The organism is Qipengyuania sp. ASV99 (assembly GCF_047872805.1).
Classification (GTDB): domain Bacteria; phylum Pseudomonadota; class Alphaproteobacteria; order Sphingomonadales; family Sphingomonadaceae; genus Erythrobacter.
In genome coordinates this window covers 336920-392284 of sequence record NZ_JBLQUK010000001.1, presented here as the reverse complement: position 1 = coordinate 392284, position 55365 = coordinate 336920, and the positions used below count along the sequence as shown (strand labels likewise).

Here is a 55365-nt window from a genome sequence, read left to right as displayed (position 1 = left end):
CAGCATTGTGGGGTCAAATTGATGGGCCATCGCGTGATATTCCTAGACAGTCTTGTTCTTCATGCGCTTCGGTTGGACTGGAAATATGTCAATCCTGCGGTGGCTCTTCGCCATTGCTCTCGCCCGTATCATTGCTGCGCAGCTCGATCCCATTGCCCGGCAATTCGTCGAGTAGAAGATCGCGGGCATCGTTCGCTTCGTGCACCTGCGCGTTGGTTCCGCCCTTATCCGGATGAACCATTGAAATCAGCCGCTTGTGCGCAGCCAGAATCTGCTGGCGGCTTGCTCCGTGTTCAACCCGCAGCAGCCTGCGCGCGTTGAACAGCGCCTGACTGCGCGTCGGCCGTACCTTTAACATTTGCCACGGCCATTGCCCCAGCGCCCAACGGAAGAAGACGATCCCGAGCAACAATATGACAGCAATTTTCAGCATCGCAGCATGTCCTTAGGCTAACTCAAGCTTAGGCTCTGGCTTAGCAAAATCAGGCAGATTCAAGGCCTTCAGCAGCGCGCGCAATTCTTGTCGGGCGACCAGGTGGCTGGTGCCCAGATCGCCCAGATGCCCCTTGTCCAACAAAGTCAGGCCCGAAGGGAACAACTCGCGGTAAATCACCCTTTCGGAAAGTCCGTGGACTACCCGAAACCCCACACGTTTGGACATTTCATTGAGCGCCTTTTCGATCCGCCCCATGTTGCGCGCTTCGGTATAGCCGGTGCGGTTGCGCACCACGATCCAGTCCATCTCGGGCCGCTTTTCGGCGATGGTTGCGCGGCTGCGCTTTACTCGCGCTTCCCAGATCAACTCGGCGAAAAAGGACAGCTTCTTGACCTTGAAACTCTCTGCATCGACTTGCCCGATCAGGTCGAAATCGACAAAACTGTCATTCATCGGTGTCACCAGCGTATCAGCATTCTCGACCGCATGCCGAGCCAATGGGTCGTCACGCCCCGGATTGTCGATGATGAGGAAATCGCAGTCTTTTTCCATCCGCTCCATCGTCAGCGATAGCGCCTGCTCACTGCGCCCCTTGAACACTTCGCAAGCCGGGGTCGGCAGTTCAGCCGCGCGTCGCTGCATGGTCTGAAACCGGTTTTCCATATAGCGATGCGAGGTGCGCTGGCGTGGATCGAGATCAAGCATCGTCACCCGCGCGCCGAGATAGGAAAGCGCAACTGCAATGTGGACCGCTGTCGTCGACTTGCCAGTCCCGCCCTTCTCATTGGCAAAAACAATTCGGTGCGCGGTGCTGCAGGTCATTGACGCTGGTCTTCCTTCATCAGGCGGAGGCGGTGCAAAGTCGCCCATTCTTCATGAAATGCTTTTGAGCGCAGCGCTGCAAGCGGCTAACGCGCAAGGGATTTGCTTTTTTGACCGTATCCGAGGGGAATTCTTCGTGCAAACCACTGATACACTCGATGTGTTGAGAATGCAGATAAAAAACCTGCGCGCATCTGGCTCCAGAATTGGACTGGTGCCGACCATGGGTGCGCTCCACGAAGGGCATTTGACGTTGGTTCGGCGCGCGCGCGACGCTTGCGACCATGTCGTCGCTTCGATCTTCGTCAATCCCACCCAATTCGGTCCGAACGAGGATCTCGATGCCTATCCACGCCAGCTTGCCGAAGATGCGGCGATGCTGGAGGCAGAGGGCTGCGCGCTGCTGTGGGCACCAAAAGTCAGGGAGATGTATCCCGACGGCTTCGCCACCAGCATTTCTGTCCGCGGGGTGAGCGAAGACTTATGCGGCAAAACAAGGCCCGGCCATTTCGACGGAGTGGCGACGGTGGTGAGCAAGCTGTTCAACCAGGTGCGGCCCGATATGGCATTCTTTGGCGAGAAGGATTTTCAACAGCTTGCAGTGATTCGGGCAATGGCGCGCGACCTCGATTTCACGCAGCCGCATGCCGATGCGATCATTGGCGTTCCGACTGTGCGAGAGGCCGATGGCCTAGCCATGTCGAGCCGCAATCGCTATCTTTCGCCCGAACACCGCCGCGCTGCTGCCAAATTGCCGCAAGCCATGAAGGTTGCGATTGCAAAGATCGAAGATGGCCATGATGTGGCCGAAGAACTTGCGGCATTTGAGGCCGAATTGCTGAATGCGGGGTTCGGCAGCGTTGATTATGCCGAACTGGTTGATGCCGTCTCGCTGCAGCCGATCAACGCGCTGGCTGGCGCACCGACCCGCTTGCTGGTAGCGGCGCGCATTGGCGGCACCCGGCTAATCGACAATATGGCAGTGCTACCGCGATCAGCGGAAAAAGGATAATATTCAATGCTCAAGCATTTTTGGGGTTCGCTCCTGTTTTCCGCCGCGTGTCTGACACTGGGCGGATACTATGGTTGGCTGATCCACGGCACCATAGACGGGGTTATCGGGATCCTGTGGATCTGCGCCGTGCTGGCGGTGCTGGAAATATCGCTGTCGTTCGACAATGCGGCGGTCAATGCTTCGATACTTAAGGATATGGATCCGGTCTGGCAGCAGCGGTTCCTGACCTGGGGGATCGCGATTGCGGTTTTCGGAATGCGGATAGTCTTTCCCTTGGTGATCGTGATGGTGGCGGCCGGCATAGGCCCGGTCGACGCGATTGAACTGGCGCTCAGCAAACCCGCAGAATACCAGCGGATCGTCAGCGCTGCGCATATCGGCCTGATGGGTTTTGGCGGCGCGTTCCTTGGTATGGTGGGGCTCAAGTTCTTCTTCGATTCGGACAAGCGACTCAATTGGATCGACGCGATTGAGCGCCCGCTCGCCGGGGTCGCCAATATTGAAGCGGTATCGATCGGGCTGGTGCTTGCAGGCACATGGGCGACTTCTGCCATGTTGTCAGATGCCGACGCGCTCACCTTCATCACCGCCGCGATTGGCGGCATGCTGACCTATCTGGCGGTCGAGATTGTCAATCACCTTCTGGAGCCGCCCGCACCCTCGACCGGGGATGTGGCGAGAGCCGGATTCGGCGCGTTTCTCTATCTCGAAGTGCTCGACGCAAGTTTCTCGTTTGACGGCGTTATCGGGGCGTTTGCACTGACCAACAATCTTATCATCATCGCAATCGGGTTGGGGATCGGAGCAATGTTCGTGCGTTCGATGACGATCTTTCTGGTGCGCAAGGGGACAATGTCGGAATATCGTTATCTCGAACACGGCGCGTTCTACGCGATCCTGGCGCTGGCGGTGATCATGTATATCAACACCTTCGCGCATATCCCCGAAGTCATCACTGGTCTGATCGGAGCGGCTCTGATTGGGCTCGCATTCTGGTCATCGGTGCGCTGGAACAGGACAAACTCCGGCACAGCAGCCGCTTGACGAGGCCCGCGCTTTGATGGCAATGGCGAGGCTTGAGCGGGCGGGTATAGCATAGTGGTAATGCTCTAGCCTTCCAAGCTAGCTAGAGGGGTTCGATTCCCCTTACCCGCTCCAAACCTACTCCCCTCCCAACCAAATCTTTGTGTTGTTCGCAGGCTTGGCGCATTAGCTGGCGGAGCATGCGAACACTGACCCATCTTGAGCGGCTCGAAGCCGAAAGCATCCACATTTTCCGCGAAGTCGTGGCCGAGGCAGAAAATCCGGTCATGCTGTATTCGGTGGGCAAGGACAGCTCGGTCATGCTGCATCTGGCGCGAAAGGCGTTTTATCCCGCGCCGCCGCCCTTCCCGATGCTGCATGTAGCAAGCGGTTGGGACTTTGCCGACCTGCTGGCGCATCGTGACCGGACCGTGCGAGAATATGCCCTCGAACTGATCGTCGCGCAGAATGACGATGCCGAGGCGCAGGGCATCAATCCCTTTGACACTGGCAGCGCGCTTTACAGCCAAGCGCAGCTGACCGATCCGCTGAAGCGCGCCCTGACGCAGCACGGCTTCGACGCGGCGTTTGGCGGAGGGCGCCGGGACGAGGAAAAGGCACGGGCCAAGGAGCGCGTGTTCTCTTTCCGCACCGCCGCTCACCGCTGGGACCCGAAGAACCAGCGGCCTGAGCTGTGGAACCTCTACAATGCAAAGAAGAACAAGGATGAGAGCGTACGCGTCTTCCCGATCTCAAATTGGACCGAGCTCGATATCTGGCAATATATCGCGCTGGAGAAGATCGACATCGTACCGCTTTATTTTTCCGCCCCGCGCCCGACAGTTGAACGCGACGGAATGATCCTAGTCGTTGATGACGAGCGCTTTCGTCTTGAACAAGGCGAGCAGCCAGTGACGCGCTCCGTCCGGTTCCGCACGCTCGGCTGTTACCCGCTGACCGGGGCAACCGTAAGCGATGCGACTGACATGAACGACATCATCCAGGAAATGCTGCTCGCTACGGGATCGGAACGGCAAGGCCGCGCTATCGACAAGGGGCAATCGGCGAGCATGGAAGACAAGAAGCAGGAGGGGTATTTCTGATGAGCGCCCAGAATTCCAGCTTCCAGACCGACGCGCTGATTGCCGAGGACATCGACGCCTATCTCGAACAGCATCAACACAAGAGCCTGTTGCGCTTCATCACCTGCGGAAGCGTCGATGACGGCAAATCAACGTTGATCGGGCGGCTCCTTTATGATTCGAAGATGATTTTTGAAGACCAGCTCGCGGCGCTCGAAAGCGACAGCGCAAAACATGGGACGCAAGGGTCAGAGATCGATTTCGCGCTGTTGGTCGATGGGCTGGCTGCCGAACGCGAGCAAGGCATCACCATCGATGTTGCGTACCGTTTCTTCTCCACCGAGAAACGCAAGTTCATCGTCGCCGATACGCCGGGTCATGAACAATACACTCGCAACATGGTCACCGGAGCGTCGACCGCAGATTGCGCGGTGATCCTGATCGATGCGAGGAAGGGTGTTCTGCAACAAACCCGGCGGCATTCCTATCTGGTACACCTGCTCGGCATCCGCCATCTGGTGCTGGCGGTGAACAAGATGGATCTGGTTGATTACGATCAGGCGACCTTCGAAAAAATCGTCGCGGAATATGCCGCTTTCGCGGGCGAGGTCGGGATCGAACACTTCACCGCCATCCCAATCTCAGGGTTCAAGGGCGACAATATCACCGCATCCCCATCGGCCAACACTCCGTGGTATGGTGGACCTTCGCTGATCCATCACCTCGAAACAGTCGAGCTTGCGAGCGCCGCTGCGCAGGAGCGATCTTTCCGTATGCCGGTGCAATGGGTCAATCGCCCCAATCTCGATTTTCGCGGGTTCGCCGGGCAGATTGCGAGCGGGACCCTTCGGCCCGGCGATCCGGTGCGGATTGTTCCGGCGGGCAAGACCAGCACGATAAAGGCCATCTCGACCTTTGACGGGGAGCTCAATGAGGCTGTTGCCGGCCAGTCGGTCACCATTACGCTGAACGATGAGGTCGATTGCTCGCGCGGCGATGTGATCTCGGCGGCGGGCGACCCGCCCGAGGCTTCCGATCAATTCTGCTCGACCATTGTGTGGATGGACGAAACCGCGCTCAAGCCGGGCCGCGGATATTGGCTCAAGATCGGGACGCAGACCGTCACAGCGACGATCCACCCTCCCAAATACGAAATCGACGTGAACAGCCTCGAGCGTCTGGCGACCAAGTCGCTGAGCCTCAACGCAATAGGCGTGGCTGAGTTTGCGACTGATCGCCCGATCACTTTCGAACCCTATGCCAAGAGCCGCCAGCTCGGCGGCTTCATCCTGATCGACAAGTTCACCAATGCAACCGTTGGCGCCGGGATGATTGAATTCAGCCTGCGAAGGGCGCAAAATGTACACTGGCAGCCGACCACCATCACGCGCGAGGATCACGCTGCGCTGAAGAACCAAAAGCCGCGGGTGTTGTGGTTCACCGGCCTGTCGGGTTCAGGTAAATCGACCATCGCCAACGAGGTCGAAAAGCAGCTTGCTTTGATGAACCGGCATACTTTCTTGCTCGACGGAGACAATGTCCGCCATGGTCTCAACCGAGACCTAGGCTTTACCGAAACCGACCGGATCGAAAATATCCGTCGGATCGGCGAAGTCTCCAAACTGATGGCGGATGCTGGATTAATTGTGCTGACCGCCTTCATCAGCCCGTTTCGCGCCGAACGCAGAATGGTGCGCGAAATGCTGCCTGAGGGCGAATTCATCGAGATTTTTGTCGATACCCCGCTAGAAGTGGCTGAACAGCGTGATGTGAAGGGGCTGTATAAAAAGGCGCGTTCGGGTGCCCTTAAGAACTTCACCGGGATCGATAGCCCCTATGAACCGCCCGAAGATCCCGAAATCCGGGTCAACACCGTGGATATGACGCCGCAGGAGGCTGCGGAATATATCATCGCTCAGATATTGCCGCTCAAGTGAGCACGCAATTCCCGTCCGACGCCGCACTGGCCGCACATCTTGCCGAAACGGCGGGGCGAATTCTGCTCGACGTGCGCGGGTCCGGGGTGTTCGAAGGAAAGACGCTGGGCGCGGCGGGCGATGCAACAGCGAACGAATTTCTATGCCATGCGCTGCGGGTGGCACGGCCCGATGACGGCCTGCTGTCAGAAGAGGAGAAAGACAGCACTGCGCGCCTTGATAAGAGCCGGGTGTGGATCGTCGACCCGGTTGATGGCACTCGTGAATATGGTGAGACCCGCAGCGACTGGGCTGTGCATGTCGGCCTGGTGGTAGACGGCATAGCAACAACGGGCGCGGTCGCACTGCCGGGACTCGGTGCGGGGATCGTGCTGCGCAGTGATGAGCCGCGCTCCCTTTCAACTATCCCGACCGTGCCCCGCTTTCTGATCAGCCGCACTCGGCCCCCGCGTGAAGCGCTCGGCGTGGCCGAAGCGATGGGCGGCGTGCTGATCGAAATGGGCAGCGCTGGGGCGAAAGCGATGGCCGTGGTGCGCGGAGAGGCGGAGATTTATCTTCATTCAGGCGGGCAGTATGAATGGGACAATTGCGCCCCGGTCGCCGTGGCAGAGGCGCATGGCCTGCATTGTTCGCGGATCGACGGATCGCCGCTGCGCTACAATCAAGCCGATCCCTATCTCCCCGATCTCCTGATCTGCCGGTCTGAACTGGCAGGCGATGTGCTGAAATTAGTCCGCACCCTCAGTTGATAACTGAACCAGCGCGGGCACTTCGATTTCGACGCGGCGATTGGCGGAGCGACCGGCTTCGTCGGGTGAGCCATCCGGCAGCGCGTTTGGTTCGGCGGGATTCTGCTCGCCAAATGCGACAATCTTGATGCGCGCCTCTGCGATGCCATTGGCGACCAGCCAGTCGCGCACCGTCTCTGCGCGGTTGCGTGAAGCGCGTTCATTCACCGCATCGCTGCCATCCGAGTCGGTGTGTCCGGCCAGCGAGATCGGCCCACCCAGCCCAATTTGCTCACTCGTAAGTAGCGCCTCCAGCGCAGCTTGAGCCGCTGCATCCAATTCCGCTCCGCCTTCGGGAAAACCAATTGTGACCCGCAGCGGTTCGATCGGTGGGGGCGGAAGGTCGGGCTGCTGGATATCGGGACGCAAGATTGAGACCACTTCGCCGGCCGATTCGGCAGGTGCCGGGGAGGCGGTGGGTTCACCCAACCCATCAGGTCGTTCTTCGGGGTTCGCCTCGCACGCGCTTAGGGCGACAAGGCCTGCAAGCGCGGTGATCAAACGTCCAATTTGCATTCTATCCTCTTGGTCTTGGGTGGTTGTCACGTGACATTCGTCCGCGCCTGTGAAGCACCCGGCTTTGGCGTCTTGCTTTCAGGCTGTTTCACTTGCGGCGGTGAATAGGTGATGATCGTGTCACCGGGGCGCGGGTCGGGGCGAGCGGCATGGGTGAAAAACCGCAAGGCCCCGGTTTCGCGCACCAACATCAACATTGTGGCCTCTTCGGGAAGTTTGGCCAGCGCCGCGGTAAAATCGAATTCCTGCGACAATTTTGTCTTCTTGAAGACCCAGCCCTGACGTTGGCGTTCGTTCACATCGGTGACGCTGAAACCGGCTTCAAACAGGGCCCGGCCCCGGATGCTTTCGGGCAGAGCGTGGCGGCTGTTGCCTTCGCTGTTCTCGCCAAGCTGATAGACCATGTCACGGCCAATCTCATGCGCAAACTCATTGCACACTAGCGCGTTATACGCCTCGTTCCCGGTAGCTGCGACCAACACCTGAAACGGCGAAAGGTCCAGATTATGTTCGGTCGCCTCGTTCAAAATCTCGCCGTGATAGAACGGCAGGCCCTCGCGCCGTGCTCCAGCCAGACTTTGCCAGCTTGGATCGACGATCATCACCGGGGTCTTCAGCGCCTCCATCTCCTTGGCCAGAGCGATCGTCCACGGTGTTGATCCGACGATCAGCAGGCCTGGCCGGGAGGTGCCTTTCACCCCCAGCCACCGGGCGACAATATCGACGGTAAAGCCATGCGCGATGACGGTCACCACAACCACTGCAAAGCTAAGCCCGATCAGCAATTGCCCCCCTTCGATGCCCAATTCGCCAAGCCGCAGCGCGAACAGGCCCGAAATCGCCACCAGCACGATCCCGCGAGGCGCGATCCAGGCGACAAACAGCCGTTCATTCCACGGCACATCTGATCCAAGCAGGCTGATTAGCACCGTCGCCGGCCGCACCAGAAACAGCAATGCCAGCAGAAACAGGAGCGGGCGTATGCTGGTCTGAAGATAGGACATCTCCTCCCATTTAAGCGAGGAGGAGAGCAGGATAAAAATGCCCGACACCAGCAGGATCGCCACATTTTCCTTGAACGGATGGATCGAACGGATGCTCGATACGTCGAGATTGGCGAGCGTCACTCCCATCACGGTAACCGCAACCAATCCGGCTTCGTGCTCAATCTGGTTGGTCAGCACAAACACTCCGATCACACTGGTGAACAGCACTGGGACCTTGAGATATTCGGGGATCGCACCGCGCGGGAAAAGATAGGCAATCAACCGCGCTGCAGCGTATCCGACCAACCCAGAAAGGATGGCGGCAATGATCAGCGGGGGCACCACCTCGATTACCGAAGCATCGGGAAAATCATTGAGCCGGCGGAAATATTCGTAAGCAATCACCGCGCATAGTGCCCCGGTGGGATCGTTGACGATGCCTTCCCATTTGAGGATCGAATTGGGTCGGGTTTGAATATTCGCCTGTCTGAGCAAGGGTATAACAACCGTCGGGCCGGTGACAATCAGAATTCCGCCAAACAGAACTGCAACCGGCCAGACCAGCCCGGCGATATAGAAGCCCGCCAAGGCTCCCAGGGCCCAGCCAATCAGCACGCCGATGGTTGCCAGCCGCCAGACCGCGCTGCCCGAATGGCGAAGTTCGCGCAGATCAAGGCTCAATCCGCCTTCGAACAGGATCAATGCGACGCCGACACTGATCATCGGATCGAGCATTTCGCCAAATGCGGCCTCGGGATCGATGAATCCGGTGATCGGTCCAGCGATAAAGCCCGCCGCCAGCATCAACACAATCGCAGGCCAGCCGGTTCGCCACGCAATCCACTGCGCACCGATGCCAAGCGCACCGACGGCAGCGATTACGAGAGCTTGCGATTCCATTGTGATGTTCGGTGTCCTCGCTTTACTAACCCACGGGGCGCCCGCCGCGTTCCGCAATTTCGGCGCGGGGATGCCGGATGCGAGCGATCAATCGCCTTCGAAATGCATCAATGCGTCCACATTAACACCGGCGCCGCGCAATCTGTCTGCCCCGCCAAGATCAGGCAGGTCGATCACGAATAGCGCATGTGCGACCTGAGCGCCTGCCATTCTCAGCAACTCGGTTGCCGCCAGCGCGGTGCCCCCGGTTGCGATCAGATCATCGACAATAACGACGTTCTCGCCCGGATTGACCGCAGCCGGATCCATTTCAAGGCGGTCGGTGCCATATTCAAGAGCGTAGTCGATACCGATGGTCTTGATCGGCAGCTTGCCCGGCTTGCGCACCGGCACAAACCCGATGCCCAGCGTCACCGCGACAGCTGCGCCAAAGATAAAGCCGCGCGCTTCCATCCCGGCGATTTTCTGCGCGCCGCCAGCGCGGGCGAGATCGGCAAGGTGATGGACACTGGCCGCCATGCCTTGCGAATGGCCGATTAGAGTGGTGATATCGCGGAACTGAATGCCCGGTTCGGGAAAATCGGGGACGGTGCGCACCAATGCTCTGAGCGCTTCGGTTGTCATCACGTCCGCACTCATACCCGCCCCCAAAAATCGGTTAATCGCCCGCCTGTAAAAGCATGAGCGCCCCACCGCCGGCAAGCGGTGATGAGGCGCATCACGAATATTACAGCAAAAATTGTTCTATTTCTTCTTTGGTTTCATCCCGGCCCACACCTGCTTGTAGGACAGATAGGCAAGGCCGGTCGCAAAGATCAGAAATGCGATCACAAACCAACCGGTCTGCTTGCGCTGGATCAGCGAAGGCTCTGCGGTCCAGGTCAGGAACGCAGCAATATCGGCCGACATCTGCTCGGTGGTCGCTTCGGTTCCATCGGAATAGGTCACGATATCGGGCAGCAATTGCGGCGGCATGGCAATGTTGATGCTTCCGAAATGCTCGTTGAAATACAGACCCGGTGGAGTTTCAAATTCTGGCGGTTTGGCCTGATCCTCTGGGTCAGGCTCAACATAGCCCTGCATCAGCGAATAGACATAATGCGAACCATCGGGCCGCGCCTTGGTCATCAGCGACAGATCAGGCGGGACCGCATTGTTGTTGAACGCACGCGCTTCAACGACATTGGCATAGGGCGAAGGAAAATAATCGGTTGGCAGACCCGGACGCTCGATCACCGATCCGTCTTTGTCATCGATCCCCGGAACCATCCAGCTCGCGGCTTCAGCGCGGACCTCGGCTTCAGTGTAGCCGAGCTGTTCAAGATTGCGGAAAGCCACGAATTTCAGACTGTGACAGGCTGAGCAGACTTCCTTGTAGACCTGATAGCCGCGCTGCAGCTGAGCGTAGTCCCACTTGCCCAGTGGCCCTTCGAACGAAAAGCCGCCCTCTGGGGCAATGTTCTCTTCGTGAAAGGCGTAATAATCCGGTTTCTCCGGCATGGCGAAATTGATGAGGCCGGGCACCAGCGACCACAGCAGCAGCACCGCTGTGAGGCCAAGGCCGATGATGATGCCTCCAAGTCGAATGGTCATGACCTAACTCTTTCTAATTATCGGGTCAGTGTAACAGGATCGTCGACGATTATTCTGCCGGCTGCAGCGCGCCATCAGGCTCTTCGCCTGCAGGCTTTCCAGACGAAGGAGACGCTACGCGAACACCGGCACCGCCCTCATCCTTGCCCAGCACCGCCTCGGTGATCGAGAACGGCAAGGGTTTGGGAATTTCGATCTGGCTGACAATCGGCAGGATCACGAGGAAATGCAGGAAGTAATAGGCCGTGGCGATCTGGCTGATCACGACATAGGGCTCTTCTGCCGGGGCACCGCCGCAGATCATCAGAACAATCATCGTCGGGACCAGACCGAACCAGAAGAACTTCTTGAACATCGGTCGGTAATTGCCCGAGCGCACCGGGCTCTTGTCGAGCCACGGCAGGAAGAACCACACGAGGATCGAACCGAACATCCCGATCACGCCCAGCAGCTTTGCCTGAACCAGAACGATGCCGGTGAACGGGATCGTCAGGTCGCCGGTAAAAGCGCGCAAGATCGCGTAGAACGGCAGGAAATACCATTCAGGAACAATGTGGGCGGGGGTCGAGAGCGGGTTCGCCTCGATATAATTGTCCGGATGGCCCAGCGCATTGGGCAGGAAGAAAACCATGAAGGTAAACAGGATCAGGAACACCCCAAGCCCGAAACCGTCCTTTGCCGTATAATAAGGGTGGAACGGAACCGTGTCGCTTTCCTGCTTCACCTCAACCCCGGTGGGGTTGGAAGATCCCGGAATATGCAGCGCCCAGATATGCAGGATTACCACCCCGGCAATTACAAACGGTAGCAGGAAATGCAGCGAGAAGAACCGGTTGAGCGTCGAATCATTCGGGGCGAAGCCGCCCACCAGCCATGTCTGCAGCGGCTCCCCGATGAAGGGGATCGCACCAAACAGGCCGGTAATCACCTTGGCGCCCCAAAAGCTCATCTGGCCCCATGGCAGCACATAGCCCATGAATGCGGTCGCCATCATCAGCAGGAAGATGACGACGCCGAGCAGCCAGATCATCTCGCGCGGGGCCTTGTAGGATGAGAAATAGAACCCGCGGAAAATGTGCAGATAGATCACGATAAAGAAGAAGCTCGCCCCGTTGGCGTGGGCATAGCGCATCATCCAGCCGTAATTGACGTCGCGCATGATGTGCTCGACCTGGCTAAATGCGACCTCGGTGTTGGAGGCGTAATGCATCGCCAGAACAACGCCGGTGACAATCTGCAGCACCAGGCAAAAGCCTGCGAGCACGCCGAAATTCCACATGTAATTGAGGTTGCGCGGCACCGGATAGCCCGCGCCAATCGCGTTGTAGACCAACCGCGGAAGCGGCAATTTCTCGTCGATCCACTTTGTAAAAGCGGATTGCGGTTCATACTGCTTTGCCCAGGCGAAACTCATAATGCTCTCTTACTATTTCTCAGCGTGGAATAACGCGGATATTCAGATTACAACGCTTCACCCGACGCGGATGACGCTTTCAGACGCAAATTCAAATTCGGGTACGGCCAGATTGGACGGCGCAGGGCCTTTCCGAATGCGACCCGCCACGTCGTAATGCGAACCGTGGCACGGACAGAAATAGCCGCCAAATTCGCCCTTTTCCTCACCCTCGCCCGCACCCAGCGGCACGCAGCCTAGGTGTGTGCACACACCCAGATTGACGAGAATGTCGGAATTGCCTTCGCCAAGCCGTTCAGCCAGCGTTTGCGGATCGCGCATCTGAGCCGCGTCATCGGCCTGCGCCTCGGCGATTTCCTCAGGGGTCAGCCGCTTTACGAAAAGCGGCTGATCGCGGAACGTCGCCTTGACCGACTGGCCCGGCTCAATCGCGGATACATCGACATCGGTCGTGCTGGCGGCGAGCACATTGGCGGTCGGTGCCATCTGGCTGATCAGCGGGAAAAGTACCGATGCACCGCCGACACCAGCGGTGCTGAGGGCTGCAATGTGGATCCAGTCGCGGCGCCGGACACCGTCTTGGGCACTATCTGCAGTGGAGGCCATGTTGTATTACCCTGCTCGTCAGGCCGCGACAGGACATATCCCCCCGCGGCGCCTGTGATGACCCTCTATGCCAGAAACGGCACGGGGCCTGTTTGAAAATCCCAACCTACGGCCTATGCGCGCGATATGCGTGGATCGGACGTAGTGTGATGGGCCATTAACGCCAATCTCTCACAAATGAAACCGTGTTTTGAGCATCATATGTTCAGCTGTGTGCAATCGAGTTTACGGAACCGCTATCACGCTGATATGCCGGCCGTAATTCGCCTCTCCATTCAGCGATGCCAATCTGTATGAATAATAACGCGCCGGCTCGCGCAAAGTATCCCGCCGGATATCAGAAATTTTTTCCAGCCCGGCCCGGCGCAATCGGGCGATCACAAATCCGGGGAGATCGAAATGCCAGCGCTCCAGCCCGTCGCGCGCGGGTGCGGACGCGAAATGTTCCGCGTCATCGCTGGAAAAATGAGCGCGAAACGCGGAATCGACCTCATAACTGGCCTGCGCAATCGTGGGGCCGAGCGCGGCGGCTATATTGGCGCGCCGAGCGCCCAGCGCCTCCATCGCGGCGACGGTGTTGTCGATTACGTTGCCCCGATGATTGCCCAGCGCGCCGCGCCACCCGGCATGCGCGGCCCCCACGACCCCGGCGACGGGATCTGCCAGCAGGATCGGGCAGCAATCGGCCGTCACTATTCCCAGCGCGATGTCGGTGCGGTCGGTGACCACACCATCTGCAACCGGGCGGCCATCGGCAGCGTCAGGCCAAAGCTTCCCCACGGTCACGACTTCGGGCGAATGAACCTGATAGGGCGCAGCCAGCGGAGCGCCGGGCAGGATAGCTCTCGCCGCAGAGGCGCGCAACTTGCGCGTATCCTCAGCCTCTCCCGGTCCGCCATAGCCGAATTGATGCGCGCCGCCGCCTGATCCGAAAAAGCCGTGCGGAACCCCGCTCAGGACATCGGCGCGTTCGATATCGAACGGGGTGGCGAGGCCGGGTAGATCACCCATCGAGGCTGCGGCTCACCTGCTCGGACGTATCGCGCGATAGATCGGGCGCAGCGGCAATCCGTTCCAGCGCCGCTTTCATCAAGGCAGCCCGGCCCGGCTCGATCCTCCGCCAGCGGCCCAGCGGCGAAACAAACCGCGCCGCCGTCTGCGGGTTGACCGGGTCAAGCGCGAGGATAACGTCTGCAATCATGCGGTATCCCGCCCCGCTGGCATCGTGGAACCCTTGCGGATTGCCCGCAAACGCCATGTAAAGCGAGCGCACACGGTTGGGGTTCTTCATGGTGAAATCGGAATGCTTTGCCAGCTCCTCGACTTGCGCGATCACATCCGGGTGGAGCGACAGGGCCTGCAAGGTGAACCACTTGTCGATCACCAGATCATTGCCCTTAAAGCGCTCATAAAACGCCTTGAGCGCCGTCTCCCGCGCGCTGCCTTCGATGCCGCATAGCACCATCAGCGCGCCTTGCCGGTCGGTCATATTGTCGGCGCGATCAAATTGATTGGCAGCAAGTTCGGCAGCTTTCGCCGGGTCGGTGGAGGCGGCATAGACCAGCACCTGAGTTTTGACCTTGCGCGCTCCGCGCCCTTGCGGATCGTCATGCGCGACATTTTGGGCGCGATCATAAAGCGCGTAAAACTCGCTTGCGAGCGCGCCGCCAATCGCCGCCTTCAACCCCTCGCGCGCCGCGTGAATCGCGCCGGGGTCAGCCTTACGTTCACCCACCGCCATGGCTTCAAAAAGATAGGTCTCGGCGGGAAGCATCAGCAATTCACCCCGCATCGAATCGTCGAGCGCATCGTCAGTCAGGATCGCGCGGAAGGCTTCGATCAACGCGGTCTCGCCATCGGCGCGATGATCGCCGCTCGCGGCAGCGACAAGGTGGCTCACCGCGAGTTCCTGAAGCGCCTCGTAGCGCGCAAACGGATCGTCATCGACACGGGCCAGAATGGCAAGCTGACCGTCGGTAATCTTGCGCTCGATGATAACCGGAGCGGTAAAACCGCGATTGACCGACAGCGCACCCGTCCGGTCGTCTATAAGTATGACCTCGGTCGGGTTTTCTAGCACGACAAGCTGCTCGGCAGCCAGCCATTCGCCATCAAACGTGTCGTAGGGCCTGATGCGTAGCGGGATGGTAAAGCTTGACGGCTCCTCGCTACCATCAGGTTTCCGCAGGAATTGTCTGAAGATCAATTCAGCCTGATCATCACGCGGACGCCCTCGCTGCTCGATCTTGACCACCGGCGTGCCGGCGGTCGAATACCATTTGCGAAAATTCGCCAGATCGATCTCGCCACCATCTTCGATGGCCTTGACGAAATCCTCGCAAGTTGCCGCCTCGCCGTCATGGCGGTCGAAATAAAGATCGGTTCCCCGCCGGAACCGCTCAGGCCCCGCCATGCTCCGCATCATGCGGATCACCTCTGCCCCCTTGTTATAGACGGTTGCGGTGTAGAAATTGCTGATCTCGCGGTAGCTGTCGGGCCGGATAGGATGCGCGAGCGGCCCTGCATCTTCGGGAAACTGCGCCGCGCGCAGGATACGCACATCTTCGATCCGCTTGACCGCCTCACCCCGCATGTCCTGCGAAAACAACTGATCGCGCAGCACGGTAAAGCCTTCCTTCAAGGACAGCTGAAACCAATCGCGGCAGGTCACGCGGTTGCCCGACCAATTGTGGAAATATTCATGCGCGATCACGCCTTCGACCGCGTCGAAATCGGCGTCAGTTGCGGTGTCGCGGTCGGCCAGCACATATTTGGTGTTGAAGACGTTGAGGCCCTTGTTCTCCATCGCCCCCATATTGAAATCGCTGACCGCGACGATGTTGAACAGATCAAGGTCATATTCGCGCTCGAAGGTTTCCTCGTCCCATTTCATCGAGCGGTGGAGCGATTCTAGCGCGTGATCGGTGCGCGCGATGTCCTCGGCGCGAACCCAGATATTGCATTCGACCTTGCGGCCTGAAACGGTCGTAAAAGGCGCGGAATTGGCGACCAGATCGCCAGCGACCAATGCGAACAAATAGGACGGCTTTGGCCACGGATCGTGCCATTCGGCAAAATGGCGTCCGCCCTCAAGGTCGCCTTTAGATGTCTTGTTGCCATTGCACAGCAGCACCGGAAACGCCGCCTTGGGGCCTTCCATCCGCACGCGGAAAGTCGACAAAACGTCGGGCCGGTCGGGGAAAAAGGTGATGCGGCGGAACCCCTCCGCCTCGCACTGGGTGCAGAGCATACCGTTCGAAGCGTAGAGACCCATTAGCTGAGTGTTCGCGCTGGGGTCGATCTCAGTGACGATCTCGACCGTGTGCGCTGCGGCGGGAAGCGCCACGACAAGGTCGGATCCGTCCATCGCCCAGTCATTTACCGGCTCGCCGTCCACCTTCACGCTCAGCGCGGTCAGCCCGTCGCCATTGAGCCGCAGTTCCTGCGACGGATCGGCAGCGGGATTGCGCTCAACTGTCAACTTCGAAGCGATCCGGGTCTTCTCGATCCCGAGGGCGAAATGCAGCTCGGTCTGCGGGACCAGCCACGGATAGGGCCGGTAATCCTCGCGCCGGATCAGGGGCGGCTTTGCCGGGGTCGCAGGGGCTGCGTCGGGGGCGATGGCGTCATGTGCGATATCCATAACACCCGATTTAGATTGATTTCGCCCTGGGTCCAATGGTTAGGTTGGCACCATGTCGCGTTTGTTGATCTTCGGCCTCGGCTATTCAGCGCAGCGCATCGCTGCAAAGATGCGTGCACACGGGTGGCAGGTGGACGCCACCGGAAGCGCGGGGAGCCTGGATTTTTCGGATCGCAAGACGGTGGTGCATGCGATTGGCGAGGCGAAGCACATCCTCTCCTCGGTCCCGCCAGACCGGGCCACAGGCGGCGATCCGGTTCTGGGCCTCTATGGCGCGGCACTTGAAGGCAAGGCGCTGTCCTACCTCTCCTCCACCGGCGTCTATGGCGACCGGCAGGGCGCATGGGTGGACGAGGCGACCCCGACCATCGCCGAAAGCGGAAAGGGCCGCCGCAACGCCCGCGCCGAGGCTGACCTTGCGTGGCTGAACAGCGACGCAAGGGTGTTCCGCCTGCCGGGTATCTATGGGCCGGGCCGCAGCGCGCTTGATCGGGTGAAGGAGGGCAAAGCCCGGCGCATCGACTTACCCGATCAAGTGTTCAGCCGGGTGCATGTCGATGACATAGCCAACGGGGTCGTGGCTGCTCTCACGCAGGATGCGCCGCCGGGCGCTTACAACCTTGGCGATGATCTCCCCGCCAGCGGCAATGCGGTCACCGAACACGCCTGCCGCTTGCTGGGGGTCGATCCGCCGCCGCTCGAAACCCTGGAGGAAGCCAATTTGTCCGAAATGGCGCGCGGCTTCTACATGGAGAACCGCCGCGTCGCCAATGGCAAGGCCAAACGGGTTCTGGGCTGGCAGCCAAAGTATCCGACCTATGTCGAGGGGCTGGAAGCGCAGCTTTAGAGTTTCACGCGAGGACGCGAAGAGGACCTCGCCCGCCGCAGGCGTTCAAAATCATCCGGTCAACGCTCAAGAACGACCCATTGGGAAAGGCACAACATCTTTGCGTCTTTGCGTGAAACCAGAATCCTTACCGCTTCTGCTTTGATCGCAACGCCAGCGCCATCCCCAGCAGCGCCAGAGCCATCCCGCCCGCAGTCAGCATATTCCAGCGATAACCTTCGAACAGCGTCGACAGCAGCATCGCCACGCACACCGTCACGATCCCGTTATAGGCGGTGCGCCCCGCGCCAATCTGACGCACCAGATTGTAATGCAGCGGGAAAGTCACCACCGATCCGATTAGCGCGAGATAGGCGGTTCCGGCCCAGAACTGCCATTTGTCAGGCAGCGGCGGCGGGCCGGCGGTCAACAGCGCAAAGCCAAGGTCGAAGATCGTGCCGTATAGCATCGCCCAGGCGAGCAGGCTCACCATTGGCACCCGGCGCCCGGTCGGGTTGGCCTGCACCACATTGGCAATCGAGGCGGCGAGCATTCCGCCAATCGCCAGCGCGATCCCCAGCGCGACATTGCCATCGAGCGGCGCCGCGCGCCATTCATGGACCAGCAACATCGCCACGCCCGCAATCGCCACCGCGCTGCCGCCGATAAAGCCGCCCTGCACCTTTTCGCCAATGAACACTTTTGCAAACAGCGCGTTGGGCACCATCAACAGCGCGAACATGACCGCCACAATGCCCGATGTGATGTGCAGTTCGGAATGATAGACGAACAGAAAATTGCCGCTGAACTGGGCAATCCCGACGCCCAATGCCAGCAGGTGCTCCGGCCGGTTAAGCCTGAGCCGGTTGCCCATCATCAGCGCCAGAACAAACAGCGCCGGGGTCGCCAGCGCGAAACGGTAAAACACCGACCATGCAGCGGGCACGCCGTCGATCTGGCCGGTGATGACGAACCATGTCGATCCCCAGATCGTGCCGGTCAGCGCGAAGGGGACGATCACTCGCCAATTGAGCATGGTTACCGGTTCGCTGGTCACAGGCTGGCGATGGCCTTGCCCAGCGCGCTCGCATCCTCGGCGCTTGTGTTCCATGCGGTGACAAATCGTGCCGCATCCGCGCCCCAATCGTAAAAGGCAAAACCCTGCGCCCGCAACGCCTCGCGTTCTCGCAGGGTCAGCCGCACGAACAATTCGTTGGCTTCGACCGGGTGCATCAGCCGCCCGGTGCATCCGCCAGCGATTTCCAGCGCCGCTACATTGGCATGGCGCGCATTGGCGAGCCACAGATCGCCGTCCAGCATGGCAAGGATTTGTGCGGCGAGATAGCGGCCCTTGCATTGCAGGTGCCCGGCGCGCTTGCGGCGGTATTTGACCTGCGCGGCGGCTTCCGGGTCGAACAGCACCACCGCCTCGGCGCTCATCCCGCCGTTCTTGATAAAGCCAAAGGCGAGGCTGTCGACGCCGAAAGCCGCGTCCGCAGCCGAGCCGCCGAGGAACGCCGCCGCATTGGCAAAGCGCGCGCCGTCCATGTGGAGGCCCAGCCCGCGCGCCTTGGCAAAGGCACTCAGCGCGGCAAGCTCCTCCGCCGAATAGGTGCGGCCATATTCGCTCGCCTGCGTGACCGCGATGGCGTGGGGTTGAACCTGATGCACATCGTCGCGGATCGGATCAATCAGCGCTGCAATGCCGTCAGGCGTCAGCTTCGCGCCCTCACCCCCATGTGCATCGGCACACAGCATCAGCTTGGCTCCGTGCAGGTAAAACCCCGGCGCGCCGCCTTCGTCAACCTCAATATGCGCCTCTTCGTGGCACACAACCCCGCCATGCGGCTGGCACATGGTGGCGAGCGCAAGGCAGTTCGCCGCAGTCCCCGTCGCCACCCACAGCGCCGCACATTCGCGCCCGAACAAATCGGTAAAGCGCGCGTCAAGCTGCGCCGAAAGCGCATCGCCGTCATAGGGATTGTCGGCAAAGTCAGCGGCGCGCATCGCTTCCCAAACCCGGGGGTGGACGGCGGCGGCATTGTCAGAGAGGAAGGGCATTGTCTGATTCATCACGCAACGCCTCTAACCACCCCGGCGTCCATGGCAAGCAGGAGAACCGCGATGACCGAGAACGAAGCTAAAGTCACCATCACCCATCACGTGGTGGGACAAGGCGGAAAATATGTCGCGCGCCTCGACGGGGAAGAGGCCGCCGGGACGCTTGAATGGGAGCCGGGCGCATCTGGCGACGTCCGGATCGCCACGCACACCATCGTCCCTAAGGCGATTGGCGGGCGCGGGATTGCAGGCCTGCTGGTTGATCGCCTGATCGCCGATGCACGCAGGAAGGGCTTCAAAATTGTCCCCCAATGTTCGTATGTGGCGGCAAAATTTGATGAGAACCCGGGCTGGGCGGATCTCAAGGCCTAACCCGCAGTCTGGCTTTCCAGCTGAGAAAAATCGGTCTCAGCGATGGTTTCAAGCACCTTGCGCCGCACTTCGCGGGCGCGATCAACGGGCACGCCGGGGATCGAGAATTCGCCGCCCGCCTGTCCCAGATGCACCGTTGCATAGCCGCGCAGGCGAGCAATCGGGCCTTGTGAAATCTCGACCGAATGCAGCTTGAGCCGGGTTGCAATCCGGCTGCGCGGGGACAGCACGCCGCTGGTCGCCATGATTTGCACATGATCCAGCGCATGGCGTTGATATTGCCACGCCAGCGCATTGGCGATGGCTGTTATGCCCGCCAGCACGAGCAAAATGCCCGTCGCCAAATCGCGCCATTCGGGGGCAAAGAAGGTTGTTGCGATAAACGCGGCCGCTGCGCCAAGCGCGACGAACAGAGCATCGAAAAACACGCTGTCGATCAGGTAGTTCTCGCTCGCTCGCCGCCAGTCAGCGTCGGTGCCGGGCAGGTCAAAGCCGGCAGCGTTAACGATCGGCGCAATCTCTTCCAGTCTGGCAAAGGGCGCGACCACATGGCTGGCGGCGCCCTGATCCTGCGCCAGACTGACAAAGCTGAGCGAATGCCAGCCAAACCGGTAGCGCAGAAAGCCGGTGGCGATTTTCACCCCCTGCACCCGGTGCGCCGGCATCACCACATCGGTGCGGGTGAACAGCCCGCGGCGCCGACGGAAACCGCGCGCGGTTCGCTCCAGCAGAAACCCCCATTCGCGCGAAAAGACCCGGACCATGCCGGTGAGCGACCCAATCAGGATAACTCCCAACAACGCAGCAGCCGCACCAAACGCCTGAGAAACTGCACCGATCTGGCTGATCTTGCCGCTCTGATCCTCGATCACGTTGCGCCACAATTTCATGTCCCAGATTTCAATATCGAGGAAATTGTCAGCATACTGCAGCAGACCCGCAAGCACTGCGAACACCGCCAGCGAAAATTCAAACAGGCCGAATGTGAACAACCGCGCCGGGCCCATCGTAAACAACCTGTCGCCTCTGTCATCGGCCAACGCGCCCGATACGCCTTCGCCGATGGCAGCCGCATCGCTTTGGTCGGCCCCATCGCGCCGGTCGCGCACCACTTGGCGCAATTCCTCGCCGTGATCTTCGGTGAGGTAGGTTAGACTGAGGTCTTCGCCCCCGCCTGCGCCGGTTTCAAACTTGACCGCCACCAATCCGAACAGGCGTGGCAGCAATTTCTGTTCGAGGCTGACGTCCTGAATCCGTTCAAACGGCACCGAGCGTGCCGAACGGCTGAGCACACCGCTTTCCACCCGAATGTCGGCCTCACCAATCGTATAGGTCAGGCGGCTCCAGCGGAGATAGGCGACACCGGCCGAAAGCACCGCAATCGCTGCGCCCACGCCCAGCCCGATGAACAGGCCAATTCCGCTGATCCCCGTGCCGAAAGCCGCAGCCACAGCGGGCAAGATTGCATTCTGCAATCCGCCAAGTGCGCCCACCACCACACTCATCGGAGCGGTGTGGCGCGGTTCGGGATGCGACCCTGCGGCGCTGTCGCTCACATGCTTTCCCGCTTGATATGCGCGCGGATTTCCTCGCGCATCTCGATCGCCAGTTCGTGACCCAAGCCCGGCAGGCTGACCGAGGCGTTGTGGCTGCCTGCGGTGTGCAAGGTCATCGTGGCGATGCCGAGCGCGCGCTCAATCGGTCCCTGATCGACGTCGATATGCTGCACCCGGCCAAACGGCACCACCGTATCCGAATGCCACATGATGCCGCGCACCACGCGCAGTCGGTCGCGGCTGATCTGATAGCCGCGCGCGCTGTATCGTGCCGCCGGAATCCGCAGCGCAATGAACAGCGCCAGCACCGCCGCCGGCACCATTATTACGCCCATCGGCAGGGCTACCGCAGTTCGCAAAACCAACTCAATCAAGCTGGCAACCCCAATCAAGGTCAACGCCGCGATGATCGCTCCAATGCGCATCATCAATTTGTAATTTGGGTGCAACCGGGTCAGTTCGCCATCTTCGTCTGCGTTGTCGGGCAGAATGCTGGAGGATGGTGTCTCAACCGTCAGTTCGGGCGCAGTTTCTTCCGGTGCGGGACGCGGAGTGTATTGCGCATCGCGCGGGTAGGGGGCCGATGCGGTTGCCGGAATGGGTGCAGGCGGAGGGGGCGACACCGGGTTTTCCCAAGGGCTCGCGCCGCCTTTGTGCCCGAACAATTGACTGGCGCGGTTCGACTTCACGCCTTCCGCGCCGGTTTGCGCAGAATCATCTCCGGGTAGATCATCGTCGCGATTGGTGCTCATGGGCGCCAAGATGCTGCGCGCAGCGATTGCCTGCAAGGGCAAACTTCAGCAAAAGTGCAGCGGCGTGATCGGTGTGCCTAGCGCATTTGTGAGGGCGACGCCGAAGCTTTGCCCGCATAGGGTCGCGCAAAACGTGCTTCACGGGAGAGAGAAGATGACGAAACTTCATTCCAGCCTTGGACCAAACCCGCGTCTGGTGCGGATGTTCATGATCGAAAAAGGGCTGGAGGAAGGGCGCGATTTTGCCCGCATCCATTACGACATCATCACCGGCGAAAACCGCCAGAGCGCCGAATACACCGCCAAGAACCCGCTGGGCACCACCCCAACGCTGGAACTGGACGATGGCACCTGCCTGACCGAGAGCTGGCCAATCTGCGAATTCATCGAAGAAACGCACCCCGCGCCCAACCTGTTTGGCGAAACGCCAGGGGAACGCGCCGAAGTGCGCAAATGGGCGAGGCTGTTCGATCAGGAAGTGGTCGTGCCGATGACGATGGGCTTTCGCGCCGGAGCGGGCCGTCCGATGTTCGAACCCCGCATGAGCGTGGTGAGCGCGGAAGCCGGCGCGGAACTGTCGGCGATGGCGGATGATAAATGGCGAATGTTCGACCGCGTGCTGGGTGATAGCAACCATTTTGCGCTGGGCCGGTTCACCTTTGCCGATCTGATCGTGTTCTGCTTTGCCAATTTCGGCTTTACCGTGGGCTGGAAACTGCCCGATGGCACCGATAATCTTGCGCACTTTGTCGCGGCGCACAACGCCCGGCCAAGCGCGGCGATCTGGCAACAGGCGGAATAACCGCTGGCTTTCACGGGCAGCAATAGGGCGGGGATCAATCCGGATTCTCGGCCATCCGCGCCAGATAGCCGCTTTTGCCCATTTGTGCGGCGGTCCATGCAAACACCGCCATTGCTGCGATGCCTGACGCCAGACAGACCGCAAACACCGCAATGGTGAGCGCCAGCGAACCTTGCGTCGGCGTCAGCCGGTCGCTCACCCAGCCGATCACAGCGAGGCCCAGCGCCTGCCCCACGAGGTTGTTGAAGAACAGCGCAATCGCCACCGCAAAGCCGCGTTGGCCCGGCTCCACCGCCGCCTGTATCCCCGACAGGATTGGCGCCTGACTGGCCACATAGATGCCGTATGCAAACGCAAAATAGATCAGGAACGGCCAGAACCCGCTCGACGACAGGCTCAGCCCGAGCGGCAGCACGCAGCCGAGGCTGACAATGCCGGGAAGCCAGGCGCGCCAGCGTTCGTCACGCCGGGTCAGCCAGCCGGCGAGATAACCGCCAAGGATCGGCCCTGGTATTCCGCCGATCAGGAACGCCAGCCCCAGATAGATTCCGACATCGCCGCTCGAAATGCCGAAATTGCGCATCATCACCGCCGCCATCCAGAACGCCAGCGCATAGCCGATCATGATCTGCACAGCCCAGCCGATGGCCAGACCCATGAACACCCGATTGGCGGCAAGCGTCCTGGCCGTCTCCATCAACGGCTGCTGTCCGATGGCCGATCCCTTTGGCGCATATTGCCCGCGCCGCGGTTCGCGGATCGTGAAATAGACCAGCGCGCCGATCGCAATGCCTGGCAATCCCATTAACATGAACGCCCAGCGCCAGCCGAACAACTCGTTCAATTGTCCGCCAATCAGCAATCCGCCGGCAGTGCCCACGGTCGCGCCCAGCGTGAGAAAACCCATCGCCTTCGCCAGTTCGCCGCGGCGAAAGTAATCGGCGACCAGGCTTTGTGATGCGGGACCTGAACAACCCTCGCCCACGCCCACGCCGGTGCGCGCAAAGAACAGGGTCCAGAACCCCGTCGCGAGCCCGCAAAGCGCGGTCATCGCGCTCCAGAATGTGATCGCGCTGGCGACGATATTGCGCCGCACCGACCGGTCGGCGAGCCGCGCCGCCGGAAATCCGACGATTACATAGGTCGCGGCAAAGGCCAGTCCGCCCAGCAAGCCGATCTGCCCGTCGGAAAAGTCAAACTCTGCCTTGATGTCTTCGAGCAGGATCGAAAACACCAGCCGGTCGGCGATGGAAAACATGCTGACCAGCGTCAGCATAGCGAGCACATACCACCGATATGCTCCCTCCGGCACGGGCTTATCGGCCGGGCCGCCGATGATGGGAACCCCGGTTACAGGGACCTCAGATACGGGGACATTAATGATGGGGTCGCGCGTCAAGGCCGTTGTCCACGGGGATTGTCAGGCCGTTGAGGAACCGCGCATCATCGCTGGCCAGGAACAACACGCATCCCGCCACATCGCGCGGATCGCCCAGCCCATCCTGCGGCAGCGGCCCGGGCGCGATCTGCATCAAATCCTCGCCCCCGCGCCCCGAAATGTCGCGCACCATCGGCGTTTCAATCCCGCCCGGTGCCAGCGCATTGCAGCGAATGCCGTATGCCTCGTCCTGACAATGGATGGCGATGCTGCGGGTCATCGCGCTGATCGCGCCTTTGGCCGCGGTGTAGGCGGGGATCATCGGATAACCCATCAACGCAGCGGTCGATGCCATATTGATGATCGAAGAGCCGCCGCCGCCGTTCTCCTTGTGCCGGTGCTTCATCAAGGGCAGCGCGTATTTACATCCCAGAAACGTGCCAGACACATGGATGTCGAGATGCAGTTTGAAATGATCGAGCGAGCAATCCTCGATATTCTCGAAGATCACATTGCCGGCATTGTTGACCAGAATATCCAGTCCGCCGTGGCGTTCCTTGACCGCCACCATTACGTCTTTCCATTGCTGTTCATCTGTGACGTCTAGCGCCATCGCATCGCCGCCGATTGCCGCCGCGACCTGATGCGCCAATTCGACTTCGCGGTCGGTAACGATGACTTTTGCGCCCTCGCTCGCCAACCTTTCACAATCCGCCTTGCCCAGCCCCATGGCTCCGCCTGTGACGAGCGCCACCCGGCCCTCTACTCGCCCCGTTCGCGGCTGATTCATTGCGCTCTCTCCCAAAAGCTGTGTTCTTGTAAGGCCAGATTACGACCGCAAGCGGCACGCACCACTGGCTAAAGCGATGGGAAAATTGCGAGGTGCACGAAGCGTTCGCCGCGCTATCCTGAGATCAGGCCTGAAGCCGGGAGAACACCATGATCGAACAAGCCGAAATCGCCCGATTAAAGGCCCTGATGGAATGGGAAGGGTCACGCGCCGCTCCGCCAAAAGGCTTTCCGGCGCTGCCCGACATGCCCGCAGCGCGCTACACCAGCGCCGAATATTATGCGCTGGAACAGGAACATGTGTTCCGCAAAAGCTGGCTATTCGCAGGGCATATCGACGAAGTACCCGAACCCGGATGCTATATGCGCTGGCACAATGCGGGCGATCCGATTGTCATTGTCCACAGTATGGATGGCACGGTGCGGGCGTTCTACAACACTTGCCGCCACCGGGGCGCCCCGGTTGTGACCGAGGATCGCGGCAAGTCCTCGCGGCTGATGTGCGGCTATCACAACTGGACCTACAAGACCGACGGCACGCTAGTGGGCGTTCCCGAACGGCAGGATTTTTCGCCCAATTTCGACATGAGCTGCCGCAGCCTTATCCCAGTGCGGTGCGAGCTGCTGGGCAATGTCATCTTCGTCAATTTCGATGCGGACGCCATGCCGCTGACCGAGTGGCTCGGCCCGCTGATGAATGAATGGGACGAGTTTGCGTTTGACCGCGTGCGGCTGGCGGCGCGCCATTCGTTCGAACTCAACTGCAACTGGAAGGTGGCGATGGAGGCCAATATGGAGGTCTATCATGTGCCCTTCATCCACCCCACCACCGTTGCTCCGCTGGTGGATGCAAAGCGCAACCTCAACACCATCTATCCCAACGGCCATGCCCGAATGCTCGCCCCCGCCCCGCATCACACCGACCGAGAGCATGTGCGCGCCATCGACAGTCCGCCCGGCTGGCGGCCAATCGAAAGCGTGGGCGAACTGGGGCGCACCTGTACCCAAAGCTATACACTGTTTCCCAACTGGGTTTCGCCTTTGTCCAATTACTTCGTGCCGCCGCTGGTGTTCTGGCCGACTTCGCTGGGCACCACCCGGCTGGAGCTGGTAACGATGGCGCTCGATTGGGGCGATGCACCTGCACCGGACCTGTGGACCGTTCCCGACGACAGCCAGCCAAACGGGCGGCAGATGAGCCCGATCATTCTCGAAGACACGCAATTCGGCGAAGCGATCCAGCAATCGATGCAGAGCGCCGCCTTCAAAAGCGTCCCGCTGTCCTATCAGGAGGCGCGCATCTATTCGTTCCACCAATCGCTCGACCGGATGATCGGCACGGACAACGTGCCTGCACATCTGCAGGTCGAACCGGTGATCGGCGAGGATTGGGTCTGGCCCAATGACCCGCGCACCGCCGAGATGGAGACCGCAACAGCGCGCGATGGAGCAACACTGCCTGCGTAAGATGACGTTACGTTTTAAGGGATTTTCGTAAGAATGTGGCCAAATTGTCTCACTTTACGTTCGTTCCTAGCGCTTTTGCTAGATGAGTGCGGAAACCCCTCTCCATACAGTCCGCACCATACTGATAGCCGATTTGAAACCGGCACGGGGACTAGGGAACAGGTCGGGGAGCATCGCTCTTCGGCCTATAGGGAGAGAGCAGAATGACCTTATCACGCACCCGAATTGCCTCTGGCACGCATCTTCGCCGTGCCTTGATGGGCAGCGCCGCACTTGCCGCATTTGCCGCTGTTCCGGGAACCGCATTTGCTCAGGACAATGAAACAGCAACCGCGGATAGCAGCGAATTCGGCGACCGCGTGATCGTGGTCCAGGCCCGCCGTCAGGATGAAAGCCTGCAGGAAGTTCCAGTGACCGTGACCGCCATTGGCGGCGACGTGCTCGAAAAATTCAGCGTCGACAATGTCGCGGATGTCACCAGCCGCGTGCCAACCTTGAATGTGCAGGTCGGCGGTTCGGGTTCGGGTGGCCAGATTTCGCTGCGCGGGGTCGGCTCCTCCAACATCTCCGCTGCATTCGACAGCGCGGTCGCGTTCGATTTCGACGGTGTGCAGGTATCCACCATGCGGCTGGTTCAGGCTGGGTTCTTCGACACTCAGCAGATCGATGTGCTCAAAGGGCCGCAATCCCTGTTCTTCGGCAAATCGGCAACTGGCGGCGTGTTTGCAATCCGGTCTGCCGATCCGACCACCAGCTGGGAAGTGGGCGCGCGCGCATCGTATGAATTTGAAGAAAAGGGCTATTTGCTGAGCGGATATATCTCTGGCCCGCTCAGCGACACTCTGGGCGTCCGACTGGCCGCACAATTCAACGATATTGACGAATATCAAATCCTTCAGGACGGCACGCCCGCGGTCAATCAGGAACGCGGGATCACCGATTTCATCGGCCGTCTGACGCTGGATTGGGAACCGAGCGACATGTTCGACGCCAATCTCAAACTGCAATATACGCGCAACGAAAATGACGGCGCGATCGGCACCGCCGAAATTGGCTGCGGCCCCAATGGGGTTGCTGACCCGGTGTTCTTGATCAGCGGTGCGGTTGTGATCCCCGGCGGGCACGATTGCAACGTCACGGATCAACGCTATTTCATTCCTGATGCCGCACCGCAGCTTGCGCCCGGTGTTCCGACTCCATCGAAAGCGGCGGGCCGCAATGGCGTGCCCTTTGGCGAGACCGAAATCTGGTTCGGGCGACTGCTCTGGAACCTTGATCTGTCAGATTCGCTGACGCTGACCTCGACCACCGGCTTCCTCGATATGGAAGCGGTCGATTTCGACTGTTATTCCTATGTCGGGGTGTTCCCCGGCGGAATTCCGGGCGGTGCGGGTTGTTCCGATCCGATCAACGCGCTGGAACAATACAGCCAGGAACTGCGCCTCACCACCGATTTTGACGGGCCGTTCAACTTCATGCTCGGCGCGTTTTACGAAGACCGGACAATCATTTTCGACACCTCGCAGCAGGCGGTCAACATCTCGTTCCTCGGCGCTGATCCGATCACCGGATTCACCTATGATTACGACAAGACCCACACGACCAAAACCGAAGCCTTGTCGTTTTTCGGCAGCACGATCATCGATCTGACCGACCGGCTGGAGCTGTCTGGCGGGGTGCGTTACACCGATGAGAAGAAGGTCCAGACGATTTCGGTGCCGTTCGTGCACTTGTTCCTGCAAGGCCCTGCCTTCGTTGCGCCGGGCTTCTTCTCAGGACCGATCAACTTTGACGATTCCAATCTCTCTCCCGAGGTTACCCTACGGTATCAGGCCGCCGATGACATCAACCTGTTTGCCTCGTTCAAGACCGGGTTCAAGTCAGGCGGGATCGACAATTCGGCGCTACCATCGAACAGCCTCAGCGTGGCCGCGCTGTCGGGCGATTTCAGCGGGCTGATCTTCGATTCCGAAGAGGCAATCGGCGGTGAAATCGGTTTGAAGTCGCAATTCTCGGATCGCACGATCACCTTCAACGCGACCGCCTATTATTACGTCTTCACCGATCTGCAGGTGCAGAACTTCAACGCCACCACGATCCAGTTCGTCACCAGCAATGCGGGCGAATTGACCACCAAGGGCGTCGATCTGGAATTTGCCTGGCGCACCCCGGTCGAAGGGCTCAATCTATCGGCCAATCTGGCCTATCTTGACGCCAAATACACCGACACGTTCCTGCAGCCGGGCGGCGCTGGCGGGACGATCGATCTGGACGGTCGGCGTGCCAGCCAATCGCCGGAATGGTCGGGCAATATCGCCTTCGACTGGACTCTGCCGATCAGCGACAGCCTCGAATTCTTGCTGTCGGGCAATGCGGCCTATAATGACGGCTACATCACCGACGAGGCGACGCTGAACGATTTTGTGCAGGACAGCTTTGTCACGCTTGATGCCAACATCGGCATCGGCCACCCCGATGGCAATTGGCGCGTATCGTTGATCGCGGCCAATCTGACCGATGAGATTTACGTGATTACATCGGGCGGGCGGCCGTTCCTTGCTCCGGCAGGCAATGCCGCCGGTGTGCCTGCGGGCGACGATCTGGTGCTGACCCAGAACCGCGGGCGTCAGGTGTTTGTGGAGACGACCTTCCGGTTCTGATCTGCTTTTTGCGGTTGCACCGATAAGAACAATGCGCGGGCGGGCCAATTGGTCCGCCCGTTCGCGTTGGTGCGCGCCTTCCAGGTTCGCTCTAGCAAAAACGTGCATTGCACTGCGCGGCCATCACCGCGATCCTCTCGGTTAAATTGGCCGGCCAGATTGGGAGCCTTACTCTATGTCACACGACACACTCATTTCGATGACCCGCAATCTGATCGCGCATGGCGCAGCCGATACGATGGAATATGCCGATGAGGTCCTGGCCATCCCCGCCAGCACTTACACCGATCCTGAATTGTTCGAGCTGGAAAAGCGCAAGATCTTTCGCCGGCTGCCGTTGATGGTCGCGCCGTCCTGCGAATTGCCGCAGCCGGGCGATTACAAGGCGATGGACATTTGCGGCGTGCCCTTGCTGCTGACGCGGCAACGCGACGGCACGGTGGGCGCATTCCTCAACATGTGCAGCCACCGCGGCAATCCCGTGGTCACTGCTGGCACGACCGGCAATGCGACGCGCTTTACCTGCGGCTATCACGGCTGGACGTTCAAGAATGATGGCGATCTTGTCGGGGTCGCCAGCCCCCGCGATTTCGGTGCAGTCGACAAGGCGGCGCTGTGTCTCAAGCGGTTTCCTGTCTACGAAAGCGCCGGGCTGATCTGGGCGACGCTCGATCCCGAATCCAAGCTTTCGATCGCCGATTATCTGTGCGGCTATGACGATCTGCTCAAAGCGTTCGAATTCAACGGCTGGACGCTGTTTGCAAAGCGCACGCTGGCCGGGCCAAACTGGAAAACCGCCTATGACGGTTACCTCGATTTCTATCACCTGCCGGTGCTGCACAAGGACACGTTCGGAGCGGATTTTTACAACCGCGCCAATTACTTCTCCTTTGGCCCGCACCAGCGTCTGTCGACCCCGTCGAAATTCGCGATCAAGGTTTCGGGCGAGGACGATCAGCAGATGGATCTGGAAAAGCTTGCCGATGATGAAATCCCGCAGGAAGTGCTGGTGCAGGGCGTGTGGACGATTTTCCCGCATATCTCGATCGCCAGCTTTTACGGCGGCGGACAGCGCGGGGCATTGGTCTCGCAGCTGTTCCCGGGCGAAACCGTTGGGGACAGCTACACCACGCAATATTATGTGATGGAGAACCAGCCTGAAACTCCCGAACAAGTGCAGGCGGCGCATGACCAGTTCAATTTCCTCGAAATTGTCGTGCGCGATGAGGATTACGCGACCGGCAAACGCCAGCATGAGGCGCTCCAATCGGGGATGATGGACCGGGTGCTATTCGGCAAGAACGAAGGCGGCGGCCAGGTGTTTCACCAATGGGCGGCCAAGCTGACCCATGCCAGCGACTCTGAATTGCTCGACATCTTCGCAGCCGAGCAGCGCGAAGCGGCGGAATAGGCGTTTGGCTCCGGCGCGAGACCCCCTGCTATCGGGTGGGCACCTGCCGTCGTGCCGCCCCCGTCACCCCAGCGAAAGCTGGGGCCCAGAGCAACCGGGCGCTGAGCTCGCCTCTCCAGATCCCAGCTTTCGCTGGGATGACGTTTACGCATAGGGAGCAGGGCCGATCATACTTCTAGCCTGTTTCGATCGGCCCAAATAAAGCCGTGGGACCAAAATCACCCAAACGCAGGCCTGAAATTGCTTTCGCCCCAATCCTGGCGCTTGGTCCATTCGCCCAGCGTCTCCAGTTTGCCGTCGAGTTCGGGGAAGCGTTCATAGACGTGGTCCATATCGACCTCGAAGGGCCGCGTGGGGGCTTCGTTGTTGTATTCGTAAAACGCCTGAATCCCCTTGGCGAAATCTTCGCGCATTTCTGCGGGCATGGTGTCGCCGGCGGCATCGACCAGATAGCGGCCAAATTCTTCCGGCGAACACGGGTCGTATTTGATCTCTTTATCCAGCGCGGCGGAGAGACATTGCGTCACCTGCTTGCCCACCAGCCGCTCCGGCCCGCCGATGTTCAGCCACGCGCCTTCCATGTCGGGGCGTTCGATGCTGGTCAGCATGAACTTCGCCACGTCATCCAGGCTGATCCAGTTGGCCTCCAGATTGGGGTTGTGCGGATAGACATAGCGCCCTTCGTTGACGATGAAGGGGCGCGCCCAATTGGTCAGCAGATTGTCCATGAACAACACGCTGCCAAACACCGTGCCGGGGCATCCCGAGCGCCACAGCGCGTTGATCCCGGCGGTGTTTGCGCCATAGGTGAATGGGTCGCCGGGGCGGTCCGGGATCCAGCTGGAAGTGTTCCACACCAGCCGTTTCACACCCAGCTCTGCCGCCGCCTTGCCCAGATCACCGATCAGCACCGCGCGGTCGGCGCGCGCCTGCAACGGGTGCGTGTAGAAAATGTAATCCGACCCTTCGAGCGCAGGCTTGAACGTGGACGGATCGTAAATGTCCATCGGGCGCAGTTCGACGCGTTCGACTCCGTAGATCTTTGCACCGCCAAACGGGTCTTCCTGCCGCGAAATGGCGCGAACGTCATAGCCCGCTTTCAATGCCTGCCGGACCTGCGCCATGCCCTGACGCCCGGATGCGCCGATGACTGTGATGGTTGCCATTGTTCCCTCTCCTCTTGTTGACCCAAAGAGTAGGAACGCGGCTGCGATTGCGCACCACGCCAAAATGATAGCGACCTAACAAAAGCGCGGCTTGCCGCAGCGTCCGCGCCGCCGGACAAGGCGGATATGATGAACAGGTTCTGGCGCATCGAACGCCGCCCGCAAGGCACCGATTTTGCCAGCGCGCTCGCGCTGGTCGACGCGCCGCTGCCCGATCTTGGCGCGGGCGAGATTCGCGTGCGCAATGCCATGCTGTCGATGGATGCGGGCACAAGGCTTTGGCTGACCGACAGGGAGGACGGCTATCAGCCGCCGCTGCCGGTGGGCGCGCCGATGACCGGGCTGGTCGTGGGCGAGGTGGTCGCCAGCCGCGCGGATGGCTTTGCCCCCGGCGATCTGGTGCGCACTTTTGGTGTCTGGGGCGAATACAGCCAGGTCGATGCCGTGATGACCGGCGCAGTTCTGCTCGATCCCGATGTCGCCGACCGGCGCGCATGGTTCGGCCCGCTCGGCATGAACGGCTGGACCGCATTATGGGGGATCGAGGAAACCGGCGCAGCGCGCCAAGGCGAACGTGTGCTGGTTTCTGCCGCGGCGGGCGCCACCGGCGTGCTGGCGGTGCAGGTCGCAAAGCTGCTCGGCTGCGAAGTCTGGGGCATAGCGGGCGGCGCGGACAAATGCCGCTATCTCACCGAAAAGCTTGGGCTGACAGGCGCCGTGGATTACAAGGCGGGTGACGTCGGCGGGCAATTGGATGCGGCGGGCGGGTTCGATGTGTATTTCGACAATGTCGGCGGGCCATTGCTCGATCAAGTCCTCACCCGGATGAACCATTACGGGCGGATCGCGGTGTGCGGTCTGCTCAATGATTACGGCAGCGGTACGCGCACTTCTCCGCGAGAATTCGATCAGGTGCTGATGCGGCGGCTGCGGGTCGAAGGGTTCTTCAGCCCCGATTTCATGGATCAGGGCGAACGTCTGACCGGGCGGCTGAAAAGCTGGCATGACAAGGGCAGACTGGTCATGCCCTATGATGTAACAACCGGCCTTGAAAACACCCTTGCCGCCTATGCCAAGCTGTTCACTGGCGGCAATATCGGCAAGGTTATCGTGGAGCTTTGACTATGGCAGGAACGTTGGAGGATCGCGCCGCGATTCAGGACATCATCACCGCCTATGCCCATGCGATCGACCGTCGCCGCTGGCAGATCATGGACCATCTGTTTCACGATGATGCGCAGTTTCAGTTCGGCACCGTGCTGGGCGACTGGCGCGGCTTTGTCGAACAGGCGCGCGCGATCATCGACCCGTGCCTGGCGACACAGCATCAGCTTGGTCAGACGCTGTTCGGGTTTGAAGGCGGCCATATCTGCCATACCGAAACCTATATGACCGCGATGCACACGGTCCCGGCGGGCTATCCGATAGCGGAAGTGTTCCCCGACAAGGGCAAGATCTATTCGGCAGTGGTTGCGGGCCGCTATGTCGACCGCTTTGAAAAGCGCGACGGCGTTTGGCGGATCGCGCGGCGCACGGGCCTGTATGACTGGCGCGAATATCGCGAAGTCGAAGGCGTCGATCTGTCCGACACTCCCGAAGGCGCTTCGGGATATCATGACGACCGCGACCCATCGACGGCGGCGGTGACGCGGTTTCTGGGTTAGCGGCGGATCGAAAACACCCCCGACATCGTCGCAATCGGCTCATCACCCCTGACAATCTCGCCCGAAGTGTAGGCGGTGCGCCCGCCTAGCCGATCAATCCGCACCCGCGCCTCCAGCCAGTCTCCCAGCTTCGCGCCCAGCAGATAATTGACCTGCAAGGTGATCGTAGATGGCGACAGCCGGGGCCGCTCAGCATCGTAAACCGCATGGCTCAGCGCGACATCGGCGAAGGTGGAGATCACCCCGCCATGCGCCGCATCCTGATAATTGATGTGATGCGGCACAATGCGCAGCCCGACCAGACGCGGCCCGCCCAACCTGTCCTTGAGGAAATACGGTCCGCCGTGGTCGAGGAAACCCGGCGAGAAGCCGGCCGGGGAAAAGCCATCGGGAAGCTCGAAATCGGTCATGCCGCCATTCTATACCCTCGACAGCCTCGCTGGCGGCTATGAATTGTGCCAATGCCCCCGCGCGCGCCCTGCGCGTAGTTTCCGCGAATATGGCACAGGACATCATGATCGAAGCCCGCTCCTTTTGCGACATTGTGCGCGAACATGCGCGTGTCTCGCCGGACACGGCGGCGTTCACCTTTGGCGATGAAGTCATCACTTTTGAACAGCTTGACGCAGGCAGCGACCGCGTCGCCCATGCCTTGATCGCGCAAGGCGTGACCAAGGGAGAACGGGTCGCCTTCCTCGGCAAGAACCACCCGCTTTATTTTGAGGCTTTGCTGGGCGCGGCCAAGATCGGCGCGGTGATGACCCCGGTGAACTGGCGGCTCGCCGCGCCCGAGGTTGCCTATATCCTTGCCAATTGCGAAGCGCGGACCGTGTTCGTGGGCGAAGGTTTCGCCGAAGTGCTGGCGCAGGTGCGCAGTGACACGCCAAGGATCGAACAAATCATCGGGATCGACGCTCCCGACCACTCCGGCACCGATTACCGCAATTGGCGTGATGGGTTTGCCGCGGAGCCGGTGGATGCTGATGTCGGATTGGATGACGATGCCTTGCAGCTTTACACATCAGGCACCACCGGGCGGCCAAAGGGTGCGGTGATGACGCATGGTTCGATCTTGTCGAGCCGCGCTGAGGGATATGACCGGGCGTGGCAGGAACCGGTTCAGGGCGATGTCACGCTGCTCGCCATGCCGTGTTTCCATATCAGCGGCACCGGCACCGGAATCGGCACGATGGTGGCGGGCACCAACTCCATCGTCCTGCCCGAATATGATCCGACCAAGGCGTTGGACCTGATCGAGAATTTCAACATCTCGAAAATCTTTCTGGTGCCCGCCGCGATCCAGATATTGCTCAATCACCCCCGTGTGCGCGAGGTCGATTTCAGCCGCCTCAAATATGTGACCTACGGCGCCTCACCGATCCCGCTTGAACTGATGAAACAGGCGATGGAGGTGATGGGCTGCGGGTTTGTGCAGATGTACGGCATGACCGAGACCAGCGGCACAATCGTCGCGCTCGATCCCGAAGATCACGTGCCCGAAGGATCGCCCCGGATGCGCAGCGTCGGCAAGCCGCTGGCTGGCGTCGAGATCAAGATCATCGACGAGGAGGGCAATCCGGTGCCCGCCGGGACAGTGGGCGAAATCGCGACGCGCTCATCCAAGAATATGAGCCGTTACTGGAACAACGCGCAGGCCACCGCAGCCACCATTGATGCCGAGGGTTGGCTGCGCACCGGGGACGCGGGCTATCTTGACGCGGACGGCTATCTCTACATCCACGACCGGGTGAAGGACATGATCATCTCCGGCGGGGAGAATATCTATCCCGCAGAGGTCGAAAACGCGCTCTATGCGCATCCCAAGGTCGCCGATGTCGCGGTGATCGGCATTCCTTCGGAAAAATGGGGCGAAGAGGTCAAGGCCTGCGTGGTCGTAAAACCCGGCGAGGAACTGACCGAAGCCGAACTGATCGCCCATGCGCGGCAGCATATTGCGGGTTACAAATGCCCCAAATCGGTCGATTTCATCGCCGCCCTGCCGCGCAATCCGTCGGGCAAGATCCTGCGCCGTGAGCTGCGCGCGCCCTATTGGGAAGGTAAAGACCGCGCGGTGAATTAACCTGCGGCGAGGCTCGGCAGACGCACCTTCTCAGCGCGGCATTCGGCGTCGGCCAGCGCGGCCACCACGGAAAAGGCGACGAAGCGCGCCTCGCCCAGTTCAGCGATAACCGCGGCGGCCTCTGCATCGGTGATCGCGGTGTGTTCGAACGGGATGCGGCGGGCATAGGCCAGCGCCGCGCTGTCAATGCCACCCTGCATTTCGGGGCCAAGCCCGTGGACCTGCGCCACGACCCGCTCAACCTGCGCGGTCAGCTCTTCGCCCAGGGCTTCCTGAGCGGCGCTGCGAAACACCTCGAATCGCTCGCGCAGAGCGGGCGATCCCGCGAGCGCTGCGGCAACGGGGCCGTTCATTGCGCCAGTTCCGAAGGCGCTGGGGTAGGCAGTACGGTGCGGTCCATCGCTTCCGGCTCCAGCCCCAGCGTGATCAGCGCCTTGGCCAGCGCGAGGAACAGGGTCAGCCCCAGGCCCAGTTCCGCGATTTGCTCGGGCGACAAATGCCGTTTGAGCGCCGTTTCTGCATCGCCGGTCAGCAGTTCAGGGTCATGGATGAAGGCATCGGTGAATTTGAGCACCGCCTTTTCCGCATCGGATAGCCGCTCCGATGTTTCATAGCCCCAGTCGATATCGTCGACGATCTCCTCGCCCAGCCCCTGCGCAACCGCCTTGTCGAACCGGACATTGCGGCAGAACCCGCATTCGGTGACGCGTGCATTGCGCATCCGGGCGACCTCCTTGATCCGCGCGGACAGCACATCGCTGCCCCAGAACGCGCCGTAAAGCCCGGTGAAGGCAGCGGCGATTGCGGGCTGATGCGCCAGCACGCTGCCGAAATGCGCGGGCTCTCCCAGCACAGCCGAGGATACGCGGGCGATGGTCGACATGATCGCTCTCCTTTGCGCTGCAGGATACCCCTGCCTTGCGCCATTGTGCCCCTCCACATTTTCACAGGGGCAGTCGCGCCGCGCTTCGTGGCATTGTTCGCAGCGCAAGGGAGACAGCAATGGCAGGCGAAGCACAGCGCGTGATCGAACAATTCTGGCAGGTTCAGGACAGCGGCGACTACACCAGACTGGCGCCGATGTTCGCCGAGGATGCGGTGGTCGAGGACCCGGTCTGGGGCACCTATCAAGGGCGTGAGGCGATCCTCGGCTTCATGACCACGATGGTGAAAGAGATGAGCGAGCGCAAAATCCACTTCACCGTCGATGAAATCTACGGCGATGATCGCGCCTGCTGGGCGCGCTGGACGATGCACACCCCCGAAGGTTCGAGCGGCGGCTGCGGCATTTACAAGGTCGCTGGCGGCCAGCTGACCTATTACCGCGACTATATGGACCCGCCGGCGGAGGGTTAAAGCGCGCGGTAGGCCGGATGCCCGCTCGCGTCGATCCGGTAGGTCGGCAGCGGAAAGGCGGGATCGGGTTCGAACATCGGTTGATCGGTCAGCGGCGATTTCCAGTCGAGCACATAGGCCCGCGCCGAAATGCGCCATTCATCGCCCGTCTCGCCGCTCCGCTTCTCCCATTCGTCGAGATAGCGCCCGCCGATCAGGTCGCCGGCGATACTGCCATCCTCCTGCATCCGCCCGCCGCCGAAAATGCCGTAGCACTCGCTGCTCGCCGAAACCGCCGAATGAAACCGGATGAGCGGCTGCGACAGCATGTGCCAGCGCCGCGCAAGGCTGCGTTCGGTGGCCATCACCACCGGCAGAAAATCCTCCGCTTTGCCGCTGAAAAAGCCGTATTCGATGGCCGCATCGGGCCAGTAACAACTCGCTTGGCCCGCATCGTCCAGCCAGTCGAGCGTGCGGCAATATCGCTGGATCACCTCGCCGATTGCCTGCTTGTCGAGCAGTTCCTGTAGCCGTGCATCCATCCGCCCGTCCTCCCCAATCCGCCAGTTGCCCTAACCGTGCAATCGGCCCGATTGTCCGCCGGTCCGGGGCTGGTGGCCATAGGCACTTTCGGGAGGGAAAATTGAACGACCCGTCGCAGATCAACCTGTTCGACCCGCAGGTGCAGCAATGCCCCTATGACGCCTATCGCAGCTTGCGCGACGAGGCTCCGGTTTACAACATCCCCGGCACCCAGATTTACGTCGTCACCCGCTATGATCATGTCCGCGAAGTGTTGATGGACCCGGCGCGCTTCCCTTCGACCGCGCATAATGAAATGATGCGCGCCAGCCCGGTCGACATGGAACGCGGGCGCAAGGTGGCAGAGCGGTTCAAGCAGAGAGGCTGGCTCCCTGCGCCGACGCTGGCCGGACGCGACGATCCGGGCCACAAACAGATGCGCGCAATGTTCAACGAAGCGTTCAAACCCAGCCGCATCAAGCAGATTGACCCGCGCGTCGAAACGCTGGCCTATCAATTGATCGATGAATTTGTGGGGGACGGACGCTGCGATTGGGTGCGCCAGTTCTGCGTGCCCCTGCCGCTGTTCATCATCGGCGAACAAATGGGTGCCAGCACTGACGACATGTGGCGGATCAAGGGCTGGACCGATGCATTCTTCCACCGCATCTCGATGATGTTGCCCGAAGATCAGCATCTGGGCATGGTCGACCGCGAGATCGAGGCGCAGCATTATTTTCAGCCGATCTTTGAACGCCTGCGCGAGCACCCCGATGACAGTCTCATCTCGGTGCTGGTAAACACTGTGATCGAAGGCTGGGGCCGCCCCCTCAACGACAATGAACTCCACGCCGAGATGATGGCCGATACCTTTGTCGGCGGCAGCGAGACCACCACCAATGCGCTGGCGGCGGGGATGAAGCTGCTGATCGAGAACAAGGATGTGTGGCACCAGCTCAAATCCGATCCGGACCGCCATATGCGCACTTTCGTCGAGGAGGTGCTGCGGCTCGAAAGTCCGGTGCAATCGCTGATGCGCTTTACCCATGCCGACGTGGAACTCGACGGGGTAACGATCCCCGCCGGATCGGTGGTCAATGTTCGTTACGGCGCGGCAAACCGGGATGAACGGGTGTTTAAGTGCCCAGAGAAGCTCGATCTGGAGCGTCCCAAGGCTGGCGCGCATATGGCCTTCGGATCAGGCACGCACCACTGCCTTGGCGCGCCGCTGGCCCGGCGCGAGCTGACCTGGGGGTTTCAGGCGGTGGTGGACCGGTTCGAGGACATGTGGTTCGCCGAGGGGCAAAACGACTTCAGCTATCACCCGCATTTTCTGCTGCGGAGCCTGAAACAGCTCAACATTGAGTTCGAGGCGAAGAACCGTTAGCCGTTCGCGCGCGCCGCGCTCCTCCCGGCGATATATCCAAAGGTCAGCGCCGGACCCAAAGTCCCGCCCGCGCCGGCATAGATCCCGCCGGTAGGGCAGGCGATAGCGTTGCCCGCGCCGTAAAGGCCGGGAATGGGATCGCCATCATGGCCCAATATCCGCGCCTGCCCATCGGTGCGCGGCCCGCCATTGGTGCCGAGCAGCCCCATACGGATCTCCACCGCATAGAACGACGCGCGCTCCACCGGGCCCAGCGTCACGGCGCTCCCTTCTCTGCTGCGGTCGCCGTAAAAATGATCGTAAGCGCTGGTGCCGCGCGCAAAATCGGGATCGTGTCCGGCTTCGGCATGAGAATTGAAGCGCGCGATTGTCGCCGCCAGCGCCGGACCGGGGACACCAATCAGATCAGCCAGTTCCGCCAGCGTTTCCGCCCGCGTAACCCAATCGGGCACGGGCTGCCCGGGCAGGCGCGGCCCGATGGGATAGCGATCAACATAATTGGCATCGAACACCAGCCATGCGGGCAGGTTGGGATAATCATAGCTCTGCGGGTCGAACTGGTGAAACGCCCCGGCAAGCGCCGAGTAATTGGCCGCTTCGTTGCAAAAGCGCTGGCCCGACCGATTGACCATCAGTGAATGCGGCACCGTGCGCTCGATCAGCACCGGGGCGGCGCGCCGCTCTCCTCCCGGCCAGGGATTGTCGGGGATCACCAAAGTCGGCGCCCACCAGGCTTGCGTCATATTGCCCAGCTTTGCTCCGCCAGCCATCGCCAATGCCAGCCCTTCGCCGCGCGCGGTCGGCGGGCTTGCGGGGGCGTCCATCGGTCCGCGCAGAAAAGTCTGGCGCATATCCGCATCCCATTCAAAGCCCCCGGTGGCGACAATCACCCCGCCGCTGGCGGTGAGGGTAAAGGGCGAGCCATTGCGCAGGCCTTCGATCCCGGTCACGCGCACTCCCTCTTTCATCAGACGCTGCGTTTGGACATTCAGGATCGGCTCAATCCCCCGGTCGAGGCACGCTTTCAGCAACCGGGCGACCATCGCCTGACCAAAGCCGCGTTCATTGTTCGCCATGCGGCGCTGCAATTCTTCGGGCGGCACGATCCCGCTGCCGCCGCCCAGCGGGGTTTCGCGCAGCATCATCGGCTTGGGTTCTTCGATCGCGGTGATGCGCGCGGCCCATTCGCCCAGATCGCCTAGCGCGAACAGATCATGGTCGAGCGCGCGCCCGCCTTCGGGCTTTGCGCCGGGGCGGTCGAGATAATAATCGGGATAGCCATCGAGCAGCGCGACCTTGAGCGCGCCCGCCTGTTCGAGAAAAGCGAGCGCTGCGGGGCCTTGGTCAACGAAAGCCTCCAGCGTTTCATTGACCAGATCGCCGTGATCGAGGGCGCGGAAATAGGCCAGCGCCTCGGCGCGGCTGTCGGCCATGCCCGCGGCGCGCTGGCGCGGATTATCCGCCACCCAGATCACTCCGCCCGACACCGCTCCGGTGCCGCCGATCCGGTCGAACCGTTCGACAATCGTGACCCGCGCGCCCGCTTCATGCGCGGCGAGCGCGGCGGTCATTCCGGCGGGCCCGCAGCCCAGGATGATGATGTCGGTGTCGCTCATGCAAAACATAAGCGCTTTCGCAGGCGCCACAGGCAATTGCTCATTTTGGCAAGGTGCGCCCTGCCCGGTGTCTCGCTACGCATGGAATCGAAGGAGAGTCGGCATGAAACTCGAAGGCAAAGTTGCAGCGATCACCGGGGGCACCGCCGGATTGGGACGCGGGATCGCGGAGGCGTTTCTGGCAGAGGGCGCAAAAGTCGCACTGTTCGCGCGCAACCCGGATAAGGGCGCAAAGGTGCTGGAGGAGCTGGCCGCCAATGGGTTCGGGTCCGACCGCGCCGTGTTCATCGCGGGCGACGTGATGCAGCAGGCCGATGTCGAAGGATTTATCGACGGCGCTATCGAAGCCTTCGGGACGCTCGATATTCTCGTCAACAATGCCGGCGGAGCGGGCGATCTGCAACCTTTGGTCAATCTGTCCGATGCGGCGTTTGACGAGGCAATGAAGTGGAACGTCTATTCAACCTTCTGGGCCTGCCGCCGCGCGCTGCCGGTGATGCTGGCCAAGGGCGACGGGCGGATCATCAATATGTCGTCGATGGAAGGCAAGCATGGCAAGCCGGTGTTCACCGCCTACACCGCCGCCAAACATGCGGTGAACGGTCTGACCAAAAGCCTCGCGCGCGAGGTGGGAGAGGCAGGCGTGACGGTCAACACCATCTGCCCCGGCCTGGTGGTGACCGACATCATCCGCAACAGCGGTCCGGCCACGGCCAAGGCGATGGGGATGGAGTTTGACGAGATGATCGCCATGTTCGCCTCAGAAGCCGCGATCAAGCGCCCCAATACGGTCGCGGAAATCGCCGCGATGGCGCTGCTGCTCGCGTCCAAGGAAGGCGCGGGGATCACCGGCGCGAACCTCAGCGTGGATGGCGGGACCGCGCAGTTCTAGGGGGCGATGACGGCGCGATGGCTCAGCCTTCCTGCATCCGCGCCATGGCTGCGCCCACGGCCGCTTCGATATCGGTCGCCTGCGGGTTGCCGCGGATTGTGACCCCGCCGTTGGGCTGAATGTTCTGCCCGGTGACAAAGGCATGATCGCCGCACAGCCACAGGCAGGCGTGCGCCACGTCCTCTGACGTGTTGAGACGGCCCAGCGGATAGCGCGGCAGGAACGCATCGACGAGGCCCGGCACCTGAAAACTCTCCGCCGTCATCGGGCTTTCGGTGAAGGCGGGCGAGACTGTGTTGGCGCGAATGCCGAGATGGCCATAATCATTGGCGACGCATTCGATCAGCGCCTCCGACCCGCGCTTGGTGCCGATATAGGCGGCGTGGTTGTTGATCAGCGCCTTGGTCGTGGCGGAAGACAGCGAGATGATCGAGCCGCCGGTGGGTGACTGCTCGCTCATCACCGTAACGAACGCCTGAAGGAAGTGATGCACGCCCTTGAACTGCAGCGCGGTAATCTGATCGAGATCGTCCTGAGAGGTGTCGAGCAGGCTCGCCAGCAAGCCCCAGCCGGTGCAGTTGATCGCGGCATCGACCCGGCCAAACTCGGCCTTCGCCTTGGCGGCGAGTGCATGAACCTGATCGTGGCTGGTGATGTCGCAGAGCGCATAGGCTCCGCCGATCTCCTCTGCGAGCGCCGCCAGCGGTTCCTGCTTCCGGCCCGCGACCATCACTTTTGCGCCCTCGCTGGCAAACAGGCGCGCGATCACCTGCCCCATGTTCCCGGCGCTTGCCGCGCCCAGCACAACCGCGGTCTTGCCTTCCAACTGGCCCATAATGCTCTCCCTAGTGTTGCATCAGGGTCTAGCACGGGGCGCGCCGCCTGCACCCTTCCCAAAAGTGTCCATTGTTGAAGCCCCTTCGCTCTTGGATAGGATTGCCCGTAACAAGGGAGAGGCCAGAAATGTTCACAGGACCAGCCGAGGATCGTCAGGCGATCGCCGAACTCAATGGCATCTATGCCGATGGCGTGGTGCGCAAACATGCCGAAACCTGGGGCACCGTCTGGGCTGACAATGCTACGTGGGACTTCTTTGGCAATTTATTCGAAGGCAAGGATGCCATTGTCGGTTTCTGGCAGCAGGCGATGAGCGGGATCGAAGCAGTGAGTTTCCACTGCGTGCCCTGCATGATCGAAGTGACTGGTGACACCGCCACCTCGCGCGTCCAGACGCAGGAAATCCTGCATATGAAAGACGGCAAAACCCGCATCGTCGGTGGGCTCTATGAAGACACACTCGCGAAGATTGACGGACAATGGGTGTTCACGCACCGCAAGTTTCAGATCGTCGCCGAATACAACCCGCAACTAGGATGAGCCCCATGGCCAAGATTGTCATTGCCGCACAGATCGACCTCGACCCTGCAAAGCGCGAGGAAGCGCTGAGGCTTGCCAAGCCGCATATTGACGCGGCGCTCGCGCAGGACGGCTGCATCGCCTATGATTGGAGCGCCGATGGCAACGACCCTGCGCGCGTCAACGTGTTCGAGGAATGGGCCAGCGAGGAAGCGCTCGCGCATCACTTTGCCAACGCAGCCTATGCCGGAATGCGGGACCATATCGGCACGTTCGGGCTGACCGCTGCGGCGAGCAAGAAATACCGCGTCGATGCCGAAGGGCCAGTCTACAATGCCGATGGGCAGGCGACCGAGGCATTTGACTAAAATTCTTGGAGCGATCCTCGCTGGTGGGCAAGCGCGCCGGTTCGGCAGCGACAAGGCTTATGCCCGATACCAAGGCAAAAGATTGATTGACCATGTGGCGGCTGCATTGGCGCTGCAATGCGCAGATGTGATTGTTGCGGGGCGGGAAGAGGACGGCTTCGAGTGTGTGCCCGACTTCCCGCAAGCCGGTCTTGGCCCGCTGGGAGGATTGAACGCGGCACTGCGCCATGCAGGCGGCGCTGATTTCACCCATGTCCTGTCGGCGGGAGTCGATGCTCCCAATCTGCCCCGTGACCTTGCCGATCTGCTAATCGGAGAGGGCGCTGCCATCGTTCAGAGCCAGCCGGTCGTCGGGCTTTGGCCGGTCGAACTGGCCCCTGCGCTGGCGGACTTCATCGCACAGGGCGGCCGCGCGCTTTATGGTTTTGCCGAAAGGGTCGGGGCGCGGCGGATCGTCCTCGACCCACCGCTGATGAATGTGAACCAGCCGGGTGATCTGGGCTAGGGTCAGGACCTAGAGCTTGAGCATCTGTTTGCCGCGGTTCTTGCCTGCAAACAGTCGCTGCAAAGTCTCCGGCGCGTTTTCAAAGCCGTGCTGAATATCTTCCTGATATGTCAGGCTGCCATCTGCGACAAACCCTTCGAGCCGTTTGCGGATCGCGGGAAATTCGCTGGCCCAGTCGAGCACGATGAACCCGGCCATGCTGGCGCGGCGAAAGATGAGGTTGAAGTAATTGCCAGGTCCGGTGGGCAGGCCGCCCGATTCGTAGCGCGAAATGCCGCCGCAGATCACCACTCGCGCACCAGTGGCGATATTGGCGAGCATATCGTCGAGGATCACGCCGCCGACATTGTCATAGATGACATCGACCCCGCGCGGGCAATGCTCCCGGATCTGCGCCTTTACATTGCCCGCCTTGTAATCGATCGCGGCGTCATAGCCCGCTTCCCTAACCAGCCATTCGCATTTTTCCGCGCCGCCCGCGATGCCCACCGCGCGGCACCCGGCGATCTTTGCCAGCTGACCGACAACACTGCCGGTTGCCCCCGCAGCGCCGGAAACGAGCACGGTGTCGCCTGCCACCGGCCTGCCCACCTTGAACAATCCGCAATAGGCAGTCAGCCCCGTGGTGCCGAGCACTGATAGCACGGCAGTGGGCGGCAGATCGGTCTCGACCTTGGTCATCCCTTCGCCATCGCTGACGAGATATTCGGTCCAACCGGTCGTGCCGAAGACATAGTCGCCAACTGCAAACTTGCCGCCATTGCTGGCGACAACTTCGCAAATCCCGCTGCCGCGCATGACATCGCCAATCGCCATCGGCGCAACATAGTCTGCGATGTTTTCCATCCAGCCCTTTTGCGCCGGATCAAACCCCAGATAGCGCGTGGCGAGCAGCATTTCACCTGCACCGGGATCGGGAAGGGCGGTTTCCACCAGCTTGAAATCGTCATCGGCAATCCCGCGGCCGCGCGGGTGTCCGTTCAAGAGCCATTGGCGGGCGGTGGTGGGCATTGGGAAATCTCCTGTTGTTACCCCACTAATGCGGATAGCGCCGCGCCGCCTCTACGGACAAAAGTGTCAGTCGCTGCGCGCGCGCTCTCTGGTATCGTTCAATCGAGGAGATTTGTGATGGGCGTAGAGACTCACAAGACGTTTTGCCGGTTTTGCCATGCCAATTGCGCGATGCTGGTCGATGTTGAGGATACCGAAAGCGGGCGCAAGGTGATCGAAGTGCGCGGCGATCCCGATGACCCGGAATATGGCGGCTACACCTGTATGAAAGGGCGCGAGCTGCCCGATTCGCACAATGCCGAACATCGGCTCCATCACAGCCTCGTGCGCGGCGAGGATGGGGATTTCCGCGAAACGCCAATGCCCGATGCGCTGGCGCATGTCGCGGATGAATTGCGCCGGATCATCGACCAATATGGCCCCCATTCGGTTGCGGTGTTCATGGGCTCGGGCGGCTTTCAGAACAGCGCTGCAATGGCTGCCTCGCTCAGCTTTGCGCAAGCCGTCGGCACGCGCAATTTCTACACTTCAGTGACGTTGGACCAGCCCGCAAAGGTGTTCACCACCATGCGCTATGGCAAATGGATGGCCGGACCCAACACGTTCAGCGAAAGCGATGTGGCGATGTTCATCGGCAACAATCCGATCGTTTCGCATTATGCCCCGGTCGGCGGGGTGCCGCCGTTCAGCCCTTCACGCCGCATCCGCGACCGTCAGGCGGAGGGACTCAAACTGATCGTCGCTGACCCACGGATGAGCGATGTGGCGCGGCTGGCCGACATTTATTTGCCGGTAAAGCCGGGTGAAGACCCCGCGCTGCTCGCCGGGATGCTGCATGTGATCATCGAAGAAGGGCTGTATGATCGCAATTTCGTGTCGGCCCATGTCGACGGGTTTGACGAACTCGCCGCCGCGGTGAAAGTGATGACGCCCGAAGTCGCTGCAGAACGCGCCGGGGTGGAGGCCGATCAGTTGATCGCCGCCGCGCGGATGTTCGCTGGCGGGTCAAAAGGCTGCGCGGTCACCGGCACCGGCCCAGAAATGGCGGGCAACGGGACATTGACCGAATATCTGGTGTGTTGCCTCAACACGATTTGCGCGCGCTTCAAACAGGAAGGCGAAAAGGCCGCGATTCCCGGTGTCTTCACCACCCCGCAGGGCCCGCGCCGCGCTCAGGTCGCGCCGCCGGTTCCGATGTTCGGGGCAGATGGCATGCCCAAATCGCGGTTCAGGGGCCTTGGCCATCTGGGCTGGGAAATGCCCTGCAACGTTCTGGCTGACGAGATTCTGACCCCCGGCGACGGGCAAGTGCGCGCGCTGATTTCGGTTGGCGGCAATCCAGTGGTCGGTTTCCCCGATCAGGCGAAGATGGTCCGCGCGCTCGATGACCTCGACCTGTTTGTGCAGATCGACCCATGGATGAGCGCGAGTGCCAAGCGCGCGACCGTGGTGCTCGCCCCGTCGCAATGTCTTGAGCGCGAGGACATCACCAACCTGTCCGAATGGTGGCACGAAACCCCCTATGCCCGCTATGTCGAAGCGGTTGCGACCCCACCGGGCGACGTGATCGACGAATATGAGATGTTCTGGACACTCGCCAAGCATTTGGGGATCACGATGCAATTGGCGGGCGGACCGCTGCCCACTGACCGCAAACCGACCAAGGAAGAATTCCTTGATCTGATGGTCGCCGGGTCGCTGGTGAAGCCCAGCCGGGTGCGGCGCGATGCGCAGGCCAATGGCGGCGCGGCGGTCGTTTACGCTGACCTGCATCCTGATGTTGAACCTGTGGAGGAGGACGAATTTCACCGTTTTGACCTTGCCGCAGGCGCGATGCCTGATGAAATCCTGCGCTATGCCCAGAACATGCCCAGCCGCGAAGGATATGAATTCAAACTCATCAGCCGCCGGTCAAAGACTCGGTTCAATTCGATCGGTCATCCGCTGAAGAAATTGCAGGCCAAGACCACCACCAATCCGGCCTATATCCACCCGGATGACATTGCGGCACTGGGATTGGAAGAAGGCGGAATTGTCGAGATCACCAGCCCGCACGCCACAATTCACGGCGTTGTCAAGGCGAGCGACAAGGTGCGCCGGGGGCTGGTCTCGATGGCGCATGCTTACGGCGACGCGGACGCTTCGAAAGAGGACGTGCGCGAGCGCGGTTCTTCGACCAACCGGTTGACCAGCGAAGTGGTCGATTTCGATCCGATCACCGGGCAAAGCCTGCAAAGCGCAATCCCCGTGAAGCTGGTGGCGGCTTGAATTGCAAAATCCATAGCCGAAGGAAATTTGATGCCTGACAACCGCCGCTTCCTGCTCCAGCGTCGCCCCGATGGCGAGCCTGTGCGCGAGGATTTCGAGATCATCACAGAGGCGACGCCGGAGCTTGCCGAGGGCCAGTTCCTGATCCGCAACCATTACGCCTCGCTCGATCCGGCGATGCGCGGATGGATGGATGCGACAGGCAATTACATGCCGCCGATCCCGCTGGGCGATCCAGTGCGCGCCAGCACGATTGGCGTGGTCGAGGAAAGCCGTGCTGATGGCTTTGCGCCGGGGCAATGGGTGATGGGGCTCAACGCATTGGAGGATTACTCGATCAGCGCCGTCGGCGGGTTCACTCAGCCGATTGACGCATCGCTGGTGCCGAGTGTGACCAATTACCTGTCGATCTTCGGTGCAGTGGGCATGACCGCCTATTTCGGGTTTCTCGAAGTGTGCGAACCAAAGGCTGGCGAGACGGTGCTGGTCACCGGCGCGGCAGGCGCGGTCGGCAGCCTGGTCGGGCAATTGGCCAAGATCCATGGCTGCCGCGCGGTCGGGATCGCCGGCGGCCCGGAAAAATGTGCCCGGCTGACCGGCAAATACGGCTTCGATGCCGCGATCGACTATCGCGGCAAGGATGAGGCCGCACTGACCGCCGCGATTGCCGAAGCCTGCCCCGACGGCGTGGATGTCATCTTTGAGAATGTCGGCGGGATTATCCTCGATGCGGGGCTGATGAACCTCAACCTGCATTCGCGCGTCGGGCTGTGCGGTCTCATCAGCGAATACAACACCGAGCCGCGCGGCATCCGCAATCTGTGGCAGTTGATCGTCAAGCGCGCGCATATTCGCGGGCTGTTGGTGGCCGATTACGTCCCCCGCTTTGGCGAGGGCGCGCAGGCAATGGGAGTGTGGGCGGCGCAGGGGCAGCTGACCATTGACGAACATGTGGACGAGGGGCTGGAAAATGCCTTCGACAGTTTCATGCGCCTGTTCGCCGGAACCAATGACGGCAAGATGATCCTCAAGATCGCATGAGCCGCTCGCTTCTCGTCCTGTCCGGCGGGCATGCCTATGAACGCGAACCCTTTGCCGAATTGCTCGCCAGCGTGAGCGATTGGGACATCACGCATCTGATGCATCCCAAAGCCGAGGATGCGGTGGCAGGCGGCGCGGCGCGCGATGCCGATGCGGTGCTGTTTTATGACATGGGCGGGTACACATTTGCCGATAATTGGGTGACGTCGCGCCCACCTTCCGCTGCGTTCCGGCGGGCGATCATCGAAAGGTTTGCCAGCGGACGCGGCGCAGTGGCGATGCATCACGCGCTGGCCGGCTGGGCGGATTGGCCCGAATGGCACGAAATGCTGGGCGGACGGTTTCTCTACACCCCCGGCCAGGTGCGCGGCGAAGCGATGCTCGATTCCGGCTATCGCCACGATGTCCAATACACCGCGCAGGTCGCGGCCGATCACCCCGTTACTGCCGGTTTGCCCGGCCAGTTTCCGGTCTGCGACGAGTTGTATCTGGCTGAAATATTCGAAGCCGAAGTCGAACCGCTGATCCGGTCAGACTATGCCTTCACCCGCGACAATTTCTATTCCGCCGCGCTGGGCATATCGGGCACGCTCTATTCGAATGTGGGCTGGAACCATCCTCCGGCAAGCAATCTGGTCGCGTGGCACAAGACGGTCGGAAATGCCCCGCTGGTCTATCTGCAATTCGGCGACGCGCCGCAGACCTATGCCAATCCGCATGTGCGGCAAGCGCTTGCCAATGCGCTCAATTTCATCGCCGGAGAACAGCCATGACCCCAATGCAAACCATCGAAGCCTTCATTGCCGCTTGGGGCGAATATGATCTGGAGAAGATCTATTCCTTTATGGCCGAAGACATCGAATGGACCGATCTTCCGCTGTCCACCGTCAACGGAATCGCGCAGGTTCGCGCCAAGATGGACATGTTCCCCGGCGTCGAGGCTTGCGGGTTCGACACCCACCACATTGCCGCCAATGGCAATGTGGTGTTGACCGAAAGAACCGACTGGTTCGAAATGAAGGGCAAACGCCGGGTGATCCGGGTGATGGGCGTGTTTGAAATCAACGAAGCCGGCAAGATTGCCAAATGGCGCGACTATTTCGACAGCGCCGAATTCGTGCGCGAATTTGGCGATCTGGCGGGCCAATCCTAACACATTCGCGCATCGCATAAGGTCCTCCGCTTTCGCTAGGCTCAAAATACAAAATTCCGCCGGATGGGAGCCTCCGCCATGAACAAGCCCGAAGCGATCAAGGACACCAGCGTCTTTGCCCCCGAAACGCTGCTCGATCCGTTCGATTATTACCGCGCGATCCACGATGCCGGGATCGCAATCGAACACCTGCCGGAAATGAACACTTACGTCGTCTACAGCTATGATCTGTGCAACGAGGCGAATGGCAAGCCCGAGGTGTTCTCCAACGATTTCACCGTCCTGATGGGGGCAGAGGACGAGGAAATTCAGGAAATCCTCAAGGATGGCTGGGACAATCCGCCCACTCTCCTGACCGCCGATGCACCGGTGCACACACGCAACCGCAAGCTCGTCAATCTCGCCTTTTCCGCCCCGCGCGTGAACGCCATCGAAGCGGACATGCGCGCCAAATCCATCGAATTGATCGATGCCATGGCCAGCAAAGGCGAATGCGAGTTTGTCGAAGAGTTCGCCATCCCGCTGCCGGTGGCGATGATCGCGCAGCAGATCGGGCTCGATAATGATCCGCGCCAGGTAAAGGATTGGTCCGACGCCGCCGTCGACCGGTTTAGCCAGATGGTATCACGCGAACGTCAGCTTGAATGCGCCCGCGCCTTCATCGAATATCAGAAATACATGAAGAGCAAGATCGAGGACCGCCGCGCCAATGGCGGGGACGATTTGCTGACCGATCTGGTCGAGGCCCGCGTGGAGGGCGAAACCCCGCTGACCGACGAAGAAATCATGTCGATCATGCAGCAATTCATGGTCGCCGGTAATGAAACGACAACTTCGACGCTTGCGGGCGGTTTGCTGCAACTGATCCGCAACCCTGATCAGATGGCCAAGGCCAAGGCGGCGGCAGGGGGGCGCGATCCCAAGGTGATCGGCAATCTGGTCGAGGAAAGCCTGCGCTATGAAACGCCAACCGCGGGCATGTGGCGGATCGTCAAACAGGATACCGAGCTGGGCGGCACCGCCATCCCCGCAGGCGCGGTGGTGCAATTGCGCTACGCCGCCGCCAATCGCGATCCGAAGAAGTTCGAAAATCCCGACAAATTCGACATTGAGCGCACCAATGCCCGCGCGCATCAGGCGTTTGGCAAGGGACCGCATATGTGCGTTGGCAACATGCTCAGCCGCAAGGAAATGCTGGTCGCCTTTGACGAGCTGCTCGAACGGCTCGATGATTTTGCGGTTTCGGACGAAAGCGGGATCAAGGTGCTTCCCAATATCCTGCTGCGCGGCGTGATCCGGTTGCCGATCACGTTTTCGAAGAAAGCCTGACGCCCATGAATTTCGACCTGACCGAGGAACAGGAAATGTTCCGCAGCTCAGTAGAGCGCTTTGCTGCGCCCATTGATGTGGAGGCCAGGCGCAAGCTGCGGCTATCGCCAACAGGCTATGACCGTGACCGCTGGACCCGGCTGGCGGAGCTTGGCCTGATTGCGCTTGCTGCGCCCGAAGATGCGGGCGGCATGGGCGGATCAGTGGTTGACCTGGCATTGATTGCAGAGGCCATCGGCAAGGCCAATTCGCCCGACCCGTGGCTGGAGCATGGTGTCGTTCCGGCGCTGATGCTGTCCGCTGGCGGAGCGCAGGACATGCTCGAAAGAGTTCTCGCTGGCGAACAACTGGCTAGCCTCGCCTGGGCCGAACGGGCGCAGCGCTACAATCTGACAGCAGCGCATATGAAGGCCGAGCCATCGGCCTCCGGGTTTACGCTGAGCGGCGAAAAGACCTTCGTGATGGGCGCTTTGCTGGCGGATATGTTTATTGTGACCGCCGATCTGGGCGGCGTGACGACCTGCTTCAATGTCCCCGCCGATGCGCCCGGGGTCGACGTGCGCGCTTACCGCCTGACCGATGGCAGCATTGCAGGCGAGGTCCGGCTGACCAGAGTGGCGGTGGACACAGCCGCGCGGCTGGATCTGGACGCAGCCGCAATCACCGCGATCGTTGCCAAGGCGCGGCTGATGGCTTCGGCAGAAATGCTGGGTCTGGGTCAGCGCCTGCTCGACGATACACTCACCTATGTCAAAGAACGCCAGCAATTCGGCGTCGCCATTGGCAGTTTTCAGGCGCTCCAGCACCGGCTGGTCGAATGCTATGCGCGGATCGAGCAATGCCGTTCGATGTTGTACCGCGCGGCACTGACCGATCAGGCGGACAATGCGGCATGGCTGCGCGCCGCCGCCGGAGCCAAGGCCTTTATCGGCGAGAATGTCGATGCGGTCGCGCGCGAGGCGGTGCAGATGCATGGCGGCATGGGGATCACCGATGAATTGGCCATTGGCCACGCGATGAAGCGAGTGATGGTGCTGGGCAAGCTGTTTGGCGACACCGACAGCGCGCTTTCAGAATATTCGTTAGCGGCCTGAGGAGGGCTGAAATGGGACTGAAAATCGATCCGGAGTTGTGGAGCGACGGGCCAGAGCCGCATCTGATGGGCGGCAGGCTGCCATCGGGCGAAGTGGTTTTCCCGATGCCGCAAGGCGATGCGGCGAAGGAGGTTGAGCCTTACAAACTGGCGCGCACCGGCACGCTGTGGTCATGGACCTCGCAGGACTTTCTGCCCAAACAGCCCTATGAAGGCCCCGGTTCCGGTCCCGGCGAAGGCCCTCCAGACTTTGAACCCTTCCTGCTGGGCTATGTCGAATTGCCCGGCGAAGTGATCGTCGAAAGCCGGATCGTCGATGCACGGCTCGAAGACCTGTCGCTCAACATGCCGGTCGAATTTTGCATCGTCCCCTTCAACGCGGCGCATGACACTTACGCATTCCGCCCCATTACCCCATCCAAGGATCAGGCCGCATGAGCGAGAATGTCTATATTATCGGCGCCGGGATCCATCCCTTTGGCCGGACCGAAGAACGCTCGGGCCGCGAACAGGGTGTGTTTGCCGTGCGTCAGGCGATGGCGGATGCGGGGCTGGAATGGACCGACATCGAATGCGCCTATGGCGGATCGGCGGCGGCGGGCAGCGCGGACATCATGGTCAACGAGCTTGGTCTGACCAGCCTGCCTTTCACCAATGTCGCCAATGGCTGCGCCACAGGGGGCAGCGCGCTCGCCGCCGCGCAGCAAGCCATAGCCAGCGGGATGTATGACCTTGCGCTGGCGGTGGGTTTTGACAAGCATCCGCGCGGGGCCTTCAACGCCAAGCCATCGGATTACGGCCTGCCTGAATGGTATGGCCAGACCGGCATGATGCTGACCACGCAATTCTTTGCGCTCAAGATTCAGCGCTATATGCAGCTTTACGGGATCAGCCGGGAAACGCTGGGCCGGGTCGCGGAAAAGGCGTTTATCAACGGCGCGGTGACCCCGCATGCATGGCGGCGCAGCGAAATTGATCTCGAAACGATCATGAACGCGCCAATGATCAATGATCCGCTGACAAAATATATGTTCTGCGCCCCTGCCGAAGGAGGGGTTGCGCTGATCCTAGCGAGCGAGAAAAAGGCACGCGAGCTAGGCGCGCTTGGCAACAATGGCTCGGTCAGGATCGCCAGCATCGCGGTCAAGACCCGCCCGCCTGACAGTTTCGAAGTGTTCCAGCCCGGCGTCAGCATCAAGGAAGGCGGCAAGCCCACCGTGCTTGCCTCCAGAGCCGCATTTGAACGCGCCGGGATCGGCCCCGACGATATCGACGTCGCGCAATTGCAGGATACCGAAAGCGGTGCGGAAGTGATGCACATGGCTGAAAATGGCTTTTGCCAGGACGGCGATCAGGAAGAATGGCTCGCCAATGGCTGGTCACGGCGCGGTGGCAAGCTGCCGATCAACACCGATGGCGGCTGCCTCGCCTGCGGGGAACCGATTGGCGCATCGGGCCTGCGGCAGGTCTATGAAAACGTCGAACAATTGCGCGGCCGTGCGGGCGCACGGCAGGTGCCCGGAAAAGACGGCAAGGGGCCAAAGACCGGCTACAGCCATGTTTACGGCGCGCCCGGCCTTTCCGCAGTCGCCATTCTGGAGCGTTAGATGGCTGGAAAGATGCAGGGCAAGGTCGCGCTTGTCACGGGCGGTGCCGAAGGGATCGGAGCCGCGATCGGCAGAATGATCGTGGCCGAGGGCGGCAAGGTCATGCTGTGCGACGTGCAGATCGACAAGGCCCGCGCGCTGGCCGGGGAACTGGGCGATAACGCCGACGCGTTTGAACTGGACGTGCGCGACCTTGACCATTGGCACCTGGCGGTAAAGGCGGTGCAGACGCGCTTTGGCAAGTTGACCGTGCTGTGCAATGTCGCGGGCATATCTGAACCGGGCAATGTCGTTGACGTTGACCTTGATAGCTGGCGGCGCACGATCGACATCAATCTCGAAGGACCGTTTTACGGAATGCGCGCCGCCATCCCCGCGATGGAGGCCAGCTCAGAACCCTGCGCCATCGTCAACATCGGGTCGATGATCGCAATCCGTGCCGCAGCCTTTGTCGCCGCCTACAGCGCGTCAAAGGCCGGATTGCAGGGCCTGACCCGCAGCGTTGCGCTCGACTGCGCCGAACGCGGGCTTCCGATCCGCGCCAATATGGTCCATCCCGGTGCTATCCGCACGCCAATGTATGACCGCTACAAATATTCCGGTGCCGACACGCCGGAGAATATCGAGACCAGTTTTGCCGCCACCCATCCGATGAACCGCATCGGTGAACCCCACGAAGTCGCCAAAGCAGCCGTGTTCCTTGCCAGCGATGAAGCAAGTTTCACCACCGGCTGCGATTTCACCGTCGATGGCGGCGGCAGCATCAGAAGTTAGGACGCCGATAATGAGCAACCAACCCGCAACCCGCATTGACGCCCATTTCATCGCGGCGGGCAAATATCACGATATCGATTACCCTCGGCTCGAAGTGCTCAAACTGTTGGCAGAGCATCCGCATATCCGCACCACCGTCGCGGCGGATTATTCGGGGCTGGAGCGGCTCGATCAGTGCCGTTTCCTCATCACCTACACCTGCGATCTGATGCCAAGTGTGCAGCAGGCGGCGCAGCTGCGCGCATGGCTGGAGAAGGGCGGCAAGTGGCTGGCGCTGCACGGCACCAACTCGATCCTCGTGTTCACCGCAGAGGGGCTGGTCGATACGCCGGAGGATCGCCCCGATGTGTTCGGCATGCTCGGCACGCAGTTCAAGGCGCATCCCCCCATCGGCCCCTTCACCGTTGAAGTGGTCAACAAGGATCACGAATTGACGCACGGGATCGAGGATTTCGACGTGGTCGACGAGCTTTACCTCTCGGCCACGACAGCCGAAATCGACACGCTGATGCAGACCACGTTTGAAGGCGAAGCCACCGGCTTTGTCGCAGGCACGTGGGAAAAAACCGCCGTGCCAATCCTTTACACACGTGACATTGGCAAGGGGCGCGTGGTTTACAACACGCTGGGCCATTGCCGGGGCCATTACGATCTGCCGGGAATGCAGGATTTCTATCCGCACAAGGAAATGTGCGCGTGGAATTACGATGTGTATTACGACATGCTTCGCCGCTCGATTGGCTGGGCTCAGAGAGACGGCGAATAAGGGACGCACGCCATGGATATGACCTTTTCCCCCGAAGACCTCGCCTTCAGAGAAGAAGTGCGCAAATTCTTGTGCGAAAAGCTGCCAGACCGGTTGAAAGATGGCGCGCGGCGCACGCCCGGCGTGTTTGTCGAACCCGACATCGGGATGGAATGGCACCGCATCCTGTTTGAACAAGGCTGGGTCGCGCCCCATTGGCCCAAGGAAGACGGCGGCACGGGTTGGACCCCGACGCAGAAATTCATCTTTGAAAAGGAATGCGCGCTGGCCGGCGCACCCGCGCTGGCGATCCTTGGCTTGCGGCTGGTCGGGCCGGTGATCTGCGCATTCGGCACGCCCGAACAAAAGGCGCGGTTCCTGCCCCGCATCCTGTCTGGCGAAGATTACTGGTGTCAGGGTTATTCCGAACCGGGCAGCGGGTCGGACCTTGCCTCGCTCAAAACCTCGGCGCGGCTCGAGGGCACCGATTATGTCGTCAACGGATCGAAAATCTGGACCACCCATGCGCATCACGCCAACTGGATTTTCGCGCTGGTGCGCACCGATGCGAGTGTGAAGAAACAGGCGGGGATCACTTTCCTGCTGTTGCCGATGGAT

At 60.9% G+C, this 55365-nt stretch carries 56 protein-coding genes and 1 tRNA gene (2 of these 57 only partly in view); 32 read left to right on the top strand and 25 right to left on the bottom strand.

The annotated features are described in order from the left end of the window. The 3 genes in view from pgmG to ACM64M_RS01940 are tightly spaced (at most 58 nt apart) and all read right to left on the bottom strand, a layout consistent with a single transcriptional unit that may run on beyond the window. Nucleotides 1-30: the beginning of a phosphoglucomutase/phosphomannomutase PgmG gene (pgmG, locus tag ACM64M_RS01950; RefSeq protein WP_416226950.1), read on the bottom strand. Its footprint begins 1422 nt before the window's first position; 30 of the gene's 1452 nt are visible here — the first part of the coding sequence; it begins with the start codon at nt 28-30; its stop codon lies beyond the left edge, outside the window. 58 nt (nt 31-88) lie between these two features. Continuing rightward, nucleotides 89-433: a molecular chaperone DnaJ gene (locus ACM64M_RS01945; RefSeq protein WP_416226949.1), complete on the bottom strand. Its 345-nt coding sequence runs from the start codon at nt 431-433 to the stop codon at nt 89-91. A gap of 12 nt (nt 434-445) precedes the next feature. Continuing rightward, a complete protein-coding gene (locus tag ACM64M_RS01940; RefSeq protein WP_416226948.1) occupies nt 446-1258 on the bottom strand; it encodes a division plane positioning ATPase MipZ in 813 nt (270 codons plus the stop codon). 136 nt (nt 1259-1394) lie between these two features. Here ACM64M_RS01940 and panC point away from each other — a divergent pair, with 136 nt between their 5' ends. From panC to ACM64M_RS01910, 6 genes are all read left to right on the top strand, one after another. Further along, nucleotides 1395-2270 (top strand): pantoate--beta-alanine ligase, encoded by an 876-nt coding sequence (panC, locus tag ACM64M_RS01935; protein ID WP_416226947.1) that lies wholly within the window; start codon nt 1395-1397, stop codon nt 2268-2270. Nucleotides 2271-2276: 6 nt separating this feature from the next. Beyond that, a complete protein-coding gene (locus tag ACM64M_RS01930) occupies nt 2277-3317 on the top strand; it encodes a DUF475 domain-containing protein (RefSeq protein WP_416226946.1) in 1041 nt (346 codons plus the stop codon). Nucleotides 3318-3357: 40 nt separating this feature from the next. Beyond that, nucleotides 3358-3431, top strand: a tRNA-Gly gene (locus ACM64M_RS01925). Between the two features lie 65 nt (nt 3432-3496). Then, nucleotides 3497-4399: a sulfate adenylyltransferase subunit CysD gene (gene cysD / locus ACM64M_RS01920; RefSeq protein ID WP_416226945.1), complete on the top strand. Its 903-nt coding sequence runs from the start codon at nt 3497-3499 to the stop codon at nt 4397-4399. Further along, nucleotides 4399-6315 (top strand): sulfate adenylyltransferase subunit CysN, encoded by a 1917-nt coding sequence (cysN, locus tag ACM64M_RS01915; RefSeq protein WP_416226944.1) that lies wholly within the window; start codon nt 4399-4401, stop codon nt 6313-6315. Before cysD ends, cysN begins: the two co-directional genes overlap by 1 nt. After that, nucleotides 6312-7064 (top strand): 3'(2'),5'-bisphosphate nucleotidase CysQ, encoded by a 753-nt coding sequence (locus ACM64M_RS01910; protein WP_416226943.1) that lies wholly within the window; start codon nt 6312-6314, stop codon nt 7062-7064. The genes cysN and ACM64M_RS01910 overlap by 4 nt, the downstream gene beginning before the upstream one ends. On the opposite strand, the gene ACM64M_RS01905 is transcribed toward ACM64M_RS01910, so the two are convergent. From ACM64M_RS01905 to pepN, 8 genes are all read right to left on the bottom strand, one after another. After that, a complete protein-coding gene (locus ACM64M_RS01905) occupies nt 7044-7619 on the bottom strand; it encodes an OmpA family protein (protein WP_416226942.1) in 576 nt (191 codons plus the stop codon). The two genes, ACM64M_RS01910 and ACM64M_RS01905, sit on opposite strands and share 21 nt — an antisense overlap. 26 nt (nt 7620-7645) lie before the next feature. Continuing rightward, a complete protein-coding gene (locus ACM64M_RS01900) occupies nt 7646-9505 on the bottom strand; it encodes a cation:proton antiporter (protein WP_416226941.1) in 1860 nt (619 codons plus the stop codon). Between the two features lie 87 nt (nt 9506-9592). After that, nucleotides 9593-10129, bottom strand: coding sequence for an adenine phosphoribosyltransferase (locus tag ACM64M_RS01895; RefSeq protein ID WP_416227347.1), 537 nt, complete (start codon nt 10127-10129; stop codon nt 9593-9595). A 120-nt stretch (nt 10130-10249) separates the two neighbouring features. Beyond that, complete coding sequence (locus ACM64M_RS01890; protein ID WP_416226940.1) at nt 10250-11098, bottom strand: cytochrome c1; 849 nt, start codon at nt 11096-11098, stop codon at nt 10250-10252. Between the two features lie 49 nt (nt 11099-11147). Continuing rightward, nucleotides 11148-12512: a cytochrome b gene (locus ACM64M_RS01885; protein WP_416226939.1), complete on the bottom strand. Its 1365-nt coding sequence runs from the start codon at nt 12510-12512 to the stop codon at nt 11148-11150. A gap of 57 nt (nt 12513-12569) precedes the next feature. Further along, nucleotides 12570-13118 carry a ubiquinol-cytochrome c reductase iron-sulfur subunit gene (gene petA / locus ACM64M_RS01880; protein WP_416226938.1) on the bottom strand — a complete coding sequence of 183 codons (549 nt, stop codon included), beginning with the start codon at nt 13116-13118 and terminating at the stop codon, nt 12570-12572. 225 nt (nt 13119-13343) lie between these two features. Then, nucleotides 13344-14129 (bottom strand): peptidoglycan editing factor PgeF, encoded by a 786-nt coding sequence (gene pgeF / locus ACM64M_RS01875; protein ID WP_416226937.1) that lies wholly within the window; start codon nt 14127-14129, stop codon nt 13344-13346. Further along, nucleotides 14122-16761, bottom strand: coding sequence for an aminopeptidase N (pepN, locus tag ACM64M_RS01870; protein ID WP_416226936.1), 2640 nt, complete (start codon nt 16759-16761; stop codon nt 14122-14124). The genes pgeF and pepN overlap by 8 nt, the downstream gene beginning before the upstream one ends. A 52-nt stretch (nt 16762-16813) precedes the next feature. On the opposite strand from pepN, the gene ACM64M_RS01865 reads away from it, so the two are divergent. Continuing rightward, nucleotides 16814-17608 carry an SDR family NAD(P)-dependent oxidoreductase gene (locus ACM64M_RS01865; protein WP_416226935.1) on the top strand — a complete coding sequence of 265 codons (795 nt, stop codon included), beginning with the start codon at nt 16814-16816 and terminating at the stop codon, nt 17606-17608. Nucleotides 17609-17735: 127 nt separating this feature from the next. Here ACM64M_RS01865 and ACM64M_RS01860 read toward each other — a convergent pair whose 3' ends face one another. Together ACM64M_RS01860 and ACM64M_RS01855 are read right to left on the bottom strand one after the other, a co-directional pair. Beyond that, a complete protein-coding gene (locus ACM64M_RS01860) occupies nt 17736-18623 on the bottom strand; it encodes a DMT family transporter (RefSeq protein WP_416227346.1) in 888 nt (295 codons plus the stop codon). 17 nt (nt 18624-18640) lie between these two features. Then, the gene (locus tag ACM64M_RS01855) at nt 18641-19660 is read right to left on the bottom strand and encodes a threonine aldolase family protein (protein WP_416226934.1); all 1020 of its coding nucleotides are present in this window, start codon (nt 19658-19660) and stop codon (nt 18641-18643) included. Between the two features lie 51 nt (nt 19661-19711). On the opposite strand from ACM64M_RS01855, the gene ACM64M_RS01850 reads away from it, so the two are divergent. Then, the gene (locus tag ACM64M_RS01850) at nt 19712-20020 is read left to right on the top strand and encodes a GNAT family N-acetyltransferase (RefSeq protein WP_416226933.1); all 309 of its coding nucleotides are present in this window, start codon (nt 19712-19714) and stop codon (nt 20018-20020) included. Here ACM64M_RS01850 and ACM64M_RS01845 read toward each other — a convergent pair. Then, nucleotides 20017-21576, bottom strand: coding sequence for a PH domain-containing protein (locus tag ACM64M_RS01845; protein WP_416226932.1), 1560 nt, complete (start codon nt 21574-21576; stop codon nt 20017-20019). The two genes, ACM64M_RS01850 and ACM64M_RS01845, sit on opposite strands and share 4 nt — an antisense overlap. Next, nucleotides 21573-22328: a PH domain-containing protein gene (locus ACM64M_RS01840; protein ID WP_416226931.1), complete on the bottom strand. Its 756-nt coding sequence runs from the start codon at nt 22326-22328 to the stop codon at nt 21573-21575. Before ACM64M_RS01840 ends, ACM64M_RS01845 begins: the two co-directional genes overlap by 4 nt. A 154-nt stretch (nt 22329-22482) precedes the next feature. On the opposite strand from ACM64M_RS01840, the gene ACM64M_RS01835 reads away from it, so the two are divergent. After that, a complete protein-coding gene (locus ACM64M_RS01835) occupies nt 22483-23130 on the top strand; it encodes a glutathione S-transferase family protein (protein WP_416226930.1) in 648 nt (215 codons plus the stop codon). A 34-nt stretch (nt 23131-23164) separates the two neighbouring features. On the opposite strand, the gene ACM64M_RS01830 is transcribed toward ACM64M_RS01835, so the two are convergent. Then, nucleotides 23165-24529, bottom strand: a complete 1365-nt coding sequence (locus tag ACM64M_RS01830) for a spinster family MFS transporter (RefSeq protein WP_416226929.1) — start codon at nt 24527-24529, stop codon at nt 23165-23167. Next, entirely contained in the window at nt 24507-25298 is a 792-nt protein-coding gene (locus ACM64M_RS01825) for an SDR family oxidoreductase (RefSeq protein WP_416226928.1), read from the bottom strand. Before ACM64M_RS01825 ends, ACM64M_RS01830 begins: the two co-directional genes overlap by 23 nt. 149 nt (nt 25299-25447) lie before the next feature. Between ACM64M_RS01825 and ACM64M_RS01820 the strand changes: the two genes are divergently transcribed. From ACM64M_RS01820 to ACM64M_RS01810, 3 genes are all read left to right on the top strand, one after another. Next, nucleotides 25448-26764, top strand: coding sequence for an aromatic ring-hydroxylating oxygenase subunit alpha (locus ACM64M_RS01820; protein WP_416226927.1), 1317 nt, complete (start codon nt 25448-25450; stop codon nt 26762-26764). A 203-nt stretch (nt 26765-26967) separates the two neighbouring features. Then, nucleotides 26968-29424, top strand: a complete 2457-nt coding sequence (locus ACM64M_RS01815) for a TonB-dependent receptor (RefSeq protein WP_416226926.1) — start codon at nt 26968-26970, stop codon at nt 29422-29424. A gap of 175 nt (nt 29425-29599) precedes the next feature. After that, on the top strand, nt 29600-30835 hold the full coding sequence (locus ACM64M_RS01810) for an aromatic ring-hydroxylating oxygenase subunit alpha (RefSeq protein ID WP_416226925.1): 1236 nt from the start codon (nt 29600-29602) through the stop codon (nt 30833-30835). 218 nt (nt 30836-31053) lie between these two features. On the opposite strand, the gene ACM64M_RS01805 is transcribed toward ACM64M_RS01810, so the two are convergent. Next, nucleotides 31054-32001: an SDR family oxidoreductase gene (locus ACM64M_RS01805; protein ID WP_416226924.1), complete on the bottom strand. Its 948-nt coding sequence runs from the start codon at nt 31999-32001 to the stop codon at nt 31054-31056. A gap of 126 nt (nt 32002-32127) precedes the next feature. On the opposite strand from ACM64M_RS01805, the gene ACM64M_RS01800 reads away from it, so the two are divergent. Together ACM64M_RS01800 and ACM64M_RS01795 are read left to right on the top strand one after the other, a co-directional pair. Beyond that, complete coding sequence (locus ACM64M_RS01800; protein WP_416226923.1) at nt 32128-33123, top strand: NADP-dependent oxidoreductase; 996 nt, start codon at nt 32128-32130, stop codon at nt 33121-33123. Between the two features lie 2 nt (nt 33124-33125). Beyond that, nucleotides 33126-33665, top strand: coding sequence for a nuclear transport factor 2 family protein (locus ACM64M_RS01795; RefSeq protein ID WP_416226922.1), 540 nt, complete (start codon nt 33126-33128; stop codon nt 33663-33665). Here ACM64M_RS01795 and ACM64M_RS01790 read toward each other — a convergent pair. Then, nucleotides 33662-34075 carry a PaaI family thioesterase gene (locus ACM64M_RS01790; protein ID WP_416226921.1) on the bottom strand — a complete coding sequence of 138 codons (414 nt, stop codon included), beginning with the start codon at nt 34073-34075 and terminating at the stop codon, nt 33662-33664. The genes ACM64M_RS01795 and ACM64M_RS01790 overlap by 4 nt on opposite strands. Before the next feature lie 89 nt (nt 34076-34164). Here ACM64M_RS01790 and ACM64M_RS01785 point away from each other — a divergent pair, with 89 nt between their 5' ends. Beyond that, nucleotides 34165-35745: a fatty acid--CoA ligase gene (locus tag ACM64M_RS01785; RefSeq protein WP_416226920.1), complete on the top strand. Its 1581-nt coding sequence runs from the start codon at nt 34165-34167 to the stop codon at nt 35743-35745. On the opposite strand, the gene ACM64M_RS01780 is transcribed toward ACM64M_RS01785, so the two are convergent. After that, entirely contained in the window at nt 35742-36098 is a 357-nt protein-coding gene (locus ACM64M_RS01780) for a hypothetical protein (RefSeq protein ID WP_416226919.1), read from the bottom strand. The two genes, ACM64M_RS01785 and ACM64M_RS01780, sit on opposite strands and share 4 nt — an antisense overlap. Next, nucleotides 36095-36628, bottom strand: a complete 534-nt coding sequence (locus ACM64M_RS01775; protein ID WP_416226918.1) for a carboxymuconolactone decarboxylase family protein — start codon at nt 36626-36628, stop codon at nt 36095-36097. The genes ACM64M_RS01780 and ACM64M_RS01775 overlap by 4 nt, the downstream gene beginning before the upstream one ends. A gap of 119 nt (nt 36629-36747) precedes the next feature. On the opposite strand from ACM64M_RS01775, the gene ACM64M_RS01770 reads away from it, so the two are divergent. After that, nucleotides 36748-37101, top strand: a complete 354-nt coding sequence (locus tag ACM64M_RS01770) for a nuclear transport factor 2 family protein (RefSeq protein WP_416226917.1) — start codon at nt 36748-36750, stop codon at nt 37099-37101. Here ACM64M_RS01770 and ACM64M_RS01765 read toward each other — a convergent pair. Beyond that, nucleotides 37098-37622, bottom strand: coding sequence for a nuclear transport factor 2 family protein (locus tag ACM64M_RS01765; protein WP_416226916.1), 525 nt, complete (start codon nt 37620-37622; stop codon nt 37098-37100). The genes ACM64M_RS01770 and ACM64M_RS01765 overlap by 4 nt on opposite strands. Before the next feature lie 101 nt (nt 37623-37723). On the opposite strand from ACM64M_RS01765, the gene ACM64M_RS01760 reads away from it, so the two are divergent. Then, the gene (locus tag ACM64M_RS01760) at nt 37724-38989 is read left to right on the top strand and encodes a cytochrome P450 (protein WP_416226915.1); all 1266 of its coding nucleotides are present in this window, start codon (nt 37724-37726) and stop codon (nt 38987-38989) included. Here the strand turns inward: ACM64M_RS01760 and ACM64M_RS01755 are convergent. Next, entirely contained in the window at nt 38986-40605 is a 1620-nt protein-coding gene (locus ACM64M_RS01755; RefSeq protein WP_416226914.1) for an FAD-dependent oxidoreductase, read from the bottom strand. The two genes, ACM64M_RS01760 and ACM64M_RS01755, sit on opposite strands and share 4 nt — an antisense overlap. A gap of 103 nt (nt 40606-40708) precedes the next feature. Here ACM64M_RS01755 and ACM64M_RS01750 point away from each other — a divergent pair, with 103 nt between their 5' ends. Next, nucleotides 40709-41497: an SDR family NAD(P)-dependent oxidoreductase gene (locus ACM64M_RS01750; protein WP_416226913.1), complete on the top strand. Its 789-nt coding sequence runs from the start codon at nt 40709-40711 to the stop codon at nt 41495-41497. Nucleotides 41498-41519: 22 nt separating this feature from the next. On the opposite strand, the gene ACM64M_RS01745 is transcribed toward ACM64M_RS01750, so the two are convergent. After that, nucleotides 41520-42332: an SDR family NAD(P)-dependent oxidoreductase gene (locus ACM64M_RS01745; RefSeq protein ID WP_416226912.1), complete on the bottom strand. Its 813-nt coding sequence runs from the start codon at nt 42330-42332 to the stop codon at nt 41520-41522. Nucleotides 42333-42460: 128 nt separating this feature from the next. Between ACM64M_RS01745 and ACM64M_RS01740 the strand changes: the two genes are divergently transcribed. Genes ACM64M_RS01740 through mobA form a run of 3 tightly spaced genes read left to right on the top strand, consistent with a single transcriptional unit; the run spans nt 42461 to nt 43726 of the window. Continuing rightward, nucleotides 42461-42874 (top strand): nuclear transport factor 2 family protein, encoded by a 414-nt coding sequence (locus tag ACM64M_RS01740; RefSeq protein ID WP_416226911.1) that lies wholly within the window; start codon nt 42461-42463, stop codon nt 42872-42874. 5 nt (nt 42875-42879) lie between these two features. Continuing rightward, nucleotides 42880-43221 (top strand): putative quinol monooxygenase, encoded by a 342-nt coding sequence (locus ACM64M_RS01735; RefSeq protein ID WP_416226910.1) that lies wholly within the window; start codon nt 42880-42882, stop codon nt 43219-43221. After that, entirely contained in the window at nt 43214-43726 is a 513-nt protein-coding gene (mobA, locus tag ACM64M_RS01730) for a molybdenum cofactor guanylyltransferase (protein ID WP_416226909.1), read from the top strand. Before ACM64M_RS01735 ends, mobA begins: the two co-directional genes overlap by 8 nt. A gap of 9 nt (nt 43727-43735) precedes the next feature. Here mobA and ACM64M_RS01725 read toward each other — a convergent pair whose 3' ends face one another. After that, nucleotides 43736-44737 carry an NADP-dependent oxidoreductase gene (locus ACM64M_RS01725; RefSeq protein ID WP_416226908.1) on the bottom strand — a complete coding sequence of 334 codons (1002 nt, stop codon included), beginning with the start codon at nt 44735-44737 and terminating at the stop codon, nt 43736-43738. 117 nt (nt 44738-44854) lie between these two features. On the opposite strand from ACM64M_RS01725, the gene ACM64M_RS01720 reads away from it, so the two are divergent. From ACM64M_RS01720 to ACM64M_RS01670, 11 genes are all read left to right on the top strand, one after another. Continuing rightward, the gene (locus ACM64M_RS01720; protein WP_416226907.1) at nt 44855-47005 is read left to right on the top strand and encodes a molybdopterin-containing oxidoreductase family protein; all 2151 of its coding nucleotides are present in this window, start codon (nt 44855-44857) and stop codon (nt 47003-47005) included. A 30-nt stretch (nt 47006-47035) separates the two neighbouring features. Continuing rightward, a complete protein-coding gene (locus ACM64M_RS01715; protein ID WP_416226906.1) occupies nt 47036-48046 on the top strand; it encodes an NADP-dependent oxidoreductase in 1011 nt (336 codons plus the stop codon). Beyond that, complete coding sequence (locus tag ACM64M_RS01710) at nt 48043-48819, top strand: ThuA domain-containing protein (RefSeq protein WP_416226905.1); 777 nt, start codon at nt 48043-48045, stop codon at nt 48817-48819. The genes ACM64M_RS01715 and ACM64M_RS01710 overlap by 4 nt, the downstream gene beginning before the upstream one ends. Further along, nucleotides 48816-49199: a limonene-1,2-epoxide hydrolase family protein gene (locus tag ACM64M_RS01705; RefSeq protein ID WP_416226904.1), complete on the top strand. Its 384-nt coding sequence runs from the start codon at nt 48816-48818 to the stop codon at nt 49197-49199. Before ACM64M_RS01710 ends, ACM64M_RS01705 begins: the two co-directional genes overlap by 4 nt. Nucleotides 49200-49277: 78 nt before the next feature. Further along, a complete protein-coding gene (locus tag ACM64M_RS01700) occupies nt 49278-50528 on the top strand; it encodes a cytochrome P450 (protein ID WP_416226903.1) in 1251 nt (416 codons plus the stop codon). A gap of 5 nt (nt 50529-50533) precedes the next feature. Beyond that, a complete protein-coding gene (locus tag ACM64M_RS01695) occupies nt 50534-51622 on the top strand; it encodes an acyl-CoA dehydrogenase family protein (RefSeq protein ID WP_416226902.1) in 1089 nt (362 codons plus the stop codon). 11 nt (nt 51623-51633) lie between these two features. Further along, nucleotides 51634-52059, top strand: coding sequence for a Zn-ribbon domain-containing OB-fold protein (locus ACM64M_RS01690; protein WP_416226901.1), 426 nt, complete (start codon nt 51634-51636; stop codon nt 52057-52059). Further along, nucleotides 52056-53228: a thiolase family protein gene (locus ACM64M_RS01685; RefSeq protein WP_416226900.1), complete on the top strand. Its 1173-nt coding sequence runs from the start codon at nt 52056-52058 to the stop codon at nt 53226-53228. Before ACM64M_RS01690 ends, ACM64M_RS01685 begins: the two co-directional genes overlap by 4 nt. Further along, nucleotides 53229-54002, top strand: a complete 774-nt coding sequence (locus ACM64M_RS01680; RefSeq protein ID WP_416226899.1) for an SDR family NAD(P)-dependent oxidoreductase — start codon at nt 53229-53231, stop codon at nt 54000-54002. 10 nt (nt 54003-54012) lie between these two features. After that, on the top strand, nt 54013-54768 hold the full coding sequence (locus ACM64M_RS01675; protein WP_416226898.1) for a ThuA domain-containing protein: 756 nt from the start codon (nt 54013-54015) through the stop codon (nt 54766-54768). Nucleotides 54769-54780: 12 nt separating this feature from the next. Then, nucleotides 54781-55365, top strand: the beginning of a protein-coding gene (locus ACM64M_RS01670) for an acyl-CoA dehydrogenase family protein (protein WP_416226897.1). It continues 624 nt past the right edge of the window; only the first 585 of its 1209 coding nucleotides appear in the window; its start codon is at nt 54781-54783; the stop codon falls past the right edge of the window.

What these genes read in the sequence shown, in the direction of transcription:
- ACM64M_RS01945 (WP_416226949.1), bottom strand. Translation starts at nt 433, where the DNA reads ATGCTGAAAATTGCTGTCATATTGTTGCTCGGGATCGTCTTCTTCCGT.
- ACM64M_RS01940 (WP_416226948.1), bottom strand. Translation starts at nt 1,258, where the DNA reads ATGACCTGCAGCACCGCGCACCGAATTGTTTTTGCCAATGAGAAGGGC.
- ACM64M_RS01930 (WP_416226946.1), top strand. Translation starts at nt 2,277, where the DNA reads ATGCTCAAGCATTTTTGGGGTTCGCTCCTGTTTTCCGCCGCGTGTCTG.
- cysD (WP_416226945.1), top strand. Translation starts at nt 3,497, where the DNA reads ATGCGAACACTGACCCATCTTGAGCGGCTCGAAGCCGAAAGCATCCAC.
- cysN (WP_416226944.1), top strand. Translation starts at nt 4,399, where the DNA reads ATGAGCGCCCAGAATTCCAGCTTCCAGACCGACGCGCTGATTGCCGAG.
- ACM64M_RS01905 (WP_416226942.1), bottom strand. Translation starts at nt 7,619, where the DNA reads ATGCAAATTGGACGTTTGATCACCGCGCTTGCAGGCCTTGTCGCCCTA.
- ACM64M_RS01900 (WP_416226941.1), bottom strand. Translation starts at nt 9,505, where the DNA reads ATGGAATCGCAAGCTCTCGTAATCGCTGCCGTCGGTGCGCTTGGCATC.
- ACM64M_RS01895 (WP_416227347.1), bottom strand. Translation starts at nt 10,129, where the DNA reads ATGACAACCGAAGCGCTCAGAGCATTGGTGCGCACCGTCCCCGATTTT.
- ACM64M_RS01890 (WP_416226940.1), bottom strand. Translation starts at nt 11,098, where the DNA reads ATGACCATTCGACTTGGAGGCATCATCATCGGCCTTGGCCTCACAGCG.
- ACM64M_RS01885 (WP_416226939.1), bottom strand. Translation starts at nt 12,512, where the DNA reads ATGAGTTTCGCCTGGGCAAAGCAGTATGAACCGCAATCCGCTTTTACA.
- petA (WP_416226938.1), bottom strand. Translation starts at nt 13,118, where the DNA reads ATGGCCTCCACTGCAGATAGTGCCCAAGACGGTGTCCGGCGCCGCGAC.
- pgeF (WP_416226937.1), bottom strand. Translation starts at nt 14,129, where the DNA reads ATGGGTGATCTACCCGGCCTCGCCACCCCGTTCGATATCGAACGCGCC.
- pepN (WP_416226936.1), bottom strand. Translation starts at nt 16,761, where the DNA reads ATGGATATCGCACATGACGCCATCGCCCCCGACGCAGCCCCTGCGACC.
- ACM64M_RS01865 (WP_416226935.1), top strand. Translation starts at nt 16,814, where the DNA reads ATGTCGCGTTTGTTGATCTTCGGCCTCGGCTATTCAGCGCAGCGCATC.
- ACM64M_RS01860 (WP_416227346.1), bottom strand. Translation starts at nt 18,623, where the DNA reads ATGCTCAATTGGCGAGTGATCGTCCCCTTCGCGCTGACCGGCACGATC.
- ACM64M_RS01855 (WP_416226934.1), bottom strand. Translation starts at nt 19,660, where the DNA reads ATGAATCAGACAATGCCCTTCCTCTCTGACAATGCCGCCGCCGTCCAC.
- ACM64M_RS01850 (WP_416226933.1), top strand. Translation starts at nt 19,712, where the DNA reads ATGACCGAGAACGAAGCTAAAGTCACCATCACCCATCACGTGGTGGGA.
- ACM64M_RS01840 (WP_416226931.1), bottom strand. Translation starts at nt 22,328, where the DNA reads ATGAGCACCAATCGCGACGATGATCTACCCGGAGATGATTCTGCGCAA.
- ACM64M_RS01835 (WP_416226930.1), top strand. Translation starts at nt 22,483, where the DNA reads ATGACGAAACTTCATTCCAGCCTTGGACCAAACCCGCGTCTGGTGCGG.
- ACM64M_RS01825 (WP_416226928.1), bottom strand. Translation starts at nt 25,298, where the DNA reads ATGAATCAGCCGCGAACGGGGCGAGTAGAGGGCCGGGTGGCGCTCGTC.
- ACM64M_RS01820 (WP_416226927.1), top strand. Translation starts at nt 25,448, where the DNA reads ATGATCGAACAAGCCGAAATCGCCCGATTAAAGGCCCTGATGGAATGG.
- ACM64M_RS01815 (WP_416226926.1), top strand. Translation starts at nt 26,968, where the DNA reads ATGACCTTATCACGCACCCGAATTGCCTCTGGCACGCATCTTCGCCGT.
- ACM64M_RS01810 (WP_416226925.1), top strand. Translation starts at nt 29,600, where the DNA reads ATGTCACACGACACACTCATTTCGATGACCCGCAATCTGATCGCGCAT.
- ACM64M_RS01805 (WP_416226924.1), bottom strand. Translation starts at nt 32,001, where the DNA reads ATGGCAACCATCACAGTCATCGGCGCATCCGGGCGTCAGGGCATGGCG.
- ACM64M_RS01800 (WP_416226923.1), top strand. Translation starts at nt 32,128, where the DNA reads ATGATGAACAGGTTCTGGCGCATCGAACGCCGCCCGCAAGGCACCGAT.
- ACM64M_RS01795 (WP_416226922.1), top strand. Translation starts at nt 33,126, where the DNA reads ATGGCAGGAACGTTGGAGGATCGCGCCGCGATTCAGGACATCATCACC.
- ACM64M_RS01790 (WP_416226921.1), bottom strand. Translation starts at nt 34,075, where the DNA reads ATGACCGATTTCGAGCTTCCCGATGGCTTTTCCCCGGCCGGCTTCTCG.
- ACM64M_RS01785 (WP_416226920.1), top strand. Translation starts at nt 34,165, where the DNA reads ATGGCACAGGACATCATGATCGAAGCCCGCTCCTTTTGCGACATTGTG.
- ACM64M_RS01780 (WP_416226919.1), bottom strand. Translation starts at nt 36,098, where the DNA reads ATGAACGGCCCCGTTGCCGCAGCGCTCGCGGGATCGCCCGCTCTGCGC.
- ACM64M_RS01775 (WP_416226918.1), bottom strand. Translation starts at nt 36,628, where the DNA reads ATGTCGACCATCGCCCGCGTATCCTCGGCTGTGCTGGGAGAGCCCGCG.
- ACM64M_RS01770 (WP_416226917.1), top strand. Translation starts at nt 36,748, where the DNA reads ATGGCAGGCGAAGCACAGCGCGTGATCGAACAATTCTGGCAGGTTCAG.
- ACM64M_RS01765 (WP_416226916.1), bottom strand. Translation starts at nt 37,622, where the DNA reads ATGGATGCACGGCTACAGGAACTGCTCGACAAGCAGGCAATCGGCGAG.
- ACM64M_RS01755 (WP_416226914.1), bottom strand. Translation starts at nt 40,605, where the DNA reads ATGAGCGACACCGACATCATCATCCTGGGCTGCGGGCCCGCCGGAATG.
- ACM64M_RS01750 (WP_416226913.1), top strand. Translation starts at nt 40,709, where the DNA reads ATGAAACTCGAAGGCAAAGTTGCAGCGATCACCGGGGGCACCGCCGGA.
- ACM64M_RS01745 (WP_416226912.1), bottom strand. Translation starts at nt 42,332, where the DNA reads ATGGGCCAGTTGGAAGGCAAGACCGCGGTTGTGCTGGGCGCGGCAAGC.
- ACM64M_RS01740 (WP_416226911.1), top strand. Translation starts at nt 42,461, where the DNA reads ATGTTCACAGGACCAGCCGAGGATCGTCAGGCGATCGCCGAACTCAAT.
- ACM64M_RS01735 (WP_416226910.1), top strand. Translation starts at nt 42,880, where the DNA reads ATGGCCAAGATTGTCATTGCCGCACAGATCGACCTCGACCCTGCAAAG.
- ACM64M_RS01725 (WP_416226908.1), bottom strand. Translation starts at nt 44,737, where the DNA reads ATGCCCACCACCGCCCGCCAATGGCTCTTGAACGGACACCCGCGCGGC.
- ACM64M_RS01720 (WP_416226907.1), top strand. Translation starts at nt 44,855, where the DNA reads ATGGGCGTAGAGACTCACAAGACGTTTTGCCGGTTTTGCCATGCCAAT.
- ACM64M_RS01715 (WP_416226906.1), top strand. Translation starts at nt 47,036, where the DNA reads ATGCCTGACAACCGCCGCTTCCTGCTCCAGCGTCGCCCCGATGGCGAG.
- ACM64M_RS01710 (WP_416226905.1), top strand. Translation starts at nt 48,043, where the DNA reads ATGAGCCGCTCGCTTCTCGTCCTGTCCGGCGGGCATGCCTATGAACGC.
- ACM64M_RS01705 (WP_416226904.1), top strand. Translation starts at nt 48,816, where the DNA reads ATGACCCCAATGCAAACCATCGAAGCCTTCATTGCCGCTTGGGGCGAA.
- ACM64M_RS01700 (WP_416226903.1), top strand. Translation starts at nt 49,278, where the DNA reads ATGAACAAGCCCGAAGCGATCAAGGACACCAGCGTCTTTGCCCCCGAA.
- ACM64M_RS01695 (WP_416226902.1), top strand. Translation starts at nt 50,534, where the DNA reads ATGAATTTCGACCTGACCGAGGAACAGGAAATGTTCCGCAGCTCAGTA.
- ACM64M_RS01690 (WP_416226901.1), top strand. Translation starts at nt 51,634, where the DNA reads ATGGGACTGAAAATCGATCCGGAGTTGTGGAGCGACGGGCCAGAGCCG.
- ACM64M_RS01685 (WP_416226900.1), top strand. Translation starts at nt 52,056, where the DNA reads ATGAGCGAGAATGTCTATATTATCGGCGCCGGGATCCATCCCTTTGGC.
- ACM64M_RS01680 (WP_416226899.1), top strand. Translation starts at nt 53,229, where the DNA reads ATGGCTGGAAAGATGCAGGGCAAGGTCGCGCTTGTCACGGGCGGTGCC.
- ACM64M_RS01675 (WP_416226898.1), top strand. Translation starts at nt 54,013, where the DNA reads ATGAGCAACCAACCCGCAACCCGCATTGACGCCCATTTCATCGCGGCG.